At 51.9% G+C, this 55,244-nt stretch carries 70 protein-coding genes and 2 pseudogenes (2 of these 72 cut by a window edge); 63 read left to right on the top strand and 9 right to left on the bottom strand.

The window, feature by feature from the left end:
- From EIO64_RS05685 to dcm, 12 genes are all read left to right on the top strand, one after another.
- Positions 1–335: the 3' portion of a translation initiation factor 2 gene (locus EIO64_RS05685; RefSeq protein WP_181446426.1), read on the top strand. It extends 97 nt beyond the left edge of the window; the window shows 335 of its 432 coding nt (coding positions 98–432); the start codon falls outside the window, past its left edge; its stop codon occupies positions 333–335.
- A gap of 117 nt (positions 336–452) precedes the next feature.
- Entirely contained in the window at positions 453–1,424 is a 972-nt protein-coding gene (locus EIO64_RS05680) for a DUF3991 domain-containing protein (protein ID WP_249390821.1), read from the top strand.
- Between the two features lie 15 nt (positions 1,425–1,439).
- Positions 1,440–4,706, top strand: a complete 3,267-nt coding sequence (locus EIO64_RS05675; protein ID WP_249390820.1) for an S-layer homology domain-containing protein — start codon at positions 1,440–1,442, stop codon at positions 4,704–4,706.
- Positions 4,707–4,778: 72 nt separating this feature from the next.
- Complete coding sequence (locus EIO64_RS05670; protein ID WP_136890994.1) at positions 4,779–5,153, top strand: single-stranded DNA-binding protein; 375 nt, start codon at positions 4,779–4,781, stop codon at positions 5,151–5,153.
- Positions 5,153–6,112, top strand: a complete 960-nt coding sequence (locus tag EIO64_RS05665) for a ParB N-terminal domain-containing protein (RefSeq protein WP_136890993.1) — start codon at positions 5,153–5,155, stop codon at positions 6,110–6,112. Before EIO64_RS05670 ends, EIO64_RS05665 begins: the two co-directional genes overlap by 1 nt.
- A complete protein-coding gene (locus EIO64_RS05660; protein WP_136890992.1) occupies positions 6,109–6,639 on the top strand; it encodes a hypothetical protein in 531 nt (176 codons plus the stop codon). Before EIO64_RS05665 ends, EIO64_RS05660 begins: the two co-directional genes overlap by 4 nt.
- Entirely contained in the window at positions 6,596–7,018 is a 423-nt protein-coding gene (locus EIO64_RS05655) for a synapsin-1 (Synapsin I) (RefSeq protein ID WP_136890991.1), read from the top strand. Before EIO64_RS05660 ends, EIO64_RS05655 begins: the two co-directional genes overlap by 44 nt.
- Complete coding sequence (locus tag EIO64_RS05650; protein ID WP_136890990.1) at positions 7,005–7,400, top strand: hypothetical protein; 396 nt, start codon at positions 7,005–7,007, stop codon at positions 7,398–7,400. Before EIO64_RS05655 ends, EIO64_RS05650 begins: the two co-directional genes overlap by 14 nt.
- The gene (locus tag EIO64_RS05645) at positions 7,390–8,076 is read left to right on the top strand and encodes a DUF4240 domain-containing protein (protein ID WP_170180088.1); all 687 of its coding nucleotides are present in this window, start codon (positions 7,390–7,392) and stop codon (positions 8,074–8,076) included. Before EIO64_RS05650 ends, EIO64_RS05645 begins: the two co-directional genes overlap by 11 nt.
- Positions 8,073–9,002 carry a ParM/StbA family protein gene (locus tag EIO64_RS05640; RefSeq protein ID WP_136890989.1) on the top strand — a complete coding sequence of 310 codons (930 nt, stop codon included), beginning with the start codon at positions 8,073–8,075 and terminating at the stop codon, positions 9,000–9,002. Before EIO64_RS05645 ends, EIO64_RS05640 begins: the two co-directional genes overlap by 4 nt.
- On the top strand, positions 8,992–9,288 hold the full coding sequence (locus tag EIO64_RS05635) for a hypothetical protein (RefSeq protein ID WP_249390819.1): 297 nt from the start codon (positions 8,992–8,994) through the stop codon (positions 9,286–9,288). Before EIO64_RS05640 ends, EIO64_RS05635 begins: the two co-directional genes overlap by 11 nt.
- Positions 9,289–9,302: 14 nt before the next feature.
- Positions 9,303–9,758 carry a DNA (cytosine-5-)-methyltransferase gene (gene dcm, locus EIO64_RS05630; RefSeq protein WP_136890988.1) on the top strand — a complete coding sequence of 152 codons (456 nt, stop codon included), beginning with the start codon at positions 9,303–9,305 and terminating at the stop codon, positions 9,756–9,758.
- Between the two features lie 94 nt (positions 9,759–9,852).
- On the opposite strand, the gene EIO64_RS05625 is transcribed toward dcm, so the two are convergent.
- From EIO64_RS05625 to EIO64_RS05615, 3 genes are read right to left on the bottom strand one after another with little or no spacing between them, the layout of a single operon-like run.
- Positions 9,853–10,893, bottom strand: coding sequence for a tyrosine-type recombinase/integrase (locus tag EIO64_RS05625; RefSeq protein ID WP_158629671.1), 1,041 nt, complete (start codon positions 10,891–10,893; stop codon positions 9,853–9,855).
- The gene (locus tag EIO64_RS05620) at positions 10,886–11,884 is read right to left on the bottom strand and encodes a tyrosine-type recombinase/integrase (RefSeq protein WP_158629672.1); all 999 of its coding nucleotides are present in this window, start codon (positions 11,882–11,884) and stop codon (positions 10,886–10,888) included. The genes EIO64_RS05625 and EIO64_RS05620 overlap by 8 nt, the downstream gene beginning before the upstream one ends.
- The gene (locus EIO64_RS05615; RefSeq protein WP_136890739.1) at positions 11,881–13,101 is read right to left on the bottom strand and encodes a site-specific integrase; all 1,221 of its coding nucleotides are present in this window, start codon (positions 13,099–13,101) and stop codon (positions 11,881–11,883) included. The genes EIO64_RS05620 and EIO64_RS05615 overlap by 4 nt, the downstream gene beginning before the upstream one ends.
- 336 nt (positions 13,102–13,437) lie before the next feature.
- On the opposite strand from EIO64_RS05615, the gene EIO64_RS05610 reads away from it, so the two are divergent.
- From EIO64_RS05610 to EIO64_RS05595, 4 genes are read left to right on the top strand one after another with little or no spacing between them, the layout of a single operon-like run.
- Complete coding sequence (locus EIO64_RS05610; protein ID WP_249390818.1) at positions 13,438–14,049, top strand: DNA cytosine methyltransferase; 612 nt, start codon at positions 13,438–13,440, stop codon at positions 14,047–14,049.
- Entirely contained in the window at positions 14,046–15,008 is a 963-nt protein-coding gene (locus tag EIO64_RS05605) for an amidoligase family protein (protein WP_136890986.1), read from the top strand. Before EIO64_RS05610 ends, EIO64_RS05605 begins: the two co-directional genes overlap by 4 nt.
- Before the next feature lie 5 nt (positions 15,009–15,013).
- On the top strand, positions 15,014–15,262 hold the full coding sequence (locus EIO64_RS05600) for a hypothetical protein (RefSeq protein WP_136890985.1): 249 nt from the start codon (positions 15,014–15,016) through the stop codon (positions 15,260–15,262).
- 1 nt (position 15,263) lies between these two features.
- Positions 15,264–15,770, top strand: a complete 507-nt coding sequence (locus tag EIO64_RS05595; protein ID WP_136890984.1) for a gamma-glutamylcyclotransferase family protein — start codon at positions 15,264–15,266, stop codon at positions 15,768–15,770.
- Between the two features lie 65 nt (positions 15,771–15,835).
- On the opposite strand, the gene EIO64_RS05590 is transcribed toward EIO64_RS05595, so the two are convergent.
- On the bottom strand, positions 15,836–16,297 hold the full coding sequence (locus EIO64_RS05590; RefSeq protein ID WP_136890983.1) for an SLOG family protein: 462 nt from the start codon (positions 16,295–16,297) through the stop codon (positions 15,836–15,838).
- A gap of 127 nt (positions 16,298–16,424) precedes the next feature.
- Between EIO64_RS05590 and EIO64_RS05585 the strand changes: the two genes are divergently transcribed.
- The 4 genes from EIO64_RS05585 (at position 16,425) to metK (ending at position 18,728) form a co-directional block, all read left to right on the top strand.
- The gene (locus tag EIO64_RS05585; protein ID WP_136890982.1) at positions 16,425–16,631 is read left to right on the top strand and encodes a helix-turn-helix domain-containing protein; all 207 of its coding nucleotides are present in this window, start codon (positions 16,425–16,427) and stop codon (positions 16,629–16,631) included.
- Between the two features lie 134 nt (positions 16,632–16,765).
- Positions 16,766–17,113: a hypothetical protein gene (locus tag EIO64_RS05580; protein WP_158629706.1), complete on the top strand. Its 348-nt coding sequence runs from the start codon at positions 16,766–16,768 to the stop codon at positions 17,111–17,113.
- Positions 17,114–17,197: 84 nt separating this feature from the next.
- Positions 17,198–17,587 carry a DUF3846 domain-containing protein gene (locus EIO64_RS05575; RefSeq protein ID WP_136890980.1) on the top strand — a complete coding sequence of 130 codons (390 nt, stop codon included), beginning with the start codon at positions 17,198–17,200 and terminating at the stop codon, positions 17,585–17,587.
- On the top strand, positions 17,577–18,728 hold the full coding sequence (metK, locus tag EIO64_RS05570; RefSeq protein WP_136890979.1) for a methionine adenosyltransferase: 1,152 nt from the start codon (positions 17,577–17,579) through the stop codon (positions 18,726–18,728). The genes EIO64_RS05575 and metK overlap by 11 nt, the downstream gene beginning before the upstream one ends.
- A 40-nt stretch (positions 18,729–18,768) precedes the next feature.
- Here metK and EIO64_RS05565 read toward each other — a convergent pair whose 3' ends face one another.
- Complete coding sequence (locus EIO64_RS05565) at positions 18,769–19,041, bottom strand: HU family DNA-binding protein (RefSeq protein WP_136890978.1); 273 nt, start codon at positions 19,039–19,041, stop codon at positions 18,769–18,771.
- Positions 19,042–19,225: 184 nt separating this feature from the next.
- Here EIO64_RS05565 and EIO64_RS05560 point away from each other — a divergent pair, with 184 nt between their 5' ends.
- The 16 genes and pseudogenes from EIO64_RS05560 to EIO64_RS05490 all read left to right on the top strand — a co-directional run bounded on the left by EIO64_RS05560 (position 19,226) and on the right by EIO64_RS05490 (position 30,429).
- Positions 19,226–19,918, top strand: a complete 693-nt coding sequence (locus EIO64_RS05560; protein ID WP_249390817.1) for a phosphoadenosine phosphosulfate reductase — start codon at positions 19,226–19,228, stop codon at positions 19,916–19,918.
- A gap of 27 nt (positions 19,919–19,945) precedes the next feature.
- On the top strand, positions 19,946–20,563 hold the full coding sequence (locus EIO64_RS05555; RefSeq protein WP_136890976.1) for a hypothetical protein: 618 nt from the start codon (positions 19,946–19,948) through the stop codon (positions 20,561–20,563).
- The gene (locus EIO64_RS05550; protein ID WP_136890975.1) at positions 20,560–21,330 is read left to right on the top strand and encodes a DUF7768 domain-containing protein; all 771 of its coding nucleotides are present in this window, start codon (positions 20,560–20,562) and stop codon (positions 21,328–21,330) included. Before EIO64_RS05555 ends, EIO64_RS05550 begins: the two co-directional genes overlap by 4 nt.
- 125 nt (positions 21,331–21,455) lie before the next feature.
- A complete protein-coding gene (locus EIO64_RS05545; protein WP_158629705.1) occupies positions 21,456–21,596 on the top strand; it encodes a hypothetical protein in 141 nt (46 codons plus the stop codon).
- A pseudogene (locus EIO64_RS05540) lies at positions 21,586–22,313 on the top strand (DNA-methyltransferase). The gene EIO64_RS05545 and the pseudogene EIO64_RS05540 overlap by 11 nt, the downstream one beginning before the upstream one ends.
- On the top strand, positions 22,261–22,674 hold the full coding sequence (locus EIO64_RS05535) for a hypothetical protein (RefSeq protein WP_249390816.1): 414 nt from the start codon (positions 22,261–22,263) through the stop codon (positions 22,672–22,674). The pseudogene EIO64_RS05540 and the gene EIO64_RS05535 overlap by 53 nt, the downstream one beginning before the upstream one ends.
- Before the next feature lie 99 nt (positions 22,675–22,773).
- Entirely contained in the window at positions 22,774–22,923 is a 150-nt protein-coding gene (locus EIO64_RS19000; protein WP_346730082.1) for a hypothetical protein, read from the top strand.
- Positions 22,924–23,000: 77 nt separating this feature from the next.
- The gene (locus tag EIO64_RS18995) at positions 23,001–23,588 is read left to right on the top strand and encodes a HipA domain-containing protein (RefSeq protein WP_346730081.1); all 588 of its coding nucleotides are present in this window, start codon (positions 23,001–23,003) and stop codon (positions 23,586–23,588) included.
- A gap of 100 nt (positions 23,589–23,688) precedes the next feature.
- Complete coding sequence (locus EIO64_RS05525) at positions 23,689–24,087, top strand: DUF6329 domain-containing protein (protein WP_136890974.1); 399 nt, start codon at positions 23,689–23,691, stop codon at positions 24,085–24,087.
- Between the two features lie 226 nt (positions 24,088–24,313).
- On the top strand, positions 24,314–24,631 hold the full coding sequence (locus EIO64_RS05520; protein WP_136890973.1) for a plasmid mobilization protein: 318 nt from the start codon (positions 24,314–24,316) through the stop codon (positions 24,629–24,631).
- A complete protein-coding gene (locus tag EIO64_RS05515; protein ID WP_136890972.1) occupies positions 24,631–26,037 on the top strand; it encodes a relaxase/mobilization nuclease domain-containing protein in 1,407 nt (468 codons plus the stop codon). The genes EIO64_RS05520 and EIO64_RS05515 overlap by 1 nt, the downstream gene beginning before the upstream one ends.
- Positions 26,018–26,755: a DUF3801 domain-containing protein gene (locus tag EIO64_RS05510; RefSeq protein ID WP_136890971.1), complete on the top strand. Its 738-nt coding sequence runs from the start codon at positions 26,018–26,020 to the stop codon at positions 26,753–26,755. The genes EIO64_RS05515 and EIO64_RS05510 overlap by 20 nt, the downstream gene beginning before the upstream one ends.
- Positions 26,756–26,943: 188 nt before the next feature.
- Positions 26,944–27,780, top strand: coding sequence for a type IV secretory system conjugative DNA transfer family protein (locus EIO64_RS05505; protein WP_249390815.1), 837 nt, complete (start codon positions 26,944–26,946; stop codon positions 27,778–27,780).
- Between the two features lie 72 nt (positions 27,781–27,852).
- Positions 27,853–29,733, top strand: a complete 1,881-nt coding sequence (locus EIO64_RS05500; RefSeq protein WP_005933672.1) for a recombinase family protein — start codon at positions 27,853–27,855, stop codon at positions 29,731–29,733.
- Between the two features lie 26 nt (positions 29,734–29,759).
- Complete coding sequence (locus tag EIO64_RS05495; protein ID WP_035394338.1) at positions 29,760–30,113, top strand: TnpV protein; 354 nt, start codon at positions 29,760–29,762, stop codon at positions 30,111–30,113.
- 16 nt (positions 30,114–30,129) lie between these two features.
- Positions 30,130–30,429 (top strand): hypothetical protein, encoded by a 300-nt coding sequence (locus EIO64_RS05490; protein ID WP_005933668.1) that lies wholly within the window; start codon positions 30,130–30,132, stop codon positions 30,427–30,429.
- A gap of 27 nt (positions 30,430–30,456) precedes the next feature.
- Here the strand turns inward: EIO64_RS05490 and EIO64_RS05485 are convergent, their stop codons facing one another.
- The gene (locus EIO64_RS05485; protein WP_005933665.1) at positions 30,457–30,825 is read right to left on the bottom strand and encodes a helix-turn-helix transcriptional regulator; all 369 of its coding nucleotides are present in this window, start codon (positions 30,823–30,825) and stop codon (positions 30,457–30,459) included.
- A gap of 144 nt (positions 30,826–30,969) precedes the next feature.
- On the opposite strand from EIO64_RS05485, the gene EIO64_RS05480 reads away from it, so the two are divergent.
- The 15 genes from EIO64_RS05480 (at position 30,970) to mobQ (ending at position 42,983) form a co-directional block, all read left to right on the top strand.
- Positions 30,970–31,158, top strand: coding sequence for a helix-turn-helix domain-containing protein (locus EIO64_RS05480; RefSeq protein ID WP_005933662.1), 189 nt, complete (start codon positions 30,970–30,972; stop codon positions 31,156–31,158).
- Complete coding sequence (locus EIO64_RS05475) at positions 31,151–31,843, top strand: response regulator transcription factor (RefSeq protein ID WP_007037412.1); 693 nt, start codon at positions 31,151–31,153, stop codon at positions 31,841–31,843. Before EIO64_RS05480 ends, EIO64_RS05475 begins: the two co-directional genes overlap by 8 nt.
- 5 nt (positions 31,844–31,848) lie before the next feature.
- Complete coding sequence (locus tag EIO64_RS05470) at positions 31,849–32,766, top strand: sensor histidine kinase (RefSeq protein WP_002596319.1); 918 nt, start codon at positions 31,849–31,851, stop codon at positions 32,764–32,766.
- 135 nt (positions 32,767–32,901) lie between these two features.
- Positions 32,902–33,828 (top strand): ABC transporter ATP-binding protein, encoded by a 927-nt coding sequence (locus EIO64_RS05465; RefSeq protein ID WP_002594743.1) that lies wholly within the window; start codon positions 32,902–32,904, stop codon positions 33,826–33,828.
- Between the two features lie 19 nt (positions 33,829–33,847).
- Positions 33,848–34,615: an ABC transporter permease gene (locus EIO64_RS05460; RefSeq protein WP_235622253.1), complete on the top strand. Its 768-nt coding sequence runs from the start codon at positions 33,848–33,850 to the stop codon at positions 34,613–34,615.
- A gap of 12 nt (positions 34,616–34,627) precedes the next feature.
- Positions 34,628–35,377, top strand: coding sequence for an ABC transporter permease (locus tag EIO64_RS05455; protein ID WP_249390814.1), 750 nt, complete (start codon positions 34,628–34,630; stop codon positions 35,375–35,377).
- Positions 35,378–35,447: 70 nt separating this feature from the next.
- Positions 35,448–35,909: a hypothetical protein gene (locus EIO64_RS05450; RefSeq protein WP_038259777.1), complete on the top strand. Its 462-nt coding sequence runs from the start codon at positions 35,448–35,450 to the stop codon at positions 35,907–35,909.
- A gap of 453 nt (positions 35,910–36,362) precedes the next feature.
- Positions 36,363–36,776 (top strand): RNA polymerase sigma factor, encoded by a 414-nt coding sequence (locus EIO64_RS05445; protein WP_035394329.1) that lies wholly within the window; start codon positions 36,363–36,365, stop codon positions 36,774–36,776.
- Between the two features lie 103 nt (positions 36,777–36,879).
- Entirely contained in the window at positions 36,880–37,332 is a 453-nt protein-coding gene (locus EIO64_RS05440; protein WP_005933558.1) for a hypothetical protein, read from the top strand.
- Between the two features lie 10 nt (positions 37,333–37,342).
- Positions 37,343–37,804 (top strand): RNA polymerase sigma factor, encoded by a 462-nt coding sequence (locus EIO64_RS05435; protein ID WP_035394327.1) that lies wholly within the window; start codon positions 37,343–37,345, stop codon positions 37,802–37,804.
- Positions 37,773–38,123: a DUF3847 domain-containing protein gene (locus EIO64_RS05430; RefSeq protein WP_429835615.1), complete on the top strand. Its 351-nt coding sequence runs from the start codon at positions 37,773–37,775 to the stop codon at positions 38,121–38,123. The genes EIO64_RS05435 and EIO64_RS05430 overlap by 32 nt, the downstream gene beginning before the upstream one ends.
- A 158-nt stretch (positions 38,124–38,281) precedes the next feature.
- Complete coding sequence (locus EIO64_RS05425) at positions 38,282–39,253, top strand: tyrosine-type recombinase/integrase (protein ID WP_136890970.1); 972 nt, start codon at positions 38,282–38,284, stop codon at positions 39,251–39,253.
- Positions 39,250–40,239, top strand: coding sequence for a tyrosine-type recombinase/integrase (locus tag EIO64_RS05420; protein WP_136890969.1), 990 nt, complete (start codon positions 39,250–39,252; stop codon positions 40,237–40,239). The genes EIO64_RS05425 and EIO64_RS05420 overlap by 4 nt, the downstream gene beginning before the upstream one ends.
- Positions 40,226–41,251, top strand: coding sequence for a tyrosine-type recombinase/integrase (locus EIO64_RS05415; RefSeq protein ID WP_136890968.1), 1,026 nt, complete (start codon positions 40,226–40,228; stop codon positions 41,249–41,251). The genes EIO64_RS05420 and EIO64_RS05415 overlap by 14 nt, the downstream gene beginning before the upstream one ends.
- Positions 41,252–41,537: 286 nt before the next feature.
- A complete protein-coding gene (mobQ, locus tag EIO64_RS05410; protein ID WP_112091013.1) occupies positions 41,538–42,983 on the top strand; it encodes a MobQ family relaxase in 1,446 nt (481 codons plus the stop codon).
- Positions 42,984–43,090: 107 nt separating this feature from the next.
- Here mobQ and EIO64_RS05405 read toward each other — a convergent pair whose 3' ends face one another.
- Together EIO64_RS05405 and EIO64_RS05400 are read right to left on the bottom strand one after the other, a co-directional pair.
- Entirely contained in the window at positions 43,091–43,381 is a 291-nt protein-coding gene (locus EIO64_RS05405) for a type II toxin-antitoxin system YafQ family toxin (protein WP_002596328.1), read from the bottom strand.
- Positions 43,378–43,656, bottom strand: a complete 279-nt coding sequence (locus tag EIO64_RS05400) for a type II toxin-antitoxin system RelB/DinJ family antitoxin (protein WP_005924829.1) — start codon at positions 43,654–43,656, stop codon at positions 43,378–43,380. Before EIO64_RS05400 ends, EIO64_RS05405 begins: the two co-directional genes overlap by 4 nt.
- Before the next feature lie 126 nt (positions 43,657–43,782).
- Here EIO64_RS05400 and EIO64_RS05395 point away from each other — a divergent pair, with 126 nt between their 5' ends.
- The 8 genes and pseudogenes from EIO64_RS05395 to EIO64_RS05360 all read left to right on the top strand — a co-directional run bounded on the left by EIO64_RS05395 (position 43,783) and on the right by EIO64_RS05360 (position 48,944).
- Positions 43,783–44,181, top strand: coding sequence for a cysteine-rich VLP domain-containing protein (locus tag EIO64_RS05395; protein WP_055153539.1), 399 nt, complete (start codon positions 43,783–43,785; stop codon positions 44,179–44,181).
- A gap of 113 nt (positions 44,182–44,294) precedes the next feature.
- Positions 44,295–45,029, top strand: coding sequence for a phage replisome organizer N-terminal domain-containing protein (locus tag EIO64_RS05390; RefSeq protein WP_112091012.1), 735 nt, complete (start codon positions 44,295–44,297; stop codon positions 45,027–45,029).
- The gene (locus EIO64_RS05385; protein WP_005933545.1) at positions 45,026–45,889 is read left to right on the top strand and encodes an ATP-binding protein; all 864 of its coding nucleotides are present in this window, start codon (positions 45,026–45,028) and stop codon (positions 45,887–45,889) included. The genes EIO64_RS05390 and EIO64_RS05385 overlap by 4 nt, the downstream gene beginning before the upstream one ends.
- A gap of 64 nt (positions 45,890–45,953) precedes the next feature.
- Entirely contained in the window at positions 45,954–46,127 is a 174-nt protein-coding gene (locus EIO64_RS05380) for a transposon-encoded TnpW family protein (RefSeq protein WP_015521917.1), read from the top strand.
- A 77-nt stretch (positions 46,128–46,204) separates the two neighbouring features.
- Positions 46,205–46,570: a hypothetical protein gene (locus EIO64_RS05375; RefSeq protein ID WP_014080225.1), complete on the top strand. Its 366-nt coding sequence runs from the start codon at positions 46,205–46,207 to the stop codon at positions 46,568–46,570.
- Between the two features lie 84 nt (positions 46,571–46,654).
- A pseudogene (locus tag EIO64_RS05370) lies at positions 46,655–47,473 on the top strand (VirD4-like conjugal transfer protein, CD1115 family); the annotation flags it as partial.
- Positions 47,473–47,799: a formate hydrogenlyase gene (locus EIO64_RS05365; protein WP_136890967.1), complete on the top strand. Its 327-nt coding sequence runs from the start codon at positions 47,473–47,475 to the stop codon at positions 47,797–47,799. The pseudogene EIO64_RS05370 and the gene EIO64_RS05365, both read left to right, overlap by 1 nt.
- Positions 47,800–48,098: 299 nt before the next feature.
- The gene (locus EIO64_RS05360) at positions 48,099–48,944 is read left to right on the top strand and encodes a VirB6/TrbL-like conjugal transfer protein, CD1112 family (protein WP_136890966.1); all 846 of its coding nucleotides are present in this window, start codon (positions 48,099–48,101) and stop codon (positions 48,942–48,944) included.
- Here the strand turns inward: EIO64_RS05360 and EIO64_RS05355 are convergent.
- On the bottom strand, positions 48,941–49,315 hold the full coding sequence (locus EIO64_RS05355) for a molecular chaperone GrpE (RefSeq protein ID WP_181446425.1): 375 nt from the start codon (positions 49,313–49,315) through the stop codon (positions 48,941–48,943). The genes EIO64_RS05360 and EIO64_RS05355 overlap by 4 nt on opposite strands.
- Before the next feature lie 100 nt (positions 49,316–49,415).
- Between EIO64_RS05355 and EIO64_RS05350 the strand changes: the two genes are divergently transcribed.
- The 4 genes from EIO64_RS05350 to EIO64_RS05335 all read left to right on the top strand — a co-directional run.
- Positions 49,416–49,769, top strand: a complete 354-nt coding sequence (locus tag EIO64_RS05350; protein ID WP_136890965.1) for a PrgI family protein — start codon at positions 49,416–49,418, stop codon at positions 49,767–49,769.
- Positions 49,762–52,095 (top strand): VirB4-like conjugal transfer ATPase, CD1110 family, encoded by a 2,334-nt coding sequence (locus tag EIO64_RS05345; RefSeq protein ID WP_136890964.1) that lies wholly within the window; start codon positions 49,762–49,764, stop codon positions 52,093–52,095. Before EIO64_RS05350 ends, EIO64_RS05345 begins: the two co-directional genes overlap by 8 nt.
- 6 nt (positions 52,096–52,101) lie before the next feature.
- A complete protein-coding gene (locus EIO64_RS05340; RefSeq protein ID WP_136890963.1) occupies positions 52,102–53,787 on the top strand; it encodes a hypothetical protein in 1,686 nt (561 codons plus the stop codon).
- Positions 53,788–54,468: 681 nt separating this feature from the next.
- Positions 54,469–55,244, top strand: the start of a protein-coding gene (locus tag EIO64_RS05335; protein WP_136890962.1) for a reverse transcriptase domain-containing protein. Its footprint extends 1,108 nt past the window's final position; 776 of the gene's 1,884 nt are visible here — the first part of the coding sequence; it begins with the start codon at positions 54,469–54,471; the stop codon falls past the right edge of the window.

Here is a 55,244-nt window from a genome sequence, read left to right as displayed (position 1 = left end):
ACATCGTCAACCTCATCCAAGACTATTACAACATGATGGAAAATCAGAAAGGCGGCATTCAAATGACTGAAAAAGGCAGAACGATGGCATTCCAGATTCCCGAAGAACTCTTCCAGCGCATCAAGCGTCACTTGGAGCGCGAGACGCTCCGCAGCGGCAAAAAGCTCACCCAGCGAGACTTCGTGCTGAACCTGATCACGCAGGCACTGGACGAAGCGGACGCTGAGAACGCCACGGAGCAGAACACCCCCACTGAGGCCCCTGTCGCGCCCCGTGTGGCCGACGTGACCGCTCCAGCGGACACGGACACCCCCCACGAAGGTAACGCCGTGTAGGCCCGCGTTAAAGCCCAAACAAAAGAACACGATTTAGGGAAAAGCCACCCAGGGCATCCGAATCTCTCGGATGCCCTGGGTGGCTTTTTGCGTTTCACCAGAAAGGAGGTCATCACTATGGCAAGCGAGATCAAAAGACGCTTCACAGACACAGAAATGCAGATCGCCAAGGAAACGGATCTGCCGGAACTGCTGACCCATTTGGGCTATCAGGTGCGGCGGATCGGCAGATACCACACCACAGCGGAAATGGACAGCCTGCGGATCAAGGACCGCCGCAAGTGGTTTCGGTACTCGCAGAATACCGGCGGGGACTCCATTACTTTTCTCCAGCAGTTTTGCGGAAAATCCTTTCCGGAAGCGGTGGAATACCTGCTGACCTTCCACGGGAAAGCCAGAGACTCTCCCGCTAAAGCGGCGCCTTTTGTCAAGCGTGACGAGGTGCAAAAGCCCTTTACCCTGCCGCCCCGGAATACGGATGATCGCAGGGTGTTTGCCTACCTGCACAAGCGCGGCATCGCCCCACAGGTGATCCGTCAATTTTTGAACAGCGGCCTGCTGTATGAGGACGCCGAGCATCACAACTGCGTGTTCGTCGGAAAGAACAGCGCGGGACAGGCAAAATACGCGGGCCTGCGCGGAACCTATGACCGGGAGGGCAAGGGCTTCCGCGGAGATGTGACGGGCAGCGATAAACGCGTTGGCTTCGCACTCCCGTATGACCGCAGCTCAGATCAGGTTTTCGTATTCGAGGCGCCCATCGACCTGATGAGCTATCTCACACTCCACCGGAACACACCGAACGCGCTGGCCCTCTGCGGCCTTTATGGCGGTGCGCTGCAAGCCTATCTGGCAGATCATCCGCAGATCAAACGGATCGAATTGTGCCTGGACGCAGATGGGCCGGGACGGGAGGCGGCTCGGCAATTACAGGACAAATACGCAGCCATGGGCTACGTCGTGACCGTGGAGGAACCCCACAGCGGCAAGGACTGGAATGAGTATCTGCAAAAAAGAAAAACACCTGAGAGGGGCGGTAATCAAGTAATCAACACGAAAGATCCAAAGAAACCTATTCGGAAAATATAAGGAGGAAGTTCGCATTTGAATAAAAAATATTTCTTTTCCCACCGTGTAACGGCCATGCTTCTAACACTGGCCCTGTGCCTTGGCATGATCCCCACGGCATCAGCCGCCCAGCAGAACAGCTACCATGATCCCGTCGAGCATTGGCAGCAGGCCAGCAACCGGACCAATGAACTGGATGTCAACGCCATCGTCACCCACGAGACCTTCTACTGCGCCACCTGCCGGGAAAACACGGATTTCACCGTCTGGCGTGTTCCGGAGTATACCCGCTCCGGTGAGACGGCCCTGAACCGCAACGTCAAGTATTCCAACGGGATGTGTATTGACGAAGTAACGGTAGGCAGTCTGGATGCCGGTGTCCCCGGCGAGAACGCCTATTACACCGGTTACCACTGGACCAAATCCGTATGCAGCCGCTGTGGAGACTGGAACAGTAACGAGACCAACGGCGCCCCCTACGCATGGGATAAGAACATCTACGTTCTGCATGACTGCGCCGCCAAATTTTATCTGGATCTGCCGGAGACCGTTACCCATGAATGTGTAGACAGCAAGTACCACCGCACTGTCACCAAAGGCGGCACCTACTGCTGCTTCTGTTACGGTACGAATTACGAGAAATCCTCTGTGCTGGAGCGCCATGACATGGCGGTGGAGACTCTGCCCCAGCCCGCTCATGGCCGTTTCGCTGCCGTGGAGAAGTGCCGCCTGTGCGACTATACCTGCTATGACTACACGGCGGCCAAGGCCGTTGTTGCCAGCTACTACGGCGTGGCAGACGGACAGCCCCATACCATCAGCGTCACGGACTTGTCTGAAGCCGGTGTCCGCACGGCCATCCGCTACGGCAACAGCGCGGATAGCTGCACCATGACCACCGCACCCAACTATACGGACGAGGGTCAATACACTGTCTATTACGAGATTACCTACACCTGTGACGGTGTGGATATGACGGAAAACGGTGTGGCCTATGTCTGGCTGCGGGATGACACCACAGATGAGAACGGCAACTGCGGCTGTGGCTGCTCTAACCCCAACTGTGGCTGTCAGGACAAGCACTGCAACGGAAATTGCTGCACCGACAAGGGCTGTGGTGAAAACCACAAGTATATTCTGCTGGACAGCACCAAGGCCGGCTGCACCACCCTCGGCTATGACCGCTACCTCTGTACGGAGTGCGGCAAAATCGAAAAGCGCGACTATGTGGACTCTCTGGGCCACGCATGGCAGGGCATCGTCATCCGTGACGCTACCTGCGAAACCGATGGCAAGCTGCTGGAGCTTTGCTCCCGCTGTGGACAGATGAAGCAGACCGCCACGCCCAAGGGCGAACACAGCTATGAGGTCTATACCGTGGCTGCCACCTGTACCAGCCCCGGCTATACCGTCCGGGAATGCTCCGTTTGCGGCGACCGCCATATCGAGGAAATTACGCCCACCATTCCGCATGATTACAAGGCCCATGTGATCGAGGCTACCTGCGATGCAGAGGGAAAGACCATCCATCGCTGCGATGGCTGCGGCGGTTCTTTTGTCACAGACTATACGGACGCCCTGGGCCACAGCTGGGACAAGGGCACCCTTGTCACCAACGCCACCTGCACTGGCGAGGGGGTCATGGAATACCGGTGCACCCGCTGCGGTTGCCACCGTCTGGATGCCGACCCCGCGGATGGCCATATCCCCGGCGCTCCTGCTACCTGCACAGAACCCCAGCTCTGCACCCGCTGCGGCGCTGTGCTGGAAAAGGCTCTGGGACATGATTACAAGTCCGCAGTGACGGCTCCCACCTGCACGGAGATGGGTTATACCACTAACACCTGTGCTCGCTGCGGCGATACCAACAAGAGCAACTACACCGAGCCTGCCGGTCATAAGCCCAGCGACTGGATCGTTGACAAGCAGCCTACCACCGATTCCGAGGGCAGCAAGCACAAGGAGTGTACCGTGTGTGGCGAAAAGCTGGAGACACAGCCCATCGAAAAGATCTACAATAGCGCCACCACAGACAGTAAGGGTGAGGCCATTGTGGGCGGCTACCTTGTGACCGTCACCGATACCGACACCAAGAATCCCGTAGCAAACGCCGCTGTCGCGCTCCACAAGGATAATTCGATCTCTATCCGCCTGCCGAATAGCCGCCTGCTGGACTACGTAGATCAGACCACCGTCACCGTGCAGCTCGTCAAGGACAAGAGCGCTGTACCGGGCATGAGCATTGCCGTTACAGACAAGAATGATAACTACGCCTCCAGTAAGACCGACGCCGCGGGCCAGATCACCGTTCCCACCGGCAGCGGCAAGACCAATGAGGACGGCAAGGTCACTGCTGGCTATGAGGATGCGGACGGCGACCGCTGGACGCTGACCATCAAGGTGGAGCACACCGATACCGGACGCCCCATCCCCAACGCGGAGGTCGCCATCGGCAAGACCGGCAATATTACGGTCAAACTGCCGGATGGCACGGATCTGGATAAAAACCACCGTGTGACGGTTACCGTCACCGACCACAAGAAAAATCCGCAGGAGAATAAAAACATCATTGTTAAGGGCGACCTGAGCCAAACGGCCAAGGGCAAGACGGATCAGGACGGAAAGCTGACCGTTCCGGAAATCGAGGAAAGAGAGCGTCACGGCACCTATATCCTGGGCTACACAGACGGGACCTTCGGCCCCAGCCGCAGCATGACCCGCGCGGAGGCCGCCGCTATCTTCGCCCGTCTGCTGGCGGAGAAGAACGGCGATACCATTTCCACCGTGGCCAACACCAGATTTACGGATATTCCCGCCCATGCCTGGTACTCCGGTTATGCCAAATACCTCAATAACAACGGTGTCACCTACGGTAAGAGCAAGACTATCTTTGCCCCCAACGATGCCATTACCCGTGCCGAGTTCACAACGCTGGCCGTCCGTTTCTTTGATGTGTACGGCGATGGCGATGCTGAGATCATGGAACAGTATAAGGACTTTAACGATGTGAGCGACGGTTATTGGGCCGCCGCGTACATCAAGGCTGCCGCCAAGCATGGCTGGATCAACGGCTATGGTGACGGCTCCTTTCGCGCTGACGACGAGATCAACCGTGCGGAGGTTGTGACCATCGTCAACCGCCTGCTGGGTCGCGAAGCGGATGAGGACTACATTGTGGATAATCTCCGCAAGATGAACACCTTCCCGGATGTCAACCGCAAGCATTGGGCGTACTACGCAGTCATGGAGGCCGCCAACGCCCATACCGCCATCCTCGGTGACAGCGAAAGCTGGAGCAAGTAAACACTCTGCCGCCCTCCCGATGCCGGGGGGGCGGCTTTTCAAACATCATAATATAAAAAGGAGAACTGAACAATGCTGAAGATCACTGCCATTGGTAACCTGACCAACGATGTGGAACTGAAAATGAACGAGACCACCGGCAAGCCCTACGCCATCCTGCGAATCGCCTCGGATCGCCGCTATAAGGATAAGGACGGCAACAAGCTCACCGACTTTATCTCCATTAAGGTGCGCGGCCCGCTGGCCGAGCGTTGCGCCGAATTCGCCTGGAAGGGCTGCAAGCTGGCGGCCTCCGGCGATTTTGAGACCATTACCTTTGAGGACGAGCCGGAGCGTCAGCCCGGTTTCCTCATCAAAGCCAGCGAGGTGGAGTTCCTCTCTCCCCGCAAGGTGGAGGAAACGGCGCAGGAATTGGAAGATGAGCCTGTCCGCGAGGTCGCTGCCTGATGAAAAATACCGGGATCACATATACCAGCGCTGAACGCAGCCCTGTGATCCTGCCGGAGATGGCCGAGCTGCTCCCGCCTTTGAGCGCGGAGCAGCTCGGCGCTCTGGAAGCAGATCTCATCAAAAACGGCTGCTACGCACCCATCATCGTCAATGAGGACATGGTCATCATCGACGGGCACAACCGTCAGGCACTGTGCGAAAAGCATGATCTGCCGTACACAATGGCCGTTTTCTCGTTTGAGGATCTGTTGGAGGCCAAGCAGTGGGCGTTGGATACCCAGAAGGGACGCCGCAACCTTGAAAAGTGGGAGCTGGGCAAGATCGCCCTGAAGCTAAAACCAGAGATTGAAGCCAAGGCCAGAGCAAATCAGTCTGCTGCCGGTGGTGACAAGTTCTCTGAAAAACCGCTTTCGGCAACATTGCCGGAAGCGGTTTCCGCTGTCGATACCAGAAAGGAACTGGCAGAGGCGGTCGGCTTGGGCGAGCGCACGATGGGCAAGGTCATGCAGATCGATGAGAACGCCCCGGACTCCATCAAGGAGGCACTGGACAAAAAGAAACTGTCCATCAACAAGGGGTATGACCTGACCCGCCAGCTTCAGGAGGTACCGGAGGATCAGCGGGAACAGGCTGCCGCGGAGCTGCTGGAATATGAAAAGGCGAAGAAGGATCTCAAACAGCAAAATGCGGAGATCGACCGCAGGGGCAAAGTTGCAAACACTTTCTGCAAGGCATACGAAAAGGCTTCTCTTCTGACCGCCACGGAAGAAAATGTCCGCTGCTGGACGGAAGGTACCCGCATGACGCCGGAGGAACTCCAGGACACCGTCAAGGAATCCCGTGAGATCGCCCAGGTGTTCGCCGCCATTGCCGATATCATCGAGCAGAAGATCCTGCCTGCAGACTGGCGAAACACCGGCCCCGCGGAGGATATTCCCTGTGAGGTGGCGTCATGAGCGAGATGCTTTCTGCTCGCCAGTGGCAGGACCTGTTCCGCGGTGGGGCGTTTCAGGATAGATCCCGTGAGACGCAGATCCGCGCCGGGTGGTATGACTGGTTTTGCAGCGATACGGCTCTTGCCGGCAGACTGCAGAGGATCGGCAGGGTGGTCATGGGGATCACGGAGCCTGCCATTCTGGACAATTACTATGTCTGGTTTAAAAACAACTGCCCTCTGGACGGCCCCCTCTATGATGACGTGCGCTTTGAGCCGTTGGAGGGAGACCGCTGCGGACGGTACTTTGTGGTGTCTCAGGATTGCCCTTATGAAAAGCAGAAATGGACGCTGTATACGGAGCGTGGCGGTTTTCAGGAACCGGAGTTTGGGTGCCAAAGTGTCCGTGAAATGCAGAGATATCTGAATGAGCATGGAAAGGAGTTGGCGCGGGCAACAGAGCCGCCGACTGTTACGAAAATGCCAAAAAGGAGGTGCCGACGCGATGAGCCAGAAGAAAAGTCCTTCGCCGCCCACCCTCCCTCCTGACGCCCAGCGGGAGATCCTGGACAGGCTGTCCGCGGAGACCCGGATCAATTCTCAGGAGATCGCCGCCATTTTGAAGCGGCACGGCGTCTGCGGCGATATGGACGCCTTGCAGGATGCCTATCGGAAACGGCTGGGCCAGCGCCTTATGTCCACCATTCGGGATGAGACCGGCAAGCGTGAGGTACTGGCCGCCAGTGGCGGTGAGTATGTCATCGTGGACTGCTGCAACGATCCGCAGAAGCTGAAAGCCATTCGGCACCGCATCCAGGCGCAGATGAACGGACTGGATGTGTCTGCCGGAAAGGTGCGCAAGCGTGTTCGTTTTCTGGAACACTTCGCTTCTTGGGTGAGAAAGGAGACCTCGGATGGGGCGGCGTGAATTGTCAGCGACGGATATCTACCGTAAATTCGCGGCGCAGCTGGATGAGGATGGCTTTCGGCTGTACCGCGCCGCGCAGCGGAGCACCGGCTTCCAGCCCTATGACGCTTTCCCTTATGAAGATAACCGGGGCGCGTTTGAGGCAGCGGACGGACATACCCTTCTGCGCTATCTGGAAGCAGCTCATTTCGATGCAGTCACATGGGAGATCGTCCCCGGAACCACCTATGAACGGGCCGTTCTCGGCAAGGTGGACACCACCACGCCGGAATACCGCGCGTTTCGTGAAGCAATCTGCGCGGACGCGCTGGGGCGCATGGGGTTGGCACATCTCCTGAAAACAAAGGAAAAAGAAGCGAAAGAGGTAGGATATGAACGATAACATCACCGAGATCAACAAAGATACCTTCTGGAAGCTGATCCAGAGTGCAAAGGAGACCTGCGGACAGGATATGGACGCTATGATGGACTTCCTGAAAGACCGGCTGGTATCCATGGGGCCGGAGCAGGCACAGAACTTTCACGACATCCTCCACGCCTATGAGGATCTTGCGGACAAGTTTGGACTGTGGGATGCCGCCGGGGTCATGAAGGAATACGGCTGCAGCGATGACGGATTTATCGACTTCCGCGCCTGGCTCATTGCCCAGGGAAGGGATACCTATCTGTCCGCGCTGGCGGACCCGGACTCTCTTGCGGAGGTCATCCCCTACGAGGACTGCTGCTTTGAGACGCTCAGTTATGTGGGAGATTATGCCTATGAGCAGCTCACAGGCAAAAGCGCCTATGACCAGACGGATTGGGCAAGGTATGAAACGTTGCTGGCAGAACTGGAACAGGATATCGTCTACAAAGGCGGTATTGAATTTCCCAGAGAGGGACCGGAGCTGAAACAGTACCTGCCACGGCTCTGCACGGCGCATCCGGGCTGGGATGGCAAGACACGCTGGAATGTGCAGCAAAAGGAAATGCGGGATCTCATCCGTGCCGGAAAGGCGTATGACCAGCGGCAAGCGCCCAAAAAGAAACACCGCAGTCATGGAGGTGAGGCCAGATGAGCGAACCCATCATCATCATCGGTGTAGATCATGGCTACGCTGCCATGAAAACCGCGTATTTTTCCTTTCACACCGGGCTGGTGGCCCATGAGCATGAGCCGTACACGCTGAACAATGTGCTGGAATACGGCGGTAAATATTATGTGGTGGGCAGCGGACGCCAGCCGCTCCAAAAGGACAAGACCCAAACGGAGGATTACTACCTTCTCACGCTGGCCGCCATAGCAAAGGAACTGGCATACCGCAATGCCGGAACGGCAGCGGACATCCATCTGGCAGCCGGACTGCCGCTCACCAGCTTTGGCAGGGATAAGAAAGCGTTCCGGGACTACCTGTGCCGGGGCGGCAAACCGGTGTCTTTCCGTTATGAAGGACAGGACTATGTCATCACGATCTCCAAAGTGTCGCTGTATCCGCAGGGCTATGCCGCAGTGCTGACGCAGGGTAGCATGCTGGATGAGCCATCCGTCATCATTGCGGACATCGGCGGCTGGACGGTGGATCTCATGCGGCTGGACAACCGTATCCCCAACGCCGCCACCTGCCGCAGTCTGGAGCTCGGCATGATCCGCTGCCTGGATGAGATCAGCGAGCAGATCCGCCGTGGCCTTGGTCTGTCTATGACGGCCGCGCAGATTGAAAGCGTTCTGCGCGGCGATGCCAGCCATGTGAACGAGGACGCGAAAAAAATCATTTATCAGGAAGCGGAACGCTACACCAAACGCCTGCTCTCTGCCATCGCGGAGAGCGGCCTGGACGTCCGAGCCATGCCTGCTGTTTTTCTTGGCGGCGGTGCGACGCTGCTGAAGCATCATGCTTCCGCTGCGGACGGACTATGCCGTCCCATCATACTGGATGACGTTTGCTTAAATGCCAAGGGATATGAGCGTCTGACAGAGCGAATGTCGAAAAAGCATGAGCAGTGACAAGAAGCGGCTGAACCTGTCCTTCTCCATGGCCTCGCCCATCCAGCGGCAGGCGTGGCGGACGCTGATGGATATTCCGGCGGGTGAACGCACCGGTGCCGTCTGCCGGATGATCTGTGAACACAAAAATCAGCGGGAACTGCTGGAGGCTGTGCGTCAGGTGATCCGTCAGGAATTGCAGGGCAGCCAGATCCAAATCGCACAAGCAGCGCCGCAGGCCGGGAGCATCGACGAGGATATTCTCGGCTTTCTTGCGTCGCTGCAGGAAGGAGATGATACAGACTGATCCGATACTTTGATATGTTTGCCGGCATTGGCGGCTTCCGCTCCGGATTGACCCGCGCGGGCGGATTCCGGTGTGTTGGACACTGTGAGATCGACAAGCACGCCAATGCCAGTTATCAAGCAATCTACGAACCGGGAAAGGAGGAACGATACTATCCCGATGCAACCAAACTCGATCCCGCAGACCTGCCGGACTTCGACCTGCTCTGTGGAGGATTCCCCTGCCAGGCATTTTCTAACGCTGGCCGCAGACGGGGCTTTGCCGACGCCAGAGGAACTCTCTTCTTTGAGATTGCCCGATTGGCTCAAGCAAAGCGACCTCCGTATCTGCTGCTTGAAAATGTTCCCGGCCTTTTATCGCATGACAAAGGGAAAACCTTTTCGGTCATCCTCTCCGCACTGGATGACCTGGGGTACCATGTCGAATGGACTGTGCTTAACGCTCAATTATGTTCAGCTGAACATAATTGAGCTAATGTATAGCAGAAAATAATGTAAAGTCACCTCCTGAAGTGTAGTAAAGCCAGCAAGAATGCTCCTGCTGGCTTTACATTATTCTGTGAAATTATTTAGTTGGAATATAGAGCTGAGTCAACCATTGCATCAAATTTTCGTCATCTGTCCAAGAGGGCTGCTGGTCACTAAGCTGCTGCGGATGCACTTGCTCCAACAGCTTTTGCTTCATTTTAATGTTCAGCCGGGCATACACCTCGGTAGTTTTAATGTCAGAATGCCCTAACAGGTCTTTTATATATTGCAAATCCACACCGGCCTCTAACCAATGCATCGCTCGGCTGTGTCTGAATACATGAGGATGGACCCGCACTGGGAACAAATCAGGCTTCTCCTTTTGTGCAAGGGAAACATATTTCTGTATGATGTAGTAGACACCGCCTCGTGTTAGAGGGGCCTTGCTTCTGTTGCAAAAAAGCGGGGCATCTATATCACATTGGCGATATTGGGATTCCTCAGCCAGATAATCCTTCAAGATCTTTGCAGGTACAGGAAGAACTGGTATATCTCGGAACTTTCTTCCCTTACCTTTCAGATGTACAACGGCCCATTTTTTATCAAAACGGATATCACCAAAGCGAAGGTTAGCGATTTCAGATGCACGAGCAGCAGATTCATAGATTAAGGTCAAGAAGGCAAAGTCACGCCGTCCCTCACGCGTTGTAAGGTTCGGCTGTCCAAAAATAGTTTGGATGGCTTCTTCCGAAAGATGCGGGACAACCCTTTGCTCACATTTCTTCGGAGGAATTTCCCGGATCTGTTGGCATAGCAGTACAAAGCCTGGATCTTCATACTGCAGGAACTTAAAAAACGCATTGATTGCTGCTCGCCGTTGGTTCCTTGTCGTAATAGAGTTACCTTTCTCCTGTTCCAGCCACCGAAAAAAAGCATCAATTAGCTCTCTATTGAAATCGCTAACTTCCAGCCTATCTCTTCGAATTTTGCGTTCCCGTTCACAGAAATCCAGTAGCAAGGACATTGCGTCTCGATAGGATTGAATTGTTTCTTGGCTTAGTCCCCTTTCAGATGGTAAATACTCAAAGAAATATCTTGATAACGCTTTGGCAAAAAAAGTCGGTCCACGATTAGCCATCCTGCAATCCCTCTCTTTCCATGGCAAGGTCAAACGGAGCATACATGCCGCCCAAATTCTGTTCACAAATATCCATGATATGGGGGAAGGATTGTGCGGTCAGGCGGAGATAGTACTGGGTGGAACTAATCGATGTATGCCCAACATAACGGGAAAGAATCAGTAGATTGCTGTATATTGGGAGTCCAGCTTCAGCCCATTTTTGGATATTATGGCAGCAAAATGTATGACGGAGATCATGCACGCGCGGCCCAAATTGCTTCCCTTTATATGGAATCCCCACATCCCACAAAATGCCGCGAAAGAACTTTCCAATGGTGGATTTTGTATAAGGGGTCCCGCCCTTTGCATAAAAGAACGGCGTTGATTCGACAGTGTTTTTATGAACAGCCTGCGCATATTTTCTACATTCTTCCGTCAATGTGGCAGACATTGGGACAATCCTCTCGCGGTCATTCTTTCCGTGCCGTATGTGCAAAATTCCGTCTTTCAAATCCACATCGTTTTTTAGTAACGCCAACGCTTCAGAAATTCGAAGGCCACAGCCATAGAGTACGCGAAATAAGAGTGGCATAGTAAGATGTCGGTTAGGGGATAGGTTAGTCGGAGAAAGTGAGTCAAGTCGTTCAAAAATGAGATGTAACTCATCCGTTGAAAAAATATAGGGTACGTGTTGTTCTCCGCATTTGGGAAGGGCTGGAAGCAGGTAGGATGGATAACCTTGTTTGCACAGGTATTGGGCAAACCTCTGCATTTCACTCACTCGGCTATATCGGGTGGCGTCCGCCTCATTTGGGCGCTTCTTGCACCATGTCAATGCAATCTCTTTCGTAATTGTGTAACTCTGAATCTCATAATCTTTACAAAAATTATCAAATAGCCGCAGCAGTTTGGCCTGCTGGTTATAGTCCAGACCAGATGCCCTTTTTTGTGCCACATAGGATTCGCATATTGGAGCAAATGGTCCTGTAAAGAAGGGCTTCTTACTCATAGAAGCACCTCCAATGCACATCGTCTCAGCATTTCTGTATTGAGGCTAACGTATACCTGTGTGCTTTCCGGTGTGGCATGACCCAGCGTTTGCGCAATGTCAGTTAATTCTGCTCCATTATTCAGCATGGAGGTAGCGACACTGTGTCGGAAGCTGTGCATCCCAATCGGTTTATCCGTAGAGACATGAATACCTGCTTTAGAAACGAGTTTGGAAACCAACCTTTGCATAGAACCGCTCATGACATCAAACGGTGCAAGGTGCCGGACAAATATACATGGACAGTCTGTCTCTGGGCGGCCATGCTGGAGGTAATCAATGATTGCCCAGCCCACATCTTCGAGCAATGGAAGTTCTAAGGGTATCCCGGTTTTTTGTTGATGAATTGAAATTCGCTTGTTTTTCCAGTCAATATTCTCGAATCGAAGCAATCGCACGTCACTGATGCGCAGCCCCAGCCGGGTAACCAACAACAGGATCGCATAGTTCCGCTTCCCCAACGGATTGGATCGGTCTACCTGAGTCAGAATGCACTCTACCTCATCCGGTGAAAAAACAGTAGGCAGGCGATACTTATGCGTCCGTCTGATACAGGGCAAAGCATTGGCGTAACTGATATAATGGTAGCCTTTGGCCAATGCGTAATCAAACAGCTTGCCTAAGATGCGAATTGTTGCCGCAACCGTACCGGGAGAAAATCCAGTCAAAGATTCAATATAAGTATTTACATGGTGCAGCTCAAGCAGGTGGAAATGCTCAATGCCGGACTCCAGCAGAAAATACTCAAAGCGAAATAGCCTGCTCCGCCAAGTTCTGATAGAACCTTCAGCCACTTGGTTTTGGCGCAAACTGTCCAAAAAGCCTTCAAATAGCTCCTTATAGGCTGGAGAAAAGCCCTTCAAGGTGATACTTGATTGCTTAAAGACCATCCCATACTGTAAATAATCGTCCAACATATGAATAGCCCGGCTGACATTCTGAGATATATCCCTATCGCCAAGATCGGCACCATACCGTTCCCAGACAAATCTCCGCTCTAAATCCACGGTGAACTCAGTTGTCTGATGCGCTTCGCAGTATACAATCAACTCCTTCCATGTCGCGTCTAACCTTAAAATCGTGCTTTCACTGTAGCCGAGTTCAGCTAAGTGTGACTTTAACTTGCTGATCGTTTTCCTGAGCCATTCGCTCAATGAGCCTGTGTGCTCTATCGTCATTAGCATATTCCTCCTATTAGTTGATATGGCAATGCCATTGTTTAAATTATACGGAATTATGTTAAGTGTGACGATGATTTTTTCTGATTTTTCATCAGTTTTAGGAGGTGACTATACATTATTTTCAACTATACATTAAGCAAATGTTTCGGAGTCCCGCAATCAAGACGAAGGCTGTTCCTTATCGGATATCTTGATCCCCGATGCGCCGGGAAAATATTACCTGTCTTCGGCACAGGTGGAAAAGCTCTTGTACAAGTCCTCGGAGGGCCGCAAGGCTCCCGGATCTATGACGCAGACGGAGTAGCCTGCACCCAGACTGCCGGCGCTGGTGGCATGGGCGGGAAGACCGGATTATATCTGGTGGGCTTTAACCGGAAAGATGGGATCGTCGGAAAGCGGGATACAGCAATTCCGCTGAACGCCAGCGATTTCAGAGGAATCAACCGGAACCAAACACAAAACGCTGTGCTGGTAGACCTTTGCAGCGGGCATCCAAAGCAAACGGACGCTGCCCGCTGTCTCACCGCCCGGTATGGACAGACCACACTGTCCAACCGTAAAGGCGAGCGCTCCGGTGTCCTGCTCATCAAGGAGGCGACCAAGAAGGGGTACAAGGAGGCTCAACCCGGCGATACGGTGGATTTGGGCTACGCAGGCAGCAACACCCGCCGCGGGCGCGTTGGGCGTGACATTGCCCATACGCTGGAAACCAGCTGTATCCAGGGGATCGTGGAAAACGGCGGACGCATCCGCCGTCTCATGCCCCGTGAGTGCCTGCGGCTTCAGGGCTTTGAGGAATGGCAAATTGACCGCATCCTCGCCATCCAGTCTGACGCTCAGGCCTATAAGCAGGCGGGCAACAGTGTCACCGTCAATGTAATTGAGGCGATTGCCAAGCGTATCCAGACAGTGGACGAGGAATTGAAAGCGGGGGCCGCCGCATGATCGGAATGAAGGATCAGTGCTTTGGCGTTGAGGTCGAGATGACGGGACTCACTCGTGGGCAGGCTGCGCAGGCGCTGGCCAATTATTTTGGCACAGAACCTTACTATGTGGGGGGCGGATACGATAAATGGAGCGTGAAAGACCCGGATGGCAAGGTGTGGAGCATTATGAGCGATTCCAGCATTGTTACGGAAATGAAAACTGAAAGCGGGTATATGCATACCAGCAACATCGAATACCGGGTTGAGATGGTGACGCCAAAACTCACTTACGCGGAGTTACCCAGGCTTCAGGAGTGTGTCCGTCAGGTGCGCCATGTCGGGGCCAAAGTCAACCACTCCTGCGGTATCCATGTTCATGTGGACGCCGCCAACCACAACCGCCAGAGTCTGAAAAACCTTCTGAGCATTATGTACTCCAAGGAGGATATCCTGTTCAAAGCACTGCAGGTAAATTCAAGCCGTGTCAGCCAATACTGCCAGAAGGTGCGGGAGCCAATGCTAAAGGAAGCACGCAAGCTCTCCTCTGACGAAACAAAAAATCTCACGGCGCTGGAAAGCATCTGGTATGAAGGGAATATCTCTGACCGAGAACACTATAACTGGACGCGCTATTATGCCCTGAATCTGCACTCTGTGTTTTATAGAGGAACCGTTGAGTGGCGTTGTTTCAACTCTACGCTTCATGCCGGAAAGGTCGCGGCCTATGTGAATTTATGCCTTGCCATGTCTGCCCAAGCCATTAACCAGCGCAGCACCGTTATGCGGAAAACCCATAGCGACAACGAACTGTTTACCTTCCGTGTCTGGCTGGTGCGGCTGGGACTCAACGGTGACGAGTTCAAGAATACCCGTAATCATCTGCTGGCCAATCTGGAGGGTGATCGGGCATGGCGCTATGACAAGGATACTTATGAAGCCAATAAAAAGAAGAAAAAATCCAGAGAAATGGAGAGGTGAAGCCATTGAAGATACAGATCGAAGAAACCGTCTATGAGGGAACGGCCACGGAGATCATGGGCCGTCTGCGGGACCAGACCTTTGATCCCACAGAGTTCCCGGACATCGAGAGCTACATCTGGTTTTTACAGAGCAATGTCATCCGCACCACAGGAATGGACTGCCCACTGCCGGATGGAGATACGGAAACGCAGGCGCAGGCCATGTTCCGCCATCTGGACAGAATCGGCGGACTCAGACTGCTGGGGGACTAAGATGGAAGAAACTCTGTATTTCGCCTACGGCAGCAATATCAATTTAGAACAGATGGAGCATCGTTGTCCAGACGCCCAGCTCGTTGGGCCGGTGACGCTGCAGAACTATGAGTTGCAGTTCCGCGGCAGCGGCTTTGCCACTGTCTCTCCCAAGAAAGGCAGCGTCGTCCACGGTCTGCTATGGAAGCTCACGCCGAAGTCTGAACAGGCGCTGGACCGCTACGAAGGCTATCCTCGCCACTACACCAAGGAGCAGGTATCTGTGCGGACCACAGATGACGCAGCCGTTTCCGTCATGGCTTATATCATGGCAGAACCGATGAGCCGCCAGCCCGCACTGCCTTCTCCGTATTATTACCGTGCGATCCAGCAAGGCTTCGAGGCCAATGGCTTGCCGGTGGAATCGCTGGAGGAAGCGTGGAACAGGACCATCGACGAAATCTGGTTAGGAAAAGTGGAGAGGCCGAAGAATGGGAAAAACCCAAAAACCAGAAAACCGGAGAGGTAACTTCGTAAGATGGGCATAAAATCGTCGGGCGATGCAACGTTTGAGTCGCCCAAATCACACAAAGTTCATACCTCGATTACCCGGACCTCCTTCTCCAGCGTATGGGCATAGCGCATGGTGTAAAGCGTTCCACCACGATCTCGCCCATCATAAACGGCAATCACACGCTGGGACTTCACGGCCATATACCGGTTTCTCCGCATAAAGCATGAAGGGGTATATTCTTGGCATACGACCGTGACCTCATCGCAGATTCGCAGCAAATCGTGAAATTGCTTGCTTTTTGTTTTGATCCTGCCCGCATAGGGCAAAGCCGCCTCTAAATACAGATTGGGGCTGTATTCCTTTTGCTCGGCAACGATGGCCGCAAACATGAGATCCGTTCCTTCAGCAAAACCAGAGATGAAGCGGGTATATCCATCCTCAATCGCTGCCAGGACTTCACGTCGAAGCGCTTGCTCTACGTAGACGGCCCGATCTGTTGGAATATCCCGATGTCCCGTAACACAACATACTTTTGTTTCCATTATGGTTCCTCCCATTGCGGTTCAAGTTTAGAACGTCCTGATATGGGCAATATTGCCTATAACGCTATATGTTCATTATAGGCAATAATGAAGATATGTAAAGCGCGAAACGGAGGGAGGAACCGGGATGATCTCATACGCCCCATTGTGGGAAACGATGGAAAAGCGTGGAGCGACCACATATACGCTGCAATGTAAAGGTGGGATCAGTAGTTCTACGATCCGGAGGCTGAAAGCGAATGAATCCGTTTCGACCAACACTTTGGACGCGCTATGTAAAATACTGGATTGTACTTTGGCTGATATAGTGACTTATCTGCCAGACAAGGAATAACGAGGAATGGAGGGGAATTCCATTCCTCGTTTTTGGAATCGTTTTGCCCTAAAAGCGAAAGGTGGGGAACACATAAGGACATTCTTCGGCTGGTCATTCCCACTGCGGAGATGCGCAGATTGGCGCGCTTGACTATGGAAATCGTGATAGGGCTTCTATTATCCCTTCGTATGTGCTACAATGATGCCTGTTTGTGTGAAAGGGGTGTCGTAGTGTTTTATACGATGGAGGAAGCGGCTGTCCTTTGTGGGTTTCTGGAACTGTATTTGAACCGGGACAGCGTAGATGCGGCAGTACGAAAGAACTACGAAAAGTTCCGACTTGGACTCGTGCAGGAGTCCCTGGGGCGGGATGACTACATCTGGGCCACCAAAGCACTGAGTTTTCTGCGCCCCCACTGGTGGCAGGATCACGAGGACCATAGAGCGTTGGAGAATGCTTTGCTGAAAACACAAACGCTGGCTCTGAAAACAAAAAAATAATCAAATCATTTCGCGGCAACAGTGGTCTCAGACTGCTGCTGCCGCTTGTTTTTTTTAGGAGGCGATCCTATCAATCATCAAAAAATGACCATTCTTGTGGTGGAGCCGATGAAAACGCCCACTGTACAGGAGATCGACGGCAGCCTGGAATCCATGCAGCGGATCGTAGGTGGAGATATTGAGGCTGTTTACCCGTTCGATGACCCGGTCGCGCTCGTCTGTCACGGAGAGGGCAAGCTTCTGGGATTGCCTATGAACCGTGCCCTGACAGATGAATCCGGAGTGCCGTATGACATTGTCTGCGGCACCTTTTTTGTAGTCGGAATTGGAGATGAGGATTTTACATCCCTGACGGAGCAGCAGATCGAAAAGTATCGAAAGAAATACGCCAATGAGATGGTGTTTTCTGTTCCTGTGCCGTCCGGAAACCATAAAAAACAATGCAATAAGGAGAAAAACGAACATGAAAGATAAGTATGTCTTAACTGCGGAGTCTGTCACTGAGGGCCACCCGGACAAGCTCTGCGACACCATTGCCGACGCCGTAGTGGATGCCTGCCTGGAGCATGACCCCACCGCCCATGTAGCCTGCGAGGTCATGGCTACCGCAGGTAAGATCATCGCGGCTGGCGAGATCACGGCGGCGTGGCTCCCGGACATCCCTGCCGTCATCTGCCGCACCGTGCGGGAAGCCGGATATGGCGGCAGCGATTATGAGGTGGAGGTGATCACCCACGAGCAAAGCCCCGACATCGCCGGAGCAGTCAATAGCGGCGCGGAGACCGGAGCAGGCGACCAGGGTATCGTGTACGGCTACGCCTGCGATGAAACGCCTGAGCTTCTTCCACTGCCGGTAGTGCTGGTACATGAACTCACCCGCCTGCTGACCCAGGCGAGAAAGCTGCGCACGATTCCCGGCTTGAAGCCGGACGGTAAGGCGCAGGTGTCTGTGGAGTATCAGTTCGGCGTTCCCAAGCGTGTCTCTGCCGTAGTGGTCTCCTGCCAGCATGAGGATGGTGTGGAGCTGGCAGAGCTTCGCCATGCGGTCATGCGACATATTATCCAGCCCGCTTTTCAGGACTTCCCGCTGGATGCCGAAACGGAGATCCTCATCAATCCTTCCGGCAGATTTGTGGAGGGCGGCTTTGAAGCGGATACCGGACTCACGGGCCGTAAGCTGATGGTGGATACCTACGGCGGTCTCGCACCACATGGCGGCGGCGCGTTGTCCGGCAAGGATGGCACCAAGGTGGATCGCAGCGGCGCTTACATGGCCCGCTACATCGCAAAAAACATTGTGGCGGCGGGACTTGCTGAACGCTGCACCGTCAGTATGGCCTACGCCATCGGCAGGGCGAAGCCTGTCATAGTGGAGGTGGATGCCCACGGCACTGGCAAGTACTCCAATGCTGCACTGGAGCAGGCCGTTCGCACGGTGTGCCAGCTGACGCCGAACGGCATGATCGATACGCTGGGTTTGGACAAACCTATTTTCCGCAAATTCTGCAACTACGGACACTTCACCCACGCGGATGCCCCGTGGGAGCAGACGGATATGACGGAGGTGCTGGAAAGCGCCTGCCGCGCCAAGGAGACAGGGGTTTCCGCCCGCTGATAAAAAAACAGCGAGAGGACTCGCCTCTCGCTGTCAGGTATTACTGAATGCTGTCCTTGAACGCCTTGCCGGCCTTAAAGACCGGAGCCTTGGAAGCGGCGATTTCAATGGTCGCACCGGTGGCCGGGTTTTTACCGGTGCGGGCAGCACGCTCTTTTGCCTCAAAGGTGCCAAAGCCAACCAGTTGGACCTTGTCCCCAGACTTCAGAGCAGCTTCCACGGTATCAATGAATGCGCTCAGTGCGGCGTCGCAGTCCTTTTTAGCAAGGCCGCTGGTCTCTGCCATAGCGGTGAGAAGTTCCGTCTTGTTCATGTTGTTTTCTCCTTTGTTTAGATAGTGGCTGAAAATAATATTTTTTATTATACCAAAAAATCACCCGGCTGACAATATAGCCGGAACAATAAGAAAAACAAGGAGTGATACCATTTCAAAAGAAAGATCAAAACCTCTTCATATTGTCAGCTGCAGCTTTGGTAAGGACAGTCTTGCCACCATTTTGCTGGCGCTGGAGCATGGGGAACCGCTGGACGAAGCCGTCTACTGCGAGGTGATGTTTGATAAAACCATTTCAGGTGAGGTGCCGGAACACCGGGACTTTATCTATCACACCGCCATTCCAAAGCTGGAGCGGATGGGGGTGAAGGTGCGTGTTCTGCGTGCGGAGAAAACCTATGTAGACCTGTTCACAGGGACGGTCACCCGCGGCCCCAAGAAAGGGATGCTGCGGGCCTTTCCAATCTGCGGAAAGTGTTATGTCCAGCGGGACTGCAAAATCAAACCGATTTGTCGGCATCAAAAGAGCCTGCCTGCCGACACGATGCAGTATATCGGCATCGCCTACGATGAGCAAAAACGGCTGTCACGCCTGAAGAATCAACAGGTGTCCTTGCTGGCAAAATACAAGTTTACAGAGGAAGATGCGAAGCAGCTCTGCCGCAAGGCAGGGCTGCTTTCTCCTGTGTATGCGTTTACCGACCGGGGCGGCTGCTGGTTCTGTCCCAACGCCAGACGAAAAGAACTGCAACATCTCTATGATCATCACCCGGAACTGTGGGAACGGATGCTGGAACTGCAGGCCCTGCCGGGAAAGGTGTCTGAGAAATTCAACCGCACAGACACATTTTCAGATATCGACGCCCGTTTCCGCATGGAGGATGCCCAGAAGTCTCTTTTTGAAAGCGCGGCATAATGAAGGAGTTGATGAAAAACGAGCAATTTGAAATATGAAATCACTGACATTACCCACGAAGAATATCCCTTCCTCCACCGCATCCGTGCGCTGCGGGATGTTGGCGACCAGGTGAAAGCGGGGGATCTGGGCGGCTTTGTGGAGAGCGAAAGCAATCTGGCAACCGACCCGTCCGACGGCGCCTGGATCTTCGATGATGCCATCGCAGCGGGAAACGCCTATGTGGATATGGGTTCTTACCTGCGAAAAAACGCCATTGCTTGTGACAATGCCTATGTATCTCACGGCTCTGTTCTTTCCAACCATGCCCGCGCGGAGGATGACGCCTACCTGCGGGGCGCTGTGATGAATGGCAGTGCGCGTGTGTCCGGCTGCGCCCAGATCATCAGCGTGCCGAGTCAGTTCGGAACGCCCCTGCTGTCTGGGCACTGTCAGGTGTACGGAAGCGTGCGCGGGGATGTCCGTGTTACCGGCACCGCCGTTATTTTGCCAGGGGAAGAAATCCTGAATGATACAAAGGATACCTTTGTCCTGACGGACACCGGCCGCAGTGTCATCCGGGGTAGAGACAGAGAGTGCCTTGCGTCCAGCCAAACGCCGCCTGCCAAAGAGAAAAAACCAAAGAAATGGGGGATGGAGCGATGACTGTCTATGAAAGAGAACTGCGAAAGCTGTTTGAAAACAGCGACCTCATTGATCATCCCCAGTATTCCGGACGTGTCTGTGTAGGAGAACTTGGGAAGGATCTGCGGGTACGGGCAGAGTTCCTTTCCACCTGTGTTGCGAATCAATATGACGCCATCCGCCTCACGGTGCTCAACCGCACGGAGGGGGTAGTGGATCGGACAATGCTGCGGTTCAAGGATGTCTGGGGTAAAAAGCCTGTCCCTGGCAACCCGAACTTCCGCAGCGGTGTAATGCCTCACCTGTGGGATGACCGCGGAGATGTGGACTGGTATGCCTATCATCCCTCGGCTGCGGATTACGATGTCCTCCGGCAGTCCATCGGGCAATACCTGTCCGTGTTCCGGGAACGGACGCCGGAACGGGAACAGGCCGGCCCCAAGCTGGTGTTCATCTGCGCGCCGCTGCGGGGTGATGTGGAAGCCAATATTGAATTCGCACGGCAGAAGGCACGGGAGGTGTTTGCGGATGGAGATATCCCCGTTTGCCCACACCTGCTGTTCCCACCCATAGCGGACCCAAACGACCCGGAGCAGGATACCAAGGCGCGTGAGATGTCCCTGCAACTGTTGGAATCCTGCCAGCAGCTCAATGTTTATGGGCCTGTTTGGACGGAAGGAATGTGGGATGAGATCCACCATGCCAGCAAGCTGGGAATTCCGATGATGACGGATCAGAAAACCATTGGCCGGACGCCACCCAGGCGTTCCGGCAGGAAGGAGCGATAACGCTGGAACAGGAACGCAAAAGGCCGTCCTGCCCTCTTGTCGGGCAGAACGGCAATATTTTCAATCTCATCGGTCTTGCAAGCCGGACACTGCGGCAAAACGGTATGACAGCCGAGGCAAAAGAGATGCAAAACCGAATTATGGGCGGAGACTGCCACAGCTATGAGGAAGCCTTGGGAATCATCAGCGAGTATGTAGAGACAGAGTTATCCGGCAGCATTCCCACAAAAAACAAAAACAAGGAGGACCACACACATGAACGATAACCAGAAATGGGAGATCATTCAAGGTGACGCGCTGAAGGTGCTGAGCGGGTTCGCCCCCAACACCTTCGATGCTGTCATCACCGATCCCCCGTATGCTTCCGGAGGCCGGACACAATCCGAGAAAAACAAGTCCACCGCCAGGAAGTATTCCAGTATGGGGAGAACGCGCCACCTCCCTTTGACGGCGATGCCAAGGACCAGCGCTCCTGGACCCGCTGGGCGGCAGAGTGGCTGTATGAGGCGAGGAAAGCAAGCAAGCTCGGTGCGCCGATATGTATGTTCATCGACTGGCGGCAGCTTCCCGCAGCCACCGATGCCCTTCAATGGGCGGGGTGGATCTGGCGGGGTACCGCTGTCTGGGATAAGGGCAACAGCCGTCCTCAGAAGGGCCGCTTCCGCCAGCAGGCGGAGTACATTGTCTGGGGTTCCAACGGAAATATGCCTATCAGCCGTCCGGTGCCCTGCCTGCCAGGAGTGTTCAAATATGGCAATCCGCAGAACCGCATTCATCTTACGGAGAAACCCTTGCAGCTCATGCGGGACATTGTAAAGATCACGGAACCGGGCGGCCATATTCTGGACCCCTTTGCCGGTTCCGGCACCACGGTGCTGGCGGCTGTTCTGGAGGGTTATTCCGCCACCGGCATTGAGGTGACCGACACCTATGCCAAGCTGGCAAGAGAAAGAATCTGTTCAGAGCTGGAGGAAGCTGCGTGACCTGATGCGCTGTCTGGCAAAGGGACTTGCTATAATGCCGGAAAATCGGTATAATAAAAACGATCCAGTAAGAGAGCATTGTGAGGAATTAGTTATGAATCACGCACAATATGATCAGGAAACCGGAAAGCCGTTGGATCAGTCGTATCTTGAATGCGGACTCCCTGATGATTTGCAGGCTTCTATTCAGGAGATGCAAAAATCTTGGGACATTATAGACGGCGGAAACCGGGATCCTCATTGGGACATCTACTGGTGCAATCTGAACGCGGACATTAACTCAGCCGAAGTCGAACGGATTATTTCTCCCGAGCAGGCATGGTATTTGCGCGAAAAGTATCTTCGCATGGAAAGAGAGTGATACCTCTTGATAAACTTTACAGACCTCCCCACTCGCAATAAGTTCTATGCAGGGGCAAACGGCGCAAAGCGGGCTGTAATTTATCAAGGCGAACAGTATATGCTGAAGTTCCCCGCACAAGCCCCCAAGAATAAAGACTTGAGTTATGCTAACAGTTGCATTACCGAGTATATCGGCTGCCATATTTTCAACAGCGTTGGGATCAAGGCTCAGGAAACGCTCCTTGGCACTTATGAAAAAATGGCGTAAAAAAGATTGTTGTTGCTTGCAGGGATTTTACCTCTCCCGGAATTGTGTTGCAGGACTTTGCCTCACTGAAAAACACGGTGATCGATTCCGGTCACAGCGGGTATGGTACAGAACTGTCTGACATTATGCGGGCCATGGAGGATCAGACAGCATTCCCTCCCGCGTTGTTGCAGCAGCATTTTTGGAATGTATTCATTATAGATGCGCTGATCGGGAATTGGGATCGGCACAACGGAAACTGGGGTTTTCTTTATAATACCGCGACAGACGAAATTGCCATTGCCCCTGTGTATGACTGCGGGAGCTGCCTGTATCCCCAGGCTGATGAAGCCATCATGCGAGACACCATAGATAAGCAGCCAGAACGAGATTTTCGCACTTTCTCAATCCCTCTTTCCAGCATTAAGGTCAATGGTAAAAAAATCAACTACTTTGATTTTATTTCCTCTTTGGAGAATGCGGATTGCAACAAAGCATTGAAGCGGATGCTGCCCAAAATCAACATGGATGCAATTTTCCGTATCGTGGATGAGACTCCGTTCATTTCGAATCTGCAAAAGCAGTTCTATAAGACAATGCTGCAGACACGAAAAGAGCGCATCCTTGATTTTGCAATGGAAAAACTGCGGAAAAGGGAAATGGCCAAAGAGCTTGAGGCACGGTAATAAATAAACAAAAACGTTTTTTCAAGAGCAGGGTGTTCACAAAACACCCTGCTTTTTCTATAAGGGTGTTCACAAAACACCCTGCCACAAGGAGAGAAGTATGTTAGAAAATTTTGCGAGTTTTTATCGGAAAGCAGCCAGTGTGCGGGATATTCTCGAGAAGGCTCCGTTCCCGGAGAAAGCGCGGTTCCAGATCACAAAAGTGATCGAACTGCCGAAAGAGCAGTACCGCCGCTACATGAACGAGCTTTTGCGGGATGTTTCCTTCATATCCCGGAACGTGTCGGATATGGGGTTCGATGGAAAAACTGAAACATTTCTCTGTCTGTTCGTGACCTGCCGAGATGTGAACACCGGCCTGCTGGTGGAGTCCGAAGGTTTTGGATATGCCAGGTATGCGGCATTTATTCCTGAAAAGAGTGCTCTCTCATTGGATGGTATTCCGACGGAACGCGCAAGCGAAAAGTACCTTTGCCGGCATCCGACCCCGGAGAGATGATTTCTTTTTTACGAGGAAGCGGGCAGTGCCCGCCCAATATTGCAATTACCATACCGCTTGAAAACAAAGCCCCGCGCAGCGGGGCGAAAGCCAACGCCGCCGTGGCGGCGCTGGCGCAAGCATAGCGCAAATGTACATTTAGCGCGCTTGCTGGGGGTATCCCCAGTCCCCAATGCCGCCTGCGGGCGGATGATCAGCGGCCACAGGCCGCAGAAAGGAGTGCGGCGTGGCCAAAAAAGAACCCAAACACCATCTGCACATTGAACTGACGCAGCAACAGTACCAACTGCTGTGCCGTCAGGCCAAGCAGAGCGGCCTGACAAAACGGGCATATCTTGCGCGGCTTATTGAAGGACAGCCGGTCAAGGCGCGCCCTTCTCAGGAAATCAAGGAATTGCGCACGGAGATCCACCACATCGGAAACAACATCAACCAGATTGCCCGCAGCGTGAACGCCGGAATCGCAAAACCTGAGGATGCTAAACGAGGACTGTATCTGCTGGACCGTGTGTATGAACTCATGTATCAGGTAGCGAAAAAGTAATGGCCATCACAAAGATCCTTGCCAGAAAGGGGCGGCTCGATGCAGGCATCCACTATATACTCAACGGAGATAAAACAGATGACCGAATTCTGACCGCCTATCTGAACTGCGATCCCGGTATGGAGTGCCGTCAGATGCTGGATACCAAACGAGAACTTGGTAAGGAGGATGGCGTGCAGTATTACCATATCATCCAGTCCTTCCAACCCGGAGAGGTCACACCGGAGGTGGCATTGCAAATTGCCAAAGAGTTTGCACAGGAACATTTGGCAGACTATGAGGCGGTGATTGGCGTCCATGTGGACAAGGAACATATCCATGCTCACACAGTGTTTAATTCCGTAAATTCCATAACCGGAGAAAAATACCACAGTAACGCCCAAAGCTACTACCAGCAGATCCGCAGCACCTCAGACCGGCTCTGCCGGGAGCATGGCTTGTCCGTTATTATGGCGGGAGAGCCTGCCAAAGCCGTCAGCTATGTGGAGTGGCTGCGGCAGTCCAAGGGCCAGCCGACCTTTCGCTCCATGCTGGAAGCGGATTTGCGGGCGGCTATCCAGGATGCCAACGATCTCGGACACTTCTTCCTGCTCATGGAACACATGGGATATGAGATCCACCACGGTGATCGGCTGGGTTTTCGCCTGCGGGGACAGGAGAGATTCCAGTATCCCGGCAGACGCAATACGCTGTTCACGGAGGATGGTATCCGTGTTGCTATTCAAGGAAATCTTGCGGAAATTGAAGCAGGCAGCCGTCCCGCTGTGCTCTCACGGCCTAAGTATCGGCCATACCTGGCGCATCCGAAATACACCGGCTTCCTTGCCCTCTATGTGCATTATCTCTATTTGCTGGGTAAGATCGGGCAGCGGCAGTACCCGCCCCGCATGACGCCTCATCTTAGGCGGGAGGTCATGCGCTTTGAGCAATACCGCACACAGTTCGACTTTCTGCGGGAAAATGAGATCGTCACCCAGGCGGATATGGATGCCTTCCGGACCCGCACAGAGAAATCGCTGGCCAAACTCATCAAGCAGCGTACCATCCTCAATGTGCGGAAAAAGAGACGGCAAAAACTGTATACGGCTTTGACGGATGTGGAAGCGTTGGCTCCCAGCAAAGCGCTCTATGAAGAAGGTCTGACCGGCATGGAGACGGAATTTGAACGGTACATGGAAGCGGTGGCGCTGCTGGAGAGCAGCGGCGTTCCCAGGAACCGGCTGACGGAAGAAAAGGCGGAGATCTATGAACAGTTGGCGGAGCTGAACCGCGAGATCCGCACGGAGCGGCAAAAGCTGAAGCTCTGCCATAAGATACAAAACCAAGTGCCTGTCATGGAACAGGACATTCAAAGAACAGAAGAACACCAGAAGGAGGTGCGGAAACATGAACATCGGAGGCGGTGAGGCGGCGGACCAATTGGTGCGCATGATGCTCTCCGGCGGTGAGGTAGCTGTCCGGCTGAGTGGTTCCGGCCTTAAAAATATGCTGGCGCTGACGCTGGCACTGGCAAAAAACCATAAGACGATCTCCGGCAAAGTCAACTTCGCGAAGATGCTGAAAGAGACCCGCGACGTGCGCCGGTTCGCCATGTCTCCGGAGCAGTATCAGGCATTCAAAAAGAAGGCTGGAAAGCAGAAAATCTTATTCTCTGCCATTCGGGATACGGACGGTCACGGCAAGGTGGTGGATGTCATCATGCCGGTAACGGAGATCGACAGAGCGAATATGATCTTCGAGCGCATCCATTACCTCGGTCAACCAGCGCAGGCACAGCAGCCTCCACGGGAGCAAGCCCCGTCCAAGGCCAGAGAAGCCCGTGAAAGGCAGGCTGCAACCCAAGTCGAGCAGGATCAGCGCCCCCAAGAGAACACCCCTGTGACACCGCCTGTGGGCCAACGTCAGGAGGTGGAGCCAAAAAAAGGATCTCGGTCGGGACAAGACTTGCCCGCTACCGTGCCCAGCTCGACCTCGTCCAAAGACGGGAGCCGGATGACGAGTGAGGAACGCCCCTCCGTGTTGGAACGTCTGAAGGGCTACAAGGCACAGTTGGATCAGCAGCAGAAGTCTGCCTCGGCCAGAACAAAAAATCGGCAAAAGAGTAAAAATGGTAAAATGAAATAAGTATTATAGATCACCCAAAGCAGTCCCATTGGCGATACACGATCCGCCGATGGGACTGCTATTTTGTTCTCCCGGAGGTGAATTGCCTGAAACAAACATCCAAGCAAAGCAACCTAATTTTGCGCCTTTTCCTCTATATCCCGGTCATCTGGGCGGCGTTGCTCATTGCACAATCCCTTGGCGGCGGTTTGCCGGATCTGTTCTCCAACCTGGCCGCCGCGCTGGAGCACCCTTTCCAGATTCAATGGACGGACAAGAGCCTGTTGACCATCCTCATTTGCACTGGCGCCTACATTATGGGTCTGTGCATCTATGACGCCGAGAGCGGCAGGACGCGGGACGGCGAGGAACACGGCTCCGCCATGTGGGGCTCGCCCAGGCAGGTCAATGCGCAGTTCTGCCAAAAGCAGAATAAGATCCTGACCCGCCATGTGCGGCTGGGGCTGGATACCCACAAACACCGGCGCTCCTTGAATGTGCTGGTCATCGGCGGCAGCGGCGCGGCCAAGACCCGCGGTTATGTGAAGCCCAACATCTTGGAGGCCAATACCAATTATGTGATCACGGACCCGAAAATGGAAGTTCTGACCGACACGGGCGGATACCTGAAAAAGAAAGGCTATGACGTCCGCGTGCTGAATCTCGTGAATTTGGAACAGTCTGACGGCTATAACCCCTTCTGCTACCTGCGGGACGAGAAAGATGCTCTGAAGCTGGTGAATACGCTGATCCAGGCAACCACGCCCAAGGGCAGTCATGAGTCCGACCCGTTCTGGACGAAGTCCGAAACAGCTCTGCTCCAAGCTATCATCCTCATGCTGCACCAGGAAGCGCCGGAGGATGAACAGAACTTTTCCATGGTCATGCGCGTGTTGGAATACGCTGAAGTCCGGGAGGATGATGACGAATACATCTCGCCGTTGGACCTGCTGTTTAAGGCGATGGAACATGAGCATCCGGAAAGTGTGGCCCTGCGGCAGTATAAGGTATTCAAGCAGGCGGCGGGTGATATATGCTCTAAGTGACTTCTTAATCATGATTTTGTCATGGTTAGTGAAGCAATCACTTAGAGCATTTTTGTTTCAGGAGGTACAGCCATGAGAAATGAAAAAATTACCCCACTGTACGAGCGCCTGAGCCGGGACGACGAGTTACAGGGCGAGAGCAATTCCATATCCAACCAAAAACAGATGTTAGAGGATTTTGCCCGCCGGAATGGGCTGCCAAACCCTACGCACTTTACAGATGATGGTATCTCAGGCACCCGTTTTGACCGCCCCGGATTTTTGGCGATGATGGAGGAAGTGGAGGCAGGGCGTGTAGAGGCAATCGTCATCAAGGACATGAGCCGGTTGGGGCGCGACTATCTGAAGGTCGGTCAGGTCATGGAGGTTTTGCGGCAACGCGGTGTTCGTCTGATCGCCATCAACGACGGTGTGGACAGTCTGAAAGGCGATGACGATTTTACCCCATTCCGCAACATCATGAATGAATTTTACGCCCGTGATACCAGCAGGAAAATCCGTTCTGTGTTTAAGGCAAAAGGTATGAGCGGCAAGCACCTGACCGGCACTGTGATTTACGGCTACTTATGGGACGAAAAACGGGAGCATTGGCTGGTAGATGAGGAAGCCGCCGAAGTGGTACGCCGTATCTTCTCCCTCACGCTGGAGGGATATGGGCCTTATCAGATTGCCTGCAAATTATCCGCAGATCGGATTGAAATTCCCGTCGTACACCTTGCCCGCTTCAACGAGGGTGTGAACCGTTCAAAGCCGGTCAAAGACCCCTATGGATGGGGATCATCTACCATCGTGAACATTTTGAAAAAACGAGAGTATTTGGGGCACACCATCAATTTCAAGACCCGCAAGCACTTTAAGGACAAGAAAAGCCACTATGTTTCTGAGGACGAGTGGACGATCTTTGAGAATACCCATGAAGCCATTATCGACCAGCAGACCTTTGATCTGGTGCAGAAAATCCGCAGCAATGTACGGCGTTATCCAAACGGCTGGGGCGAAGCAGCTCCCCTCACAGGCTTACTCTATTGTGCCGATTGTGGCGGCAAGATGTATGTCCACCGCACCAACAATGGCAAGCGGATTTCTCAATATACCTGTTCCAATTATACCAAAGTTCCGTGTGGGACACTATGCCTTACACAACACCGTATCAATGAGAGTGCTGTTCTGACATTGGTTTCCGACACACTCCGGGCTATCGCTGAATATTCGAGAAATGACCGGACGGAATTTATTCACACTGTTCAGGAGACGCAGGTTGCTCAACAGAGTGCCGATATATCGAAAAAGCGCAGGCATCTGGCTACTGCCCAAAAGAGAGCCGGAGAACTGGAAAAACTGATTTGCAAAATCTATGAGGATAACGCCCTCGGCAAGCTGCCGGATACACGATATAAGGCGCTTGATGCACAGTATGCCAAAGAGCAGGACGCACTTGAGATTGAAATTGCGGAGTTGGAAAAGGCTGTTACCGGCTATGAGCAGAGCCAGAAATCAGCAGAGAAATTTATAGCCCTGATTGATAAGTACGAGAATTTTGACACGCTGACAAATACCATGCTCAACGAGTTTGTAGAGAAAATCCTTGTCCATGAACGCTCCCGAAAAGGCAGTCAGGATACCACGCAGGAAATTGAAATCTACTTTAATTTTTTAGGACGCTATATTCCACCATCCTTACAGCCGGTTCCTTTAACCCCAGAGGAACAGGAAGAATTGCGGAAAAGAGAAGAACGCAAGGACAGGCTCCATCAGAACTATTTGAAGCGGAAAGCCAGCGGCGCACAGAAACGGTATGAGGACAAAATCAAGGCGAAGAAAAAAGCGGAAATGGACGCTAAGAAAGCCCTGATCCGGGCTGAGGATATGAAAAAAGGTGTTTTTTCTACTATCGGGCAGCTACCAAAAGAAGAACCGCGCAAAGGCAGCATAGCAGCCAGCGCAGCAGTCTAATCATCACGGAGCAAAGGAGCATGAATATGAGTAAGTTGACTTACATTCGTTGTGGAGATTATGATATACCCAACCTAAAACTTTCTGAACAGCCGGAAACTTCTATCGGCAAGTACGGCAGGATGCGAAAGTCCTACCTGAAGGAACACCGTCCTATTCTCTACAACCAACTGCTGATGAGCGAGAAACTGTATCCGCACCTGTTAGAGATTGATTGGACAGCGCAGGAGCGCGTGGACACCATGTTGCCTCACATGATGGAGGCTGCGGGTGTCACTGAGGAACTGAAAGCCTGTGATCCTATGCGCTGGGTAGGACTGATGAACACATTAACGGCACAGATTGAGGAAATTTTAATCAGGGAACTGATTTGCAGTTGAATGGGAGGTGTGGGAAATGCTGACCTTTGAAAAGGTTCTGGAAGTGTTTCAGGCATATCTGGATGATGATCCTCTGTATGAGGTGGTGCAGACCAGCCACGGTTATACATTGATGGCATGGGAACCTCACCGGAATGACTGGTACAGCGCCGAAATACAGAAAACTCCGGAGGATTTGCGAAACGCCTTGCTGGATACATACGCCAACTTTCTGGAAGATAAGATTACCGGAAATGACCGCGATCTGACTGTGACAGAAACCGGAGAAATCCAGCAGAGGTGCCGGGAACTTTGGGAAAAGTGCCGGGAAACTTGATATAGAAACGCCAGAAGGAGGCCGCGATTATGCGTCCTCCTTCTGCTTCGCAGTCTGTTCCATTTTGAGCGCCCCGTCTATGGCACCTTCGATAATCGGCAGGTATTCTTCAGGGCAAAGCTTCAGCTTGTGGCTGACTCGTTGCCGCTGTTCGCTTTCTTCCCGCATGATCTCCGGGTTAAAATACCGTTCCACGGGAAGTCCGCAGACCTTAATCAACTGGATCATCACAGGCAGGCTCGGAATCGCACCTTGATTCTCAATGTTGGCAAGATACCGCCATTCAATCCCAACCATTTCTGCCAATGTTTTTCGTGCCAGACGCTTTGCCTCTCGTGCGGCTTTGACATCTGCGCCGAAGGTTTCAAAACCGGGACAATCTTCAACTTTCGCCATATAACATCACCCAGTTACATTGTATAATTCATACTTTGCCTGTGGAATGTTGCTATATGCAGGTTGGTTGAAGTTTATAATTCACATTCCGTTTCTTGCATTGTTCGAGAAAGAGAACTATAATGTACTCTGTGGAGGTGCGAAATGGACTATATGACATTGAAAGAGGCCGCCGAGAAATGGGGCGTGACACCTCGTAGGGTAAATTATTATTGTGCCGGTGGGCGTATCCCCGGCGCTGTGAAAATGGCCGGTGTTTGGCTGCTCCCTAAAACTGCGGAGAAGCCGCTTGATGGCCGGACAAAACAAGGAAAGGAACTACGCCATGAATAAAATTTTGATTATAGATGATGACAGAGAACTGTGCGCTTTGATTAAACGCAGCGTACAATCGGAACATATAGAAGCCGATTTTTGTAATACCGGAAAAGAGGGCTTGCAGAAATTAAAAGAGCAGGAGTATCAGCTTGTGGTGCTGGATGTGATGATGCCCGGTATGGATGGCTTTGAAACGCTGGAAGAAATCCGCAAAGAGAACAGCCTGCCGATTTTGATGTTTACATCCAAAAATGACAGCATTTCTAAAGTGCGGGGCTTACGGGCCGGGGCGGACGATTATCTGACAAAACCGTTTGATATGGACGAACTGATTGCCCGTATTGCGTCCCTCATTCGCCGCTACACCCGCTTTAATCATCAAGCCGGAGCTGTGCAAAAACTGGATTTTGATGGATTGCAAATTGACCTTGAAAATCGTTCTGTTACGACGGAAAATGGCACTTTTGAACTTCCACCAAAGGAATTTGATCTGCTCCTGTACTGCGCAAAGCATCAAGGAAAAATTTTGACAAAACAGCAGATTTATGAGGAAGTTTGGGGCGAAGAATATTTCTATGATGACAGTAACATTATGGCGATTATCAGCCGGCTTCGTAAAAAATTAGAAGTCAATCCTTCAAGCCCAAAGTATATCCAAACGGTCAAAGGGATTGGCTACCGCTTTAATAAGGAGGTATAGCCAATATGGAAATCATCGTTTTCTTGTCCATTGTGATTGCTGTTGTGGCTGTGCTGACTTCCATCGTTCTCGTTCGGCGCGTAAAAAAACAAATCGCAGAAATGACCGATGTGCTGGTTGATGTGAAAAACGGAAATGGCAACCGGCGTATTCTGTCTGCAACAAATGAATTGACAGCACCTCTTGCCTATGAAATCAATGAGATTGTTGTGTCCTATGAAAGCAGACTTTCAACTGTACGGCAGACAGAAGAAACCAACCGCCAGCTTATGACGAGCCTTTCCCATGATGTTCGGACACCCCTTACCACTCTGATTGGGTATCTTGACGCTGCACACAAAGGACTGGTCACAGGAAAAGACCGGGATGATTATATTGAAACCGCCCGACGGAAAGCCCATGATCTGAAAGAATATATTGATGTGCTCTTTGACTGGTTCAAGTTAAATTCCAATGAGTTTGCTTTGGAAATCCAGAGCGTTGAGGCCGCAGAGCTGACAAGAAATATCCTGATTGACTGGATACCGATTTTTGAGGATAAACAGGTTGATTATGACATTGATATTCCCGAACAGCCTGTCCGGGTAAGATTGGATATGGACAGCTATATGAGGATCGTCAACAATCTCATTCAAAATGTAATCGCTCACAGCCATGCAGACAAAATCAAAATTGTCCTGTCAAAGAAGGAAAATAACATGGAGCTGCTGCTGGCGGATAATGGAGTAGGAATTGAGAAAGACGATTTGAAACACATATTTGAACGGCTTTATAAGTGTGATAAAGGACGCTCCGAAAAAGGAAGCGGACTTGGTCTTTCTATTGTCCATCAGCTTGTAGAAAAGATGGGTGGAAGCATAACAGTTGAAAGCTTTCCGGGAGAAGGAACTGAATTTATGTTGCTTTTTCCTTTGGAGATTTAAGCGGGTTCCCGTCTTTATGGCGGGAACCTTTGTCATTTTTGCCGGATTTCAAATTGCAAGGTTAATGCAAGGTTGCGGCAAGGTTAATGCAAGGTTGGCGTGATAGAATACCTTACAGAACAGGAGGTTTTGAATATGGATACAAATTACATCATTGAAACAAAAAATCTGACGAAGCAATATGGCTCACAAAAGAGTGTGGCTGACTTAAATATCCATGTGAAGCGTGGGAGAATTTATGGTCTGCTGGGCAGAAACGGAGCCGGAAAAACCACTACCATGAAAATGCTGTTGGGCTTAACGAAGCCGACTTCCGGGGAGGTCAAAATCTGGGGGAAACCCTTGCAGGGGAATGAAAAGAAATTGCTGCCCCGTATTGGTAGCTTGATTGAGTCTCCCGGCTTTTATCCCAATCTGACCGGCACAGAGAACCTGCGTATCTTTGCTACCCTGCGGGGCGTACCAAACAATCATGCCATCAAAGATGCTCTGGATCTGGTAGGACTGCCTTACAAAGATAAAAAGCTCTTTTCACAGTATTCTCTTGGTATGAAGCAGCGGCTTGCCATCGCCCTTGCCGTTATGCACGATCCAGAACTTTTAATTTTGGATGAGCCGATCAACGGTCTCGATCCTATCGGTATTGCAGAAGTACGCTCCTTTATTCGGGAGCTTTGCGACGCAAGAGGAAAAACCATTTTGATTTCCAGTCACATTCTTTCGGAGATTTCCTTGCTGGCTGACGATATTGGAATTATCGACCACGGCGCATTGCTGGAAGAAGAAAGCCTTGCTGAACTGGAGCAAAAAAGCAGTAAGCATATCCGGTTTACACTCTCTGATACTGCACAGGCGGCAAGAATTTTGGAACGCAATTTCCATGAAAACCATTTTTCCATACAGGACGACCACAATCTGCGCCTGCACAACCTTGATCTGCCTGTGGGGAAAATTGTAACTGCCTTTGTAGAAAACGGATTGGAGGTATCGGAGGCGCATACTTGTGAAGAAAGTCTTGAAGATTACTTCAAGCGTGTGACAGGGGGCGAAGGAATTGCTTAAACTAATCAAATGCGAATTTTTGAAATTAAAACGGAAGCCCTTGGTATTTATTTCTCTGCTGCTTTCTGTTTTCATGCCATTGGCTTATGCTTTCTTTCTGGCAGATGTAAACACTGATGTGGATGCTGTAAATGGAGTGATGTCCAGCCTGTTCCAGCTCAGTGCTTATTTGCTTTTGATGCCGCTCCTTGTGATACTGGCTTCCAATCTGCTGTTTGAGGAGCTGGACAATGACACACTAAAAAACCTTGTTACCATACCGATAAACAGAACCAAGTTGGTGCTGTCCAAGATGCTGGTTTTGCTATTGTTTGCCGTTGGCTTTATGGCAGTTGGAGGATTGGTAAATCTTGCGGTTTTGCTGTTTCAGGGCTGGGAGCCGGTTGGGTTTTGGACCTTGTTTGGCGTTGGGATAGAAGAAGGGCTGATTATGTGGGTAGGCGCACTTCCATGTATCCTGCTCGTTGTTCTTCTTAATAAAAACTATATCGTGTCGGTCGTGATTACCTTTTTCTATACGACTGCAAATTATATCCTTTCGATGAGCGATGCGTTCCTCACACAGCCTTTTGGTTTGAATATCGGAACCCTGTTTCCGGGACCGCTGGCTTTCCGCTGGACCTTCCAATTTTATGACCAAAGCCAGACCAGTGCGGAATTGGCAGACTTGTTGGAACGGATCAGTCCGTATTTTCTGAATGGTGTTCAGGTGTTCGGTGTGATTGTTGGGGAAGCCGTTGTATTTCTTGCGCTGATTGCGTTGGTTTACCGGCGCCAGGAAATCTAAGGGGGTGTAATTATGTGGAATTTATTAAAAGCAGAATTGCTCAAGCTACGCCGGTGCCAAATACTTTGGGTGGGGCTGGTGGCGCTTGCACTCTGTCCGTTGGTGCAATATGGGAGCCAGCTGATTGTGGAGACGGAGTACCGAAATCCAAACTATGATTTTTCCACTCTGTTTGAGAATGTTGTCTGGGGCAATACGCAGATGTTTTTTCCGATTTCACTGGTGATGATTGGCAGCTGGCTGATTGACAGAGAATCCACCCATGATACGCTGAAAAACATCATGACAATTCCTGTTTCCATGCCGAAAATGCTGGGAGCTAAGCTCTTTTGGGTCGGGATTTTTGCAGTCCTGCTGGGAATATACAGCGTTGGCGTTACCTTGATTACTGGATTGACGGTTGGATTATCGGGACTGACAGTGGAAGTGTTTTTTCATGGAGGTACACAGATCGTGTTGGCAGCTCTGACGACCTATTTGGTCTGTATGCCGCTGATCTTGATTTTTGGGCAGATCCGAGGGGCATATCTGGGAGGTTCCATTCTGGCGTTTTTCCTTGGATATAGCATGCTGTTCTTCAAAGGCGGTATCCTTGCCAGCATCTATCCGTTTTCTGCTGCGCTGATTTTAGTGGGCTTTGACATGAGTGGATATGCCGGAACAACCACAGCCCCGAATCCTTTGCTGGCAGTCATTGGGGTTGGCATCATGGTTCTCTGGGCGGTGCTGTTGTTACTGATGTCCAGTAACAAAAAGAAATAAAATCCCGTAAACAGGCAAATTCCAAGGGAAAAGGAAAGCGTGCTGTACGCAGGAAAGGAAGGTGATACCTGTGAAGAAAATAGTTCTATCATTATGCTTGATACTGTTGGGCGCTTCTGTGCTTTCCGGTTGTACAAAAGATGAAGTTCTCGATCAGTATAACAATATTGTTCAGTCTGCTGGTTCCATAGCACTTACCGGAAATTCATCCTTACAAGGTACGAAAGAAAAAGGAATTGATGATTATACAGGAAGCTATACAGCCAACTATGAGGATTTTTCAGATACAGAGTATTTGTTCGGCGGAACTTCCATAAAGCGTGAAGCGGGTAAGGATCTGTCTATTGACTGCGCGCTGGAGGTTACGGATGGAACTGCAAAAGTATTTTGGATTTCTGGAGCTGATGAAGAAGTCACTTTGCTTGAAACAACCGGAACATATAGTGATACAATTACACTCCCTGAAGGTGGAAACTATATCGGCATTGAATGTGAAAATTTCACTGGAAGCATTGAATTGAATATGGAGTAACATTCTGCCGGACGACGGCAAAAGAAAAAAAGCCGTCGTAAAGCAGACACATTTCCACGCGCCTATGAAGCGGTGGCTTTGATTTCAGAGCCGCCGTTTCTTTTCGTTTATCCTAAACCAACGACGACCTAACACCGTGTAAATCCACGGCGGCACATAGGAGGATGCCGCCGTGTCTATGTTTGCCTTTTTTCACAGTACCCATGACCTGCACCAGCTAAAAAAAGCCTGTTCCCAGCAGCGGAGCAATGCGGTCAGAAGTATGCACTATACCATGTAATTAAACAGCAAAATATATTCCATGACGCTCGTATGGCTTTATGCCGTCCGGGCGCTTTTTTGTCCCTATGGAGCCGGAACATCGGGTCAGCATGGCCCGAACTTTATCCCCGGTGCCGCGCCCCACCACCCCATTCAGATTTTCCCAAAAAAGTCTGAATGGAGGAAGGACAGATGGAAGTTACCATCAATTATAACGGACAAGCTGTGGCCGTGGAGGTCACGCTGGAAGTCTATGAATTTCTTGATCGGGCAGATCACAAAACGGAGAACCTGTTCCATGAACAGCGGCGGCATTGGGATGGCCGGGAGTTTGACGAGTACATCATTACCACCGAGGGTGTAGGAGCCTACGGCGAAACGCCGGAAGAATACCTTTGCCGCATGGAAACGCTACATGAGCTGATGGCAGTTCTGGACACCTGTACCGAGGCCCAGCGCCGCCGGTTCCTGCTCTATGCGCTTGACGGGCTGAGCCTTGCAGAGATCGGTGTGCTGTGCGGCTGCTCCAAAGTGGCTGTGTATCAAAGTGTGGAGGCGGTCAGAAAAAAATTTATAAATTTCTTTGAGAGCAGGCTTAACGAATGACCTGTTTTCTGGCTACCAAGTGAAAGGGATCATTTCCCTTATCTCAGCGAGGGGCGGACAGCGGACGAGCTGCCCGCCTCTCCGATTTTCAGGAGGTAAGCCTATGAAAACAATCAATCTGCGGTGGATGTATCCCCACTACCGGCATGACGAGTTTGTGGATGTTACGGACGAGGTATGGGCAGCGATGTATCAGGCCCAGCGGGAGATGGAGAACTATGAGCGTCGGAAAGTCTACCACCGCGCCTACTACTCTCTGGAGGCATACAGCTGGCTGGAAAATTACGCACTGGAACACAGCAGATCGCCGGAAGATATTTTGCTGGAACGAGAAGAAATGACCACCCGCCTGCACCTGATAGCAGCTCTGCCGGTGGCTCTGGCTCATGCCACTCCGACACAGGCCCGCCGTGTTCACGCCTACTACATTGCCGGTATCAAGCAGCCGGAAATCTCCCGGAGAGAGGGCGTCCACAGCAGCAAGGTCAGCGTTTCCATCCGTCGGGGTCTGCGGAATATGCGCCGCTGCTATGATGACCTTTTTCAAACAGAGTGAGGGCGTGCCTATGCAGACCATCAATCTCAAACAATATTATCCATTTTGCAAAGAGGACATTTTTGTGGAGGTGTCCGATGAGATCGTCGAAGCGTTTCTTCTGGATAAGAGAGCCGAGGCCGCCAGAGAACGCAAGATGTTCCGGTATAAGGCGTTTTACTCCCTCGATTGTAACGATGGAATCGAAAATGCTGCAATCGGCTGGGCGCAGCCATCGCCGGAGGATCATCTGATAGAAAAAGAAGAATTAGCCGAATACGAAGAACTGATACGGCGATTGTATGAAGCCATTTCTTCCCTGCCGCCTATGCAGGCTCGCCGTGTCCACGCCCGCTATATGCTGGGTATGAAAGTGAAAGATATTGCCGCAATGGAGGGTATCACACCATCACAGGCGGGAAAATCCATCCACGCTGCACTGCGGAGGCTGCGCCGGTACTTTGCGCGTCAGAAATGGACGGTCAATCTATAAGCGTTTCCAAAGAAAAGAGGTGCATGACATGAACGAAAAAATTACAGCCCAACCCCCAAAAGAAGAACGGCAGGAAGTCCTGAAGGAGATCCGGCAGCTTGAAAACCGCAAGAAGATTTTGGAGAACAAGCAACGAAACGAAGAACGCAGGGTTCGCACCCGCCGCCTGATTGAGCGCGGAGCCATTTTGGAGGGGATTTTCCCGCTGGCTTCCAGCCTTTCCGGCGCAGAGGTCAAAGCATTTCTGATTGCCCTGTCCTATCTTCCGGGGTCTGCGGAATTGACTGCAAACCTGCCAAAATCCGGGGATATGCCATAAGTCCCTTGTTTACAAGGGCGCATTATCCCAGATATTCAATTATCCGAGGTAAACTTCAAATGTCGTTTGGTATTCTGGGTTTTGAACAGAAAATCTCGGATAACGTTTTTCATGTATGGTACAGTTAAAGCCACTAAAATAACGAGGAGGTTTTAACCATGTGTCAACAGACAAACGAAAACGACATTGCATCATGCAGGTATCAGGAACTGAATCCCGAGATGGATGCTTTTTTGTCGGAATATCTTGAAGACGGACGACGTAAGGGGCTACAGGAAAGTACAATTCATCTTCATGATAAGATTGGACATTACTTTTTATCCGCCCTAACCAGAATCGGTTGTGTGAAACCGCAGGAAATGAATCCCCAAAATATAGGAACCGTATGCTTATCAGTCAGCAGCAAGTGGTATCTTTCCCACATCCGGACATTTCTCCGGTATGCTTATCAGTCCGGTCATACCGACAGGGATTACAGTGGTATTGTCCCTCTTTTTAAAAGACCGCAGCCATACCCTTCTGTATACACAACAGATGAAATTCTAAAAATCGAAAGCAGCATAGACCAGACTTCCCCACACGGAAAGCGTGATTATGCAGCCCTGCTCCTTGCGACGCGGCTCGGAATCAGAAGCGGGGACATTTCATCCATGACATTCAAAGAGCTGGATTTTGACAGGGACCTGATCCTGCTTACCCAGCATAAAACCAGTGTCACTATTGAACTTCCCATGGTTCCCGATGTAAAAACTGCTTTGGAGAGATATTTACAGGAAGAGCGTGCCGACAATGAAAGTCCATATGTGTTTCTCCGAATTATTCCGCCTTACAGCCATATCTCAGTACAGGCAATCACTAAGATTGTAAGGACTGCCATTGAAACAGCAGGAATCGATCCAGGTAAACGCAAGCAGGGAGCACATGCCTTCCGGGCATCCCTTGCAAGTTCCATGGTCAATGACAACATCCCTTATGAAGTCGTAAGAAAAACTCTTGGACATACAGACCAAAATGCCATCCGTTCTTATGCCAGTCTGGACATTGAGCAGCTTCGGGGCTACGCACTCCCTGTACCGGAAGCAGCAGGTACATTTGCCGGTTTTCTGGAAGGAAGGTGGTCTTTGTCATGAATGAATTTAAAAGCATTTTCAAAAACGAGCTGGCGGAATACCTTGCAATCAGCCAGGGCACAATCAGTGACGGTACTTTACAGAATACACGCAGAATCCTGCTTTCGTTCGACTCACTGCTGGCAGAAGAAAATACCGGCGAAATCTCAGAAAGGACAGTGAATCGTTGGATTGGCAGACTTCTCCAGACTAACGCACCTAAAACAGTCAGCGACAAGGTGAGCTATCTCCGGAAATTTTTAAGGTATCTCCAGTATGAAGGCTACAGTGTTTTTATGCCTGACTGCCCTAAAACATCAGACAGCTATGTCCCATATATTTTTTCGGATGAGGAAATACAAATGCTTCTGGCCAGTGCCGATAGCTGGGGCAGTAGGCACACAGACCCGCAAACGCGACAGATGGACATGGAGTTCTGTATGTTACTGCGGATGCTTTTGGGCTGCGGATTCCGGTTGGGGGAACCACTTGCTGCCAGGGTGAAGGATATAAACTTTTCCCGCGGAACTATCCTGATCCGCCATGCCAAGAATAACAAGCAGCGTGTCGTTCCGATGGATGTAACATTAACCAGAATGCTGGAAAAGTACTGCATTGCGATGGCAATCAAAACAGAGCCGGAAAGCCACCTGTTTCCATCGGTCAGGAAAAAAGGGGCAGCTGTTACAAAAGGAACTTTCGGATTACGGTTCAGGAAGCTGTTACAGCAAACCAACCTGTGTGTACCTGGAAAGGCTCATTCCAGAGGTCAATGTCTTCATTGTTTCCGTCATTACTTTGCCATCCATTCTTTTGTACAGGCAGAGAAAAAAGGACGTCCGGTAAATGATTCTGTACCGTTCCTGTCCGTTTATCTTGGACACCATGACATGAACGAGACTGAGAAGTACCTGAAATTCAGCAGCGACATGTTCCCCGAATACACGGAATTGTTTGAAGACTATGCTGTCAGCGTATTCATGGAGGTGGGCGATGAGGAAAAATAAACTTCCCGACTTCATGCTTCTGCTGGAACAGTTTTTTACGGAATATATGCCGCTCTCATCAGGTCTTTCTCCTAACACCGTCCGATCGTATAAGCATTCTTTTCGGCTTCTGTTCCAGTATGTTTATCAAGTGAAAAAGAAAGATGCCGGAGAAATCGTGTTTCAGGATCTCGATTTTGAAACAATCGACAGTTTCCTGAAATGGATCGAAACAGAACGGGGCTGCTCGGTATCCACAAGGAACCTCCGGCTTTCGGCACTCACATCCTTTGCCGCTTACGCACAGAACAGAAATTTTGAAGCGGCGACTGTGTTTGCGAATGCTGTAAGGAGGATTCCTGTAAAAAAGGCATCCAGCCAGCCAAGGATTATTTTTTCGCTTGATGAAGTGTCAGCCCTGCTCCGGCTTCCTGACACTGAAAAACGCTTGGGCTTCCGTGACCAGGTTCTTTTAAACCTGATGTATGCAAGCGGAGCCAGGGCACAGGAAATCTGTGATCTTAAAGTCAGAGATTTCCTTGTTGAAAAAAATCTGTACAAGCTGACAATCACAGGAAAAGGGAATAAGACCCGCAGGATTGTAATCGCTAAACCTAGCGGAATCCTCCTGAAACGGTATCTGGAAGAAACAGGCAGAACTGGACGGTTAGATGCCTATATCTTTTCCAGCCAGACACATCCGCAGATGACTATCTCCTGCATTGAGGAAATTTATAAAAAATATGTTGCCCTTGCCAAGGCGGAGTATCCGAAGATGTTTCTTGAAAAGTGTTATACCCCGCATACCATGAGACATACAACCGCCACACATATGTTAGAAGCCGGAGTCCCGATCATAGCAATCAAAAACTTTCTCGGACATTCCTCGATTTCTACGACTGAACGGTACGCAGAGCTTTCCCAGAGTACCGTGAACAGGTATATCCGAGATTGGAACGAGAAATGGTTTTCACATCAAAAGGAAACCCCTGCTAATCAGAAGGAAAATCAGTTGCCTGATTTTCTGAAATAGCCATTACATTATCCGAGGATATTTCTTTGAAAGCCTTTAATATCAGCAATATTTAAGAATTTCCTCGGATAATTGAATATCTGGGATAATGCGCCCTATCCGAGTTCTGGGATAGGGCGCACTTATACACCGTTGCCGGTGCTGTGCGCCCTGCCGGGGGCTGTTGCGTACTTCGTCCGCGATGGGGCGCTACACTCCCCAAACCCCTTGTGCGCCCCGCGCAGCCAAACACACGCTTCGCGTTTGTTCGGCTCCACGGAGCCTGAAATATCCCCGCCGAAAGGAGGTGCCACCCATAGATTTCTGTCATATCCCCGTCAGTATTATCAAGCGCAGCGCAGGCCGTTCTGCTGTTGCCGCAGCTGCTTACCGCAGCGGAACCAAGCTGACAAATGAATGGGACGGCATGACCCACGACTACACCCGGAAAGGCGGCATTGTTCATGCGGAGATCATGCTGCCTGCCCACGCGCCGCCGGAATTTGCAGACCGATCTATCCTCTGGAACAGCGTGGAGCAAATCGAGAAAGCAAGGGACAGCCAGCTTGCCCGCGAGATTGAAGCAGCCCTGCCCCGTGAACTGTCCGGCGAAGAGCAGCTTGCCCTTGTGCGTGCCTATGTGAAGGACAACTTTGTAGACAAAGGAATGTGCGCCGACTTTGCTATCCATGACAAGGGAACCGGCAACCCTCATGTCCATATCATGCTGACGCTCCGGCCTCTGAAAGAAAATGGACAGTGGGGCGCAAAGTGCCGCAAGGCATACGACCTGGACGAAAACGGCCAGCGTATCCCGGACGGGAAAGGCGGCTGGAAGAACCACCGGGAGGACACCACCGACTGGAACGACAAAGGAAATGTGGAGATTTGGCGGGCGGCATGGGCGGCCTGCACCAACCGGGCATTGGAGGCCGCCGGTCATCCCGCCCTGGTAGACCACCGCAGCTACAAGCGGCAGGGCATTGATAAGATTCCCTCTGTCCATCTGGGGCCAGCCGCCAGCCAAATGGAAAAGCGCGGCATCCGCACCGACAAGGGTGAAGTAAACCGGCAGATCGCCGCCGACAACAAGCTGCTGAAAGAAATCAAAGCCCGCATTACCCGTCTTTATCTCTGGTCGAAAGACGAAGCGGAAAAACCACAAACGCAGCAAAGCAGCTTGACCGCCTTGTGGGAAGCCCAGCAGCAGTTGAACGCTCCCCGCACCCGCACCGGCAAAATCCGGGCTTTGCAGGAAAGCGCTGCACTATTCAGCTTTTTACAGGCAAACGGCATCCAGTCTATGCAGCAGCTTCATGAAAAAATCGCTGATATGAACAGCCGTTACTATGACCTGCGGGGAAAGATCGTCAAGGCCGAGCGCCGGATCACTACCCTTACCGAGCGCGGGGAGATGTGGAAACAGTACAACCAGTACAAGTCCATCCACAAGCAGTTTGCCAAAGTAAAGCCGGAAAAACGGGAACAGTTTGAACAGCGCCACAGCCGGGAACTGATTCTGTATGACGCAGCGGCCCGGTATCTGAAAGAACTGAAAGACAGCGGCGAGGCAATCACCCCAAAGGCATGGCAGCTGGAAATTGACCAGCTGGCCGCTGGAAAGCAGACGGACACGCTTGCCATGAAAGCCATGCGGGAGGATTTGAAAGCAGTGGAACGGCTCCGCAAAACCGCCGAGCAGTTGTCCCGACAGGAACTGGACAAACCTCACGACCGGGAACCGGAGCGGTAAGGGCTACCGCGTTTTGGCGTACTCCTTTTAGGTGCGTCGCGTTTCACGACACCCTTTTGCACACAGAAAAACCGCCGTACAGGTTTCCCCATACGGCGGCAGTCGGTTTATTTGCCGAACAAGTCGCTGTGTGTGCCGGTGCGGGCCAGCGTCAGCACCAGAACATCATCTTCTATGCGGTAGACAAGCAGCCAGTCCGGGAGAATATGACATTCCCGATGGCCTGCCCAATCGCCGGACAGGTCATGGTCACGGTTCTTATCCGGCAGCGGTTCGCCCATCGCCAGCAACGCTACGACCTGCTCCAGCAGCTCGATCTTCAAGCCACGCTTGATGGCTCGTTTGTAGTCTTTTTTGAAACTGGTCGTGTACTTGACGGTATATTTGGTTTCTTTCATCTTTTCAGGTCAGCAAACAACTCGTCAAGGTCATTGTAGCCCTTTACAGACGGGTCTTTTGCAATCCTTTCCGCTTCCAGCATGGCAGCAACCGTTTCTTTGTTCGGCTGTTCCAGCCTTACTTCAAAGGGAATGCCGCCTTCACGAAGCGACTGGCGCACAAAGATGTTAAACGCCGTAGTCAGGTTCATGCCAAGTTCAGTAAACAGTGCGTCCGCCTGCGCTTTCAAATCTGCGTCCATGCGGATACTGATGTTTGTGGTATTTCCAGCCATACGATCAACCCCTTTCTGCTGGCAATTATAGTATATGCCATTTGCACGAAGAAAACAATACTTTGCACGAATATTTAATAATAAATTCATTTGAGGAGGTTGCCGGCTTTATGAAAGAAATCATTTATGAAGAACAATAAGTCTGAACCTATCCCCGTCATGGATTACCGCCAGTACCGCAGAGTGCGGAGGCTGGTGCATGAGTGCTGTAACTACATCGACGGAAACTGTATCGCCCTGGACGATGGGGAAGAATGTGTCTGTGTCCAGTCTATTTCCTACTCCCTGTTGTGCAGGTGGTTTCGGGCGGCGGTATTGCCGCAGGATAAGGAACTGGAAACGGCACTGTTCCACCGGCTGAATGCTAAGAAATGCTCCGTATGCGGGGCGCTGTTTACCCCCGGTTCCAACCGAGCCAAATACTGCCCGGAATGTGCCGCACGCATGAAGCGGATCAACGCCGCAAAGCGCAAGCGGAAACAACGGGAGAAATGTCACGCTTTAGGGGCTGAAAAACCCTTGTAAATCAAGGCTTTTTTCGGGGGTGTCAAAGGCAGTCTGATAGATTTATCCTCTGCCCCCTAAAATAGCCTTAAAATGCGTACAGAATCCCAAGAGAAACCCCAAGGAGGAACCCTATGTCAGACAACCGAAAATATTATTACCTGAAACTCAAAGAAAACTATTTTGACGATGATTCCATCGTGCTGCTGGAAAGTATGCAGGACGGTGTGCTGTATTCCAACATTCTGCTCAAGCTGTATCTGAAATCGCTGAAACATGGCGGGCGGCTCCAGCTTGACGAGGACATCCCCTACACGGCGCAGATGATCGCCACCATCACCCGCCAGCAGATCGGCACTGTGGAGAGAGCCTTGCAGATCTTTTTGAAGCTGGGCCTTGTGGAAGTGCTGGACAGCGGCACATTCTACATGAGCAACATCGAACTTTTAATCGGCCAGTCCTCCACCGAGGCTGAGCGAAAGCGGGCTGCGAGGCTCCAAAACAAGGCTCTTTCTGCGCCCCGGACAAACGGCGGACATTTGTCCGACATTCGTCCACCAGAGATAGAGATAGAGTTAGAGAAAGAGATAGAGATAAAGAGAGAGATAGAGAAGGGATGCTCCGCCCGCGCCTATGGCCGTTACCAGAATGTTTTCCTGACGGACGAGGAACTGGCAGACTTGCAGGCCAGTTTTCCCACTGTATGGGGCCAGTACATCGAAAAGCTGTCCGAATACATGGCCTCTACCGGTAAGCGGTATCAGAGCCATGCCGCCACCATCCGGCGCTGGGCCGGTGAGGACGCGAAAAAGGCGGCCCCGCCCACCCGCAACCGTGATTACAGCGTAAAGGAGGATGAAACTGTATGATTGAGATTACCGCAGAAATCCGGGCATTCATCGACAAGGCAGCTGCCGGTGTGGAATTGGCTGAGGACGAGTATATAGACCCGTCAGACGGGCTCATTCACTGTAAGAAATGCGGCGGCCAGAGGCAGACCGTTGTGCCATGCTTCGGGAAATCCGGCTACTTTATGCCGCACTGCATCTGCCAGTGCCAGCGGGAGGCTGAGGAGCAGCGCAAGGCTGCTGAAGAACGGCAGCGCCGCATGGAGCGTATCAAACGCCGAAAGGCACAGGGCCTGCAAGACCGTTATCTGTACGACTACACATTTTCCAATGATAACAGGCAAAACCCATTGATGGACAAGGCTCATGCCTATGTGGAGAACTGGAAAGAGGCATATAAGAGCAATATCGGGCTTTTACTGTTTGGAGATGTGGGAACCGGCAAGTCTTTTTTCGCCGGATGTATTGCCAACGCTCTACTTGACCAGGATGTGCCGGTGCTGATGACGAACTTCCCCACCATTCTGAACCGCCTGACAGGGATGTTCTCTGAGGACAGGTCAGAGTTTATTGCCAGCTTTGACGAATATGACCTGCTTATCATTGACGATCTGGGTGTAGAGCGCAGTACCGAATATGCTATGGAGCAGATGTTTTTCGTCATCGACAGCCGCTATCGCAGCCGAAGACCCATGATTATCACAACAAACTTGAAACTGTCCGAGCTGAAAAATCCGCCTGATCTGGCCCACGCCCGTATCTATGACCGTATTTTGGAACGGTGTGCGCCGATCCTCTTTGACGGGAAGAATTTCCGGGAAGAAAATGCCGGTGTCACCCGACAGGCAGCAAAAGACATTGTAAACAGTAAGCACGATTGATTTTTTACCGGGCGGCACAGACCCGTTCGGAGAAAGGAGCGCTATGAACAAAGAACCCCGTACTATGCAGATGGCAGACGCCGCTGCTGCGGCCAGAGCGCCGGAAAACACGCCAGCGATGGTAAAGAAAATCGGCAAGACGACCTACAAGGTTCATGTCCATTTCAGCAATACCAGCACAGAAACCATGAGCGATAAAATCAAGCGTATGCTCAAAAATGAAATTCAGCAGATGTGACAGACTGATAAACTAAGCCGCCTTGTGCTAAACTGATGATGGTACGCACCAAAATTTTTGTCAAGGAGGACATGAAAATGCTTTACACAGAAAAAGAGAAACATGAAATTGAGCGAGTAAAGGAAGTCTTTGCGGAACATCTGCGGCAAAGCCCTGATTTTGAATTGCTCTGGTCGGACAAGGTGGGCTATGTCTGGCTGACGATTGGCGTAAATCCAGTCTATGTGGATACCGGTATCAGGATAGAATCTGCCGCCGATCTCTGCGGCAAGTGTTTGGATGATGTTGCTACGGATGTTTTATATATGACTGGCAACGATCATGCACTGGAAGCAGCCGACCCGCTGGAGTTAGCCGAAATCAAGCGGCTCTGGGAGCCATATATCAACCAGCTGCCAGACTATGCGTATCTCTGCAAAGACCTGCTGAACGGAAAAATGTAATCTGTTAAATGAGGTGTCAGGAGCCATACAGTGCTTCTGGCACCTTTTGTGAGTTTTCTGTGAATTTGATTAAAAAGTCCTTGACAATTTGTCTCTGGCAAGACAGCGAAAAGTATTTTGGTAAGCGCCGCTGTGCGGCTGGCCCCATTCAATCTGCCGCAGATCAAGGCCATCACCGACCATGATGACATGGACTTGTATACCCTGGGAGAGAAAAAATGTGCCCTCTATGCCGTGATCCCGGATAATGATACGACCTTCAATTTCCTCGTCAGCCTGCTGTATTCCCAGATATTTCAAGCGCTGTACTACTGTGCTGACCAGATCCACCATGGCGCGCTGCCGTGTCATGTCCACTTTATTTTGGACGAGGCTCCGTCTGTCAATCTGCCCGGTCTGCCGCGGGAATTGGCAACCATGCGCTCCCGAAATATTTCTTGCAGCACCATCATCCAGAACATGGCGCAGATCAAGGAACTGTATAAGGATTCGTGGGAAACCATCCCCGGCAACTCGGATACCCTTCTTTACCTCGGCGGTAACGAGAGCAGTACCCACAAGTACATTTCGGAGGCCCTGGGCAAGTCCACCATCGACACCAAGACCCATGGGCAGACGAAGGGGCGCTCCGGTTCCTACTCCACCAACTTCCAGATGAGCGGCAGAGAACTGCTGACCCCGGATGAGGTGCGGATGTTGGACAACCGGTACTGTATCCTGTTCATCCGCGGGGCCAGACCGGTGCTGGATCTGAAATACGAGCTCATGAATCACCCTGCCATCCGCTACACCATGGACGGCGGCGCACCGCCCTATATCCACCATGGAACAGCGGCACCGGCCCTGCCGGGAGAACCGCTGTTCCGATTTGATCAAAACGATGAAAAGGAGACTGCTGCATAATGAAACATGATCTGAAAACCAAGAACTTTGAAAGAAAGGCAAAGCGCGTCTACGCCGTCCTTGCCTGTACAGCCATGGTGATGACGGTTACCGCAGTTCCCGCGCTGGCTGCGGACGACCCGCTGACGGTGGTCAACAATCTGAGTGAGTTTATTTTCTCTCTCATCCGCGCCATCGGCCTTATCCTACTGGGGTTCGGCATCCTGCAGGTGGGCCTGTCTCTCAAGAGCCATGATCCCTCCCAGCGCGCCAACGGTATGCTCACCGTAGCAGGCGGCATTGTGATCACCTTTACCAAGGAAATCCTTACCCTTATCACCGGCTAAGTATAAGAAAAATGCTGTGGGCCATCACAGATCCACAGCATTTTCTTAATCATTTGAGAGACAATCAGGAGAGCAAGAATTAAATAACGACTTTGCTGTTACGAGAACTACAAAGGACATGACTGTTAGAAAATCCGAAACCATCGGCAACACCTCCGCGATAGGCAGTGACAATTGCCCCATATATGGTCGCCCTGCTATCCGATGGCTCTCTCCATTGTGCCTCTTGGGGCCAAATGCAGTATAGCATTTGTAACATATTTTTTCAATCTTGAATCTTTAGTTGGAGGTGATTTTGAATGGGAAGTGGAAACTGGATCATTGACAACCTGAACTCCGCGCTGGAGATGTGGAACGGCAGGCTGGAGGAGATCTGGCAGCTCATCACCACATCGCCGGAGAATTTCAAAGGCGGCGGTATCTGGAATGTCATCGTCGGCATCAACGGCGGATTGAAAGCGGTGGGATATGCGCTGCTGGTGCTGTTTTTTGTTATGGGCATTGTAAAAACCTGCGGCAGCTTTGCGGAGATGAAGAAACCGGAACTGGCGTTCAAGTGCTTCATCCGCTTTGTGCTGGCGCAGGCGGCGGTGACCTGGGGCATGGAACTGATGACAGGGGCCTTTCGGGTAGCCCAGGGCATGGCGACAACGATCATCGACTCGGCTGGCCTGACGGCCATGTCGGCAACAGCGCTGCCGGACGAGATGGCGAGCATCATCGAGGATGTTGGCTTTTTCGATTCTATCCCCTTATGGGCGGTGACGCTGTTGGGCTCCCTTTTTATCTGGGTTCTGTCCCTTGTGATGATCCTGACGGTGTATAGCCGTTTTTTTAAGCTCTATATCGCAACGGCCATCGCCCCTGTGCCGCTGGCCAGTTTTGCGGGACAGCCCTCCAGCAGTATAGGCGTAGCCTTTTTGAAAAGCTATGCCGCCATCTGTCTGGAGGGCTGTGTCATCATATTGGCTTGTGTAATTTTTTCGGCGTTTGCGTCTTCACCGCCTGCCATTGCGGACGATACGCTGGCGGCAGCCACCATTGTGTGGAACTATGTAGGTGAACTGATTTTCAATATGCTGGTGCTGGTGGGGGCCATCAAGATGAGCGACCGGATCATCCGGGAACTGATGGGCCTGGGTTAATCCTCATCGTCAGACAATTCAATGTCGCTCAGGTCCATGGCATAGCCGCCGTGCTCATCCGGCTGCACATCGTTTCTTCGCTGCTCACGGATACGATAGCGAACAATACTCTCCAGGTCTTTTTCTTCCTGGCGCTTCTGGAAGATGCTTTGTATCTTCCGAACCAGAGAAATGATCCAAGACAGGACTACCAGACCAAGGAGGACAAAGAAAATAATATCACCCAGGCTTTGGTGTGCCTGATACCAACTACGCCAAAATGTATTCATAGCGACCACATACAGCAGCGGAATCGTCAAGCGAAATACGGCGGCCAACTTGAAAATGATAGAGATGATGAGCATTGCTATGCTCAAAAGAATGACCGGCATGCAAAGAGCCTCCTCTCAGTTTTGGATACGGCGCTATGTTACCATAGCCGTGCCGATCATACAAGAGGCTGTATGCCAATTCTCAAAAGGAGTTGATATATTGGAGGTACGCATCAACAAGGAAGTGCGCAACTATCAGGAAAGTTTGTTTTTTGGACTGTCACTGCGGCAGTTTTTATTTGCCCTGTTGGCGGTAGCCGTGGCGGTAGGCGTTTATTTTGGACTGCGCCCCGTGCTGGGGAATGGCGAGATCGGCTGGGTCTGCATTCTGGCCGCGTTCCCATTTGCCTTGGGCGGTTTTTTCCAGTACAACGGCATGAATCTGGAACAATTTTTATTGGCGTTTTTTCGCTCGGAATTTCTCACCCCAAAACGGCTTGTGTTCAAATCGGAAAATATGTACGCAAAACTGATGGCATACTCATCTGTGAAGGAGGCATTGAATCTTGATTAAAACCCTGCAGACAACGTTAAAACAGGACAAAGAACAATTCAAGGTACCGAGATCTGTACAGGACACCATCCCCATCCGGCGACTCTGGCCGGATGGGGTCTTTCAGTTTGGCAGCAAGTATTCCAAGACACTGCGATTCAGCGATATCAATTACGCCATTGCATCCAAAGAGGATAAGACAGCTATGTTTCTCAGCTATTCCGAACTGCTGAACGCGCTGGATACCGGCTCTACTACAAAAATCACCATCAACAATAAGCGCCTGAACCGCCGCAACTTTGAACAGGAAATCCTCATTCCTGCTCACGGAGATTTTCTGGACGGCGGACGGGCGGAGTATAACGCCATGCTGTTGGATAAGGTTACCGATTCCTCCAACAGCGTGGTACAGGAGCGTTATATCACCCTGTCGGCGCATAAGAAAAATATCGAGGAAGCCCGTACTTTTTTTGACCGCACAGTCAATGATGTGACTTCCCGACTCAATCACATGGACTCCCGCTGTGAGGAACTGGATGCCGTGGAGCGCCTCCGCATCCTTCATGATTTCTACCGCGTGGGTGAAGAAACGCAGTTCCAATTGGATCTAACAGACTGCATGAAGCGTGGCCGTTCCTTCAAGGACGCCGTCTGTCCGGACAGCATGGAGTTTAAGAAAGACCACTTTGTCATGGGCAATAAGTATGGCCGGGTACTGTTTCTGAAGGAGTATGCCAGCTACATCAAAGACTCCATGATCAATGAGCTTACCAGCCTGAACCGAAGTCTTATGCTGTCTATCGACATCATCCCTGTCCCTACCGACGAGGCGGTGCGGGAGATGCAGAACCGCCTGCTGGGCGTGGAGACCAATGTGACCAACTGGCAGCGCAGACAGAACAGCAACAACAATTTTTCCGCAGTTGTGCCCTATGACCTGGAACAACAGCGCAAGGAGACCCGTGAGATGCTGGACGATCTCACCACTCGCGACCAGCGGATGATGTTTGCCGTGGTGACGCTGGTGCATCTGGCGGACAGCAAGGAGGAACTGGACAGTGACACGGAAACGCTGCAGTCCATTGCCCGGAAGCACCTCTGCCAACTCACAACCCTGAACTGGCAGCAGGCAGACGGCCTTGTGACGGCGCTGCCGCTGGGTCTGCGCCGCATCGACGCCCTCCGCACGCTCACCACCGAGGCACTGGCTGTGCTGATGCCATTCAAGGCGCAGGAGATCTGGGACCGGGGCGGCGTGTACTACGGACAGAACGCCATCAGCAAAAATCTCATCGTAGCGGACCGCAGGCAGCTTCTCAATGGCAACGCCTTCATTCTGGGTGTTTCCGGTTCCGGCAAATCCTTCAGTGCCAAGAAGGAGATGGTGTCGCTGGCATTGTCTACCGACGATGATATTATCATCATTGACCCTGAATCCGAGTACCGCCCGCTGGTAGAAGGGCTGGGCGGTCAGGTCATCAACATCTCCGCCACATCACCCAACCATATCAACGCCATGGATATGGAGCAGGGCTACGGTGACGGCGAGAATCCCGTGGTGCTGAAATCTGAGTTTCTGCTGTCTCTTTGTGAGCAGCTCATCGGCGCCGGGAAGCTGTCTGCCAAGGAAAAGTCCATCATTGACCGCTGTACCGCCCAGGTCTATCGGGAATACATCCGCGGCGGGTATCAGGGGCAGGCCCCGACCCTGCAGGACTTTCATGCGGAGCTGCTCCGCCAGCCGGAAAAAGAAGCCACGGATGTGGCGCTGGCAATCGAATTGTTTACGGAGGGCAGCTTGAACACCTTTGCAAAACCCACCAACGTGGATACCAATGCCCGTATCCTCTGCTATGATATCCGAGACCTTGGCAAGCAGCTTCTGCCGGTAGGTATGCTGGTGGTGTTGGACAGCATCTTCAACCGCATCATCCGCAACCGCGGGCTGAAGCGGAATACCTGGATCTATATCGACGAGATCTATCTGCTATTCCAGCATGAGTACAGCGCCAATTTCCTGTTCACACTCTGGAAGCGTATGAGAAAGTATCAGGCGTGCGGAACGGGGATCAGCCAGAATATCGAAGACCTGCTCCAGTCTCACACGGCCCGCACCATGCTGGCCAACAGCGAATTTCTCATCATGCTGAATCAGGCGGCAACGGATCGGGAGGAATTGGCGCGTCTGCTGAATATCTCAGACAACCAGCTCTCCTACATCACCAATGTAGACTCCGGCCGGGGCCTCATCAAGTGCGGAAGTGCCATCGTGCCTTTCGTGGATCATTTTCCCAAGAACAAGCTCTACCGCTTGATGACCACAAAGCCCTCGGACCTGGCTGCGTGATAGCCCATGGAGAAAATTAAAGAAAAACCGGCGCTGAGTGAGCGTGTCAAAGAGAAAGCTGTATCCGCTCCAAAGGAGCTTTTACGCAAGGGGCTGGATGACGGCTCGGAGCGTCTGCGGACTCAGCTCCGGGATACCGCCCAGCAGGGGCGGCGGGATGAATATGGCGGCGACGCCATTGAGGACACCGCCGCCAGTGGCCTGCACCGCGCCGAAAAGGAACTGCTGAAGCAGCGCAAGAAGAAAAACACGGAGCAGAGCGCGTCACCCCAGGGTGACGCCTCTGCCCCCAGCTCCAACAGCAACGTGCCGCCTGTCATCCGCACCAGAGAGACTGACGCGGCGAGGGTAAGAGCGCCCTCACCGCCAGTGCGGGAGCAGGCACGGCAGGCGGCTATGAAGCAGGCAGTCAAGACGAAGAATGCCTATATCAGCGCACAGGGCGAGACCGCTGTAACGTCAGCGCCTGAGTCGAAGCGGCAGGGCCAGCAGACATTCATTCAAGAGCAGGGCCGCAAAGCGTCCCGCCAGCAGGCGCAGCGCAGGCGGGCAGAGCGGCGGTTCCGGCACCAGGATGATCTGCGTGGTGATTCGCTGCGTACGGAAGGTTTCGAGCCAACCAGCAGGGGCAGAATCAAAGAGCGCGGCGGCATCCAGCAGCCAAAGAAGCACCAACTCCCCGAACTGAAAACACCAAATCACGCTGCGGGGATCGCGCCAAAAGCGCGTGAGGGCAGCAAATCTGCTGTGCTGTCCTCTGAACAGGCCATGCACTCATCCACCGTCCATGCGACTGCGGCCAGAACACACGCTGCCAGAGAAGCGGCCATGCAGATGGCCAAACGGCAACAGATGACAAAAGCGGCAGAAACCGCAACGCAGAAAACCGCGCAGGCGGCGGGCCGCGCGCTGCGCTCCATCATTGCCGCTGCCCAGAGCTTGCTTGCGGCAATAGCGGCTGGTGGGAGTACAGCCATAGCCATGGTGCTGGTGATTTGCCTGATTGGACTTCTGATTGTGTCGCCTTTTGGGATCTTTTTCTCCGGAGAGGACAGCGGTACCGGCTACACCATGCCGGAAGCTGTCAGCGTATTGAACGGCGAGTTCGCCGCCCGGATCGAACAGATCAAGACAGAGAACCCGCATGACGAACTGGATATGGACAACGCCGGCAGCGCCGCCATGATCTCCAACTGGCGGGATGTGCTGGCCGTTTATGCTGTGCGGACCACCACGGACAACGCTTCGCCGGATGAGGTCGCTACGCTGACCGAAGAAAAAATGGAGATCCTTCGTGAAATCTTCTGGGACATGAACACCATTACTTATTGGACGGAAATAGTACCAGGCGGCAAAGATGAAGCGGATACGGTCATTTTGCATATCACCGTCACAATAAAAACGCACCTGCAAATGGCGGATGAGTACCAATTCAACACGGAACAGCGCAGATTGTTAGAGGAACTCATGCATCCGAAATATCAGGAACTGTTCATGGCTTTGACGGGAAGTTATCAGAATATCGAACTCAGCCCGGAGAATGTGGCGAAAATTATGGAGAATCTTCCCGCCGACCTTAGTGCGGAACGTAGGCAAGTTGTGCTGACGGCGTATCAACTCTTGGGTAAAGTCCATTATTTCTGGGGCGGGTGCGCTTTGTTCCTTGACAATCTGCGTAGAAATACGCAATAAAACAAGGCAGATTTCATAAGAAATCTGAACTCTATGCTTGATTTGGCAGGGGGAGTACCTGCCTGACCCGGTGTGACGGGTAACAAAAACTCTGAGACTCCGGCACGCATATCACAGTGTCATGTGATGTGTGCGAAGCCCGGTAAAGAGCGGTAGTGCGGTTTGAGATGGATGCACCCGCAGGAGGCTATAAATCGGTCATGTCCAGTATGTCTTGTTGCAACCGACAAAAGTCCTGAGAGTAAGGCTCGTAAAGAAGAGGATGATAATACAGCCATCAGCCCCGGAATGGGGTGCTGCCGCTGTTCGACGCTTCCACCCGCAGAGAACAGCAGAAAACCATTGAGGTCGAATGTCTTTGGCAGAAGTTCACACCAGCCAAAGATGGCAGTCGGGCCAGAGGGATGGACTAAAACCAACATGTAAAGCTAAAGCATAGGGAACAAAGGAACCGTGGACGGGCACATGGAAATGTAAAAGGGATGACACTCTCGCCCGCGCAGGTAGGAAATGACCTGCTTATCCACGGGGCAGGAGCCCGTAGTAGTGATGAAGCCCCTGTAATGGGGGTGGAGCGAAGGGGCATAGTCAATGCAGATTGTATGTGAACAGAAAGTCGAGGAAGCCGTAGGCATACCTGACTAAAACCAGAAACACCAAGTCCGGAGGGAGGCGGTGCGTATGGCACAACAATTCGACAGTCCAAAAACCGAAACACAATTACGCGAACTCCAAGACAAGCTGTATCAGCACAGCAAAGAGGTCTACGACGCAGGCGGGAGGCCAGCGTTCAAGGGACTTCTGGAAATCATGTCAGCAGAAGCAACCGTTATCACAGCAATTCACAACATCAAAAGCAATCACGGCAGTGAGACTCCCGGTGTAGATTTCAAAACCATGCGAAAGGACTATCTGGAGAGACCCTATCAGTGGGTAATTCAGGATATTCAAAACGCATTTAAGCACTTTGAAGTTCAGAAGATACGCCGGAAATATATCGACAAACCAGGAAAAGCCGAGAAACGTCCGCTGGGCATACCTACTATTCGAGACCGCATCGTACAGGAGTGTATGAAAATTGTGCTGGAACCGATTTTGGAAGCACAATTCTTTGAGCATTCTTACGGGTTTCGGCCCATGCGTGATACCGCGATGGCGCTGGCGCGCATCAATCAGGTAGCGCACACATCTGCTAAATACTGGATTGTTGAGGGAGACATAAGCAAATGCTTTGATAACATTGACCACGGAATTCTTCTAAACCGCCTGTACCACATCGGTATCAGAGATAGGCGTGTGTTGCAAATCATCAAGGCTATGCTGAGAGCCGGGATCATGGATGAATGCACCGTAAACGAGTACGGAACCCCACAGGGCGGAATTATCAGTCCGCTGCTGGCCAATGCCTATCTGGACATAATGGATGAGTGGGTCACAAAGCAGTGGGAACATAAGAA

Origin of the sequence: Dysosmobacter welbionis (assembly GCF_005121165.3) — a bacterium.
Lineage (GTDB): Bacteria > Bacillota > Clostridia > Oscillospirales > Oscillospiraceae > Oscillibacter > Oscillibacter welbionis.
Note: the sequence above shows the minus strand (reverse complement) of the source record. Positions and strands in the feature narration are given on the sequence as shown.

Coding starts and splice junctions, on each gene's coding strand:
- EIO64_RS05680 (WP_249390821.1), top strand. CDS start 453: ATGGCAAGCGAGATCAAAAGACGCTTCACAGACACAGAAATGCAGATC.
- EIO64_RS05670 (WP_136890994.1), top strand. CDS start 4,779: ATGCTGAAGATCACTGCCATTGGTAACCTGACCAACGATGTGGAACTG.
- EIO64_RS05665 (WP_136890993.1), top strand. CDS start 5,153: ATGAAAAATACCGGGATCACATATACCAGCGCTGAACGCAGCCCTGTG.
- EIO64_RS05660 (WP_136890992.1), top strand. CDS start 6,109: ATGAGCGAGATGCTTTCTGCTCGCCAGTGGCAGGACCTGTTCCGCGGT.
- EIO64_RS05655 (WP_136890991.1), top strand. CDS start 6,596: ATGAGCCAGAAGAAAAGTCCTTCGCCGCCCACCCTCCCTCCTGACGCC.
- EIO64_RS05650 (WP_136890990.1), top strand. CDS start 7,005: ATGGGGCGGCGTGAATTGTCAGCGACGGATATCTACCGTAAATTCGCG.
- EIO64_RS05645 (WP_170180088.1), top strand. CDS start 7,390: ATGAACGATAACATCACCGAGATCAACAAAGATACCTTCTGGAAGCTG.
- EIO64_RS05640 (WP_136890989.1), top strand. CDS start 8,073: ATGAGCGAACCCATCATCATCATCGGTGTAGATCATGGCTACGCTGCC.
- EIO64_RS05635 (WP_249390819.1), top strand. CDS start 8,992: ATGAGCAGTGACAAGAAGCGGCTGAACCTGTCCTTCTCCATGGCCTCG.
- dcm (WP_136890988.1), top strand. CDS start 9,303: ATGTTTGCCGGCATTGGCGGCTTCCGCTCCGGATTGACCCGCGCGGGC.
- EIO64_RS05625 (WP_158629671.1), bottom strand. CDS start 10,893: ATGGCTAATCGTGGACCGACTTTTTTTGCCAAAGCGTTATCAAGATAT.
- EIO64_RS05620 (WP_158629672.1), bottom strand. CDS start 11,884: ATGAGTAAGAAGCCCTTCTTTACAGGACCATTTGCTCCAATATGCGAA.
- EIO64_RS05615 (WP_136890739.1), bottom strand. CDS start 13,101: ATGACGATAGAGCACACAGGCTCATTGAGCGAATGGCTCAGGAAAACG.
- EIO64_RS05610 (WP_249390818.1), top strand. CDS start 13,438: ATGGGCGGGAAGACCGGATTATATCTGGTGGGCTTTAACCGGAAAGAT.
- EIO64_RS05605 (WP_136890986.1), top strand. CDS start 14,046: ATGATCGGAATGAAGGATCAGTGCTTTGGCGTTGAGGTCGAGATGACG.
- EIO64_RS05595 (WP_136890984.1), top strand. CDS start 15,264: ATGGAAGAAACTCTGTATTTCGCCTACGGCAGCAATATCAATTTAGAA.
- EIO64_RS05590 (WP_136890983.1), bottom strand. CDS start 16,297: ATGGAAACAAAAGTATGTTGTGTTACGGGACATCGGGATATTCCAACA.
- EIO64_RS05585 (WP_136890982.1), top strand. CDS start 16,425: ATGATCTCATACGCCCCATTGTGGGAAACGATGGAAAAGCGTGGAGCG.
- EIO64_RS05580 (WP_158629706.1), top strand. CDS start 16,766: ATGGAAATCGTGATAGGGCTTCTATTATCCCTTCGTATGTGCTACAAT.
- EIO64_RS05575 (WP_136890980.1), top strand. CDS start 17,198: ATGACCATTCTTGTGGTGGAGCCGATGAAAACGCCCACTGTACAGGAG.
- metK (WP_136890979.1), top strand. CDS start 17,577: ATGAAAGATAAGTATGTCTTAACTGCGGAGTCTGTCACTGAGGGCCAC.
- EIO64_RS05565 (WP_136890978.1), bottom strand. CDS start 19,041: ATGAACAAGACGGAACTTCTCACCGCTATGGCAGAGACCAGCGGCCTT.
- EIO64_RS05550 (WP_136890975.1), top strand. CDS start 20,560: ATGACTGTCTATGAAAGAGAACTGCGAAAGCTGTTTGAAAACAGCGAC.
- EIO64_RS05545 (WP_158629705.1), top strand. CDS start 21,456: ATGCAAAACCGAATTATGGGCGGAGACTGCCACAGCTATGAGGAAGCC.
- EIO64_RS05535 (WP_249390816.1), top strand. CDS start 22,261: ATGCCAAGCTGGCAAGAGAAAGAATCTGTTCAGAGCTGGAGGAAGCTG.
- EIO64_RS19000 (WP_346730082.1), top strand. CDS start 22,774: ATGCTGAAGTTCCCCGCACAAGCCCCCAAGAATAAAGACTTGAGTTAT.
- EIO64_RS05525 (WP_136890974.1), top strand. CDS start 23,689: ATGTTAGAAAATTTTGCGAGTTTTTATCGGAAAGCAGCCAGTGTGCGG.
- EIO64_RS05515 (WP_136890972.1), top strand. CDS start 24,631: ATGGCCATCACAAAGATCCTTGCCAGAAAGGGGCGGCTCGATGCAGGC.
- EIO64_RS05510 (WP_136890971.1), top strand. CDS start 26,018: ATGAACATCGGAGGCGGTGAGGCGGCGGACCAATTGGTGCGCATGATG.
- EIO64_RS05500 (WP_005933672.1), top strand. CDS start 27,853: ATGAGAAATGAAAAAATTACCCCACTGTACGAGCGCCTGAGCCGGGAC.
- EIO64_RS05495 (WP_035394338.1), top strand. CDS start 29,760: ATGAGTAAGTTGACTTACATTCGTTGTGGAGATTATGATATACCCAAC.
- EIO64_RS05490 (WP_005933668.1), top strand. CDS start 30,130: ATGCTGACCTTTGAAAAGGTTCTGGAAGTGTTTCAGGCATATCTGGAT.
- EIO64_RS05485 (WP_005933665.1), bottom strand. CDS start 30,825: ATGGCGAAAGTTGAAGATTGTCCCGGTTTTGAAACCTTCGGCGCAGAT.
- EIO64_RS05480 (WP_005933662.1), top strand. CDS start 30,970: ATGGACTATATGACATTGAAAGAGGCCGCCGAGAAATGGGGCGTGACA.
- EIO64_RS05475 (WP_007037412.1), top strand. CDS start 31,151: ATGAATAAAATTTTGATTATAGATGATGACAGAGAACTGTGCGCTTTG.
- EIO64_RS05470 (WP_002596319.1), top strand. CDS start 31,849: ATGGAAATCATCGTTTTCTTGTCCATTGTGATTGCTGTTGTGGCTGTG.
- EIO64_RS05465 (WP_002594743.1), top strand. CDS start 32,902: ATGGATACAAATTACATCATTGAAACAAAAAATCTGACGAAGCAATAT.
- EIO64_RS05455 (WP_249390814.1), top strand. CDS start 34,628: ATGTGGAATTTATTAAAAGCAGAATTGCTCAAGCTACGCCGGTGCCAA.
- EIO64_RS05445 (WP_035394329.1), top strand. CDS start 36,363: ATGGAAGTTACCATCAATTATAACGGACAAGCTGTGGCCGTGGAGGTC.
- EIO64_RS05440 (WP_005933558.1), top strand. CDS start 36,880: ATGAAAACAATCAATCTGCGGTGGATGTATCCCCACTACCGGCATGAC.
- EIO64_RS05435 (WP_035394327.1), top strand. CDS start 37,343: ATGCAGACCATCAATCTCAAACAATATTATCCATTTTGCAAAGAGGAC.
- EIO64_RS05425 (WP_136890970.1), top strand. CDS start 38,282: ATGTGTCAACAGACAAACGAAAACGACATTGCATCATGCAGGTATCAG.
- EIO64_RS05420 (WP_136890969.1), top strand. CDS start 39,250: ATGAATGAATTTAAAAGCATTTTCAAAAACGAGCTGGCGGAATACCTT.
- EIO64_RS05415 (WP_136890968.1), top strand. CDS start 40,226: ATGAGGAAAAATAAACTTCCCGACTTCATGCTTCTGCTGGAACAGTTT.
- EIO64_RS05405 (WP_002596328.1), bottom strand. CDS start 43,381: ATGAAAGAAACCAAATATACCGTCAAGTACACGACCAGTTTCAAAAAA.
- EIO64_RS05400 (WP_005924829.1), bottom strand. CDS start 43,656: ATGGCTGGAAATACCACAAACATCAGTATCCGCATGGACGCAGATTTG.
- EIO64_RS05395 (WP_055153539.1), top strand. CDS start 43,783: ATGAAGAACAATAAGTCTGAACCTATCCCCGTCATGGATTACCGCCAG.
- EIO64_RS05390 (WP_112091012.1), top strand. CDS start 44,295: ATGTCAGACAACCGAAAATATTATTACCTGAAACTCAAAGAAAACTAT.
- EIO64_RS05385 (WP_005933545.1), top strand. CDS start 45,026: ATGATTGAGATTACCGCAGAAATCCGGGCATTCATCGACAAGGCAGCT.
- EIO64_RS05380 (WP_015521917.1), top strand. CDS start 45,954: ATGCAGATGGCAGACGCCGCTGCTGCGGCCAGAGCGCCGGAAAACACG.
- EIO64_RS05375 (WP_014080225.1), top strand. CDS start 46,205: ATGCTTTACACAGAAAAAGAGAAACATGAAATTGAGCGAGTAAAGGAA.
- EIO64_RS05365 (WP_136890967.1), top strand. CDS start 47,473: ATGAAACATGATCTGAAAACCAAGAACTTTGAAAGAAAGGCAAAGCGC.
- EIO64_RS05360 (WP_136890966.1), top strand. CDS start 48,099: ATGGGAAGTGGAAACTGGATCATTGACAACCTGAACTCCGCGCTGGAG.
- EIO64_RS05355 (WP_181446425.1), bottom strand. CDS start 49,315: ATGCCGGTCATTCTTTTGAGCATAGCAATGCTCATCATCTCTATCATT.
- EIO64_RS05340 (WP_136890963.1), top strand. CDS start 52,102: ATGGAGAAAATTAAAGAAAAACCGGCGCTGAGTGAGCGTGTCAAAGAG.